This window comes from Streptomyces sp. 7R007, from assembly GCF_054850255.1.
The window spans coordinates 1-55767 of sequence record NZ_JBTWMV010000044.1 but is presented as its reverse complement, the minus strand read 5'-3'; the positions used below and the strand labels follow the sequence as shown (position 1 = coordinate 55767).

Sequence of the window (55767 nt, the reverse complement as noted above, 5' to 3'; positions counted from 1 at the left end):
CGAATGACGGGACGGCACTCGCCCGGACGGCGTCGATGGCTCACCTCCCATGGCTGGACGGGACTCGATCGGGCGCCTGAGCCGCGCCATGGACCCAGAACTCACCCCACGGGGTGGCCTCCCCTACGGAGGAAGCGCGTTCACTGCGATCCTGACGGGAGAGGCCGCCCCACGGGGGCGCTTTCCGCGCGGAACCAGGCCCGTTCACCGCGCCCCCGACACAGAGCCCACCCCACCAGGCACGCTCTCCCACACCGGACCAGACCCGTCCACCACGGCCCCGACACAGAACCCACCCCACCAGGCACCCTCTCCCACACCGGACCAGACCCGTCCACCACGGCCCCGACACAGAGCCCACCCCACCAGGCACCCTCTCCCACACCGGACCAGACCCGTCCACCACGGCCCCGATACGGAGGCGCCCCACCGGGGGCCTTTCCCGTATCGGAGTGGGCGGACGCACCGTGCCCCTGGCGGGAGCCGGGTCGCCGTCGTGCGTTTGGTGCACGGGGCGGTCCGGGCTCGTGGCCGGTGGTCAGACGCGTGCTCCGTTGAGGTGCGCGGGAGCACGGCCCCGTGTGCCGCCGGCCGGGCCGGTGCCCCGGGCCACAGGGGGTGCCGGTGGTCGGGGGCGGGTCACGCGCTGGGCGCCGGCCGTCGGTGCGGCGGAGCGGTCCCAGGGCATGCCGCGGCGGTCCTCCTGGCGGACCGCGACACCCAGCGACTGGGCGCTGGTGAGCCATTCCTCCGCGCTCTCGGCGATCTCCAGCAGGAGCGTCTCGAACTTGGCGCGCTGGGTCTGGAGCAGGTGCGGCTGGGCCAGCCAGCGCAGCACCTCGCGGCCCGCGATGCCCATCCGCTGCCGCGGCGAGGTGACCAGGCGTTCGCCGAAGTACTGCGCGAGCACGATCTCGACGACGTCCCAGGCGGTGTCGGCGCCGTACAGCCGCCTGATGTCCTCGGAGCCGAGGATCCGGTACGCCTCGTCGAGCAGTTGCATGACCTCGACGCGGAGCACGTTGACATGGCCGTACGAGGTGAACTTCAGGTTGTTGCGCAGGTCCAGGCCGGCCCGGCGGACGACGGCGATGCTGCCGAAGCTCGGGTCGTACGCCCGCTCCCGCACCACGTCCGCGATCCGCTTGTCGCGGTGGAAGAGGGCGACTTGGTTGACGAAGTGCTCGAACAGGCCGTGGAAGTCGCTGTTGGCCCGGGAGCCGGAGGGGACGGGAGCCCTGCCGTAACCGAACGCACGGCGGTACGCGGCGAGTCGGTCGCGCCGGGTGTAGCGCAGCACCTCGCGTCGGTCGAACTGGTAGAGCGCGTACGCGCCCGCCCCGCTGGACAGGTACACGGCACCCGCCCGGAACAGCTCCTGGAGCTTCTGGACGGCGCGGAACACGCCGATCATCTCGTGCTGGTAGATGTAGTAGAGGTCGGCCATCGCAACGAGCCGCTCGGACGACACCGTCTCGTCGTAGGGCTCGATGGCCTGCGGCAGCCGCGTCTTGCCGAGCGCGTCGGCGGCCTGGTCGCCGATGCCGACCAGCTGGGCGAGGCCCTTGTCCGGCGGCGGCTTCTGCTCCAGGTCCGCCTTGACCGCGGACTGCAGCAGGTCGTCGATCTGCTTCGTCAGCACGTCCGCCAGCTGCGGATCGGCGACGAGCTGCGCGGACAGCCGGTCGGTGACGGTCTCCCGGAGGGCCGCGATGCGGTCGAGGAAGGCCTGGTAGTCCTGTTCGTTCGCCATGGGTCTCCTCCGTCAGGTCGTCAGCGCGTCGACCGCGTTGCTGCGGATGCCGCCCGGGTTGACCACGGTGATCAGCCAGGTGATGGGGGCCGACGGCGTTCCGGCGGTCAGGAAGCCGAAGGTGAAGCCTGCCCGGCCGGCCCGGCTCAGGTCCACCGTGTCCGTGGAGCGCACCTCGCCGAGCTCCGCCCGGCCCTCGGGGGTGAGGACGGCCCGTGAGCCGGCCTGGAAGCCACGGCCCACGACGGTCACGGTCCGGGTGCCGTTCCTGTCGTCCCGGACGACGTCGTCGACGAAGACGATCTCCAGGGCCTCGGGGCGCTGCACGGCGCTCGACAGCCGTACGGTGTCGCCGAGTTGGGTGCGCAGTTCGCCGAGTGCCCGCCGGACCCGCGGGGTTCGCATGCCCTCCGGCAGGTTCGGGTCGCCGCCCTGGTTCAGCGGCGCGGCCAGCCCTTCGGTGAGGAGCAGCAGCCGGGCCAGTTCCTTCAGCATGGGCGCGATCGCGATGACTCCGTCCTTGCCGGCGTCCTGGATGAGCCGTGGTCCCTCGGTGGTGGAGACCCGCACCACCCAGTCCAGCAGGTCGGACAGCAGGATCGCCGGGGTCGCCGGGGTCGTGGGGGTTGCGTCCTTGAACTGCAGCTGGATGGTCTGGCGTTGTGCCGCGTCCACGAAGACGGAGTCCAGTGCGAAGACGGTCTCCTCCACGGACTGGGCGACGACGTCCAGGCTGCGGGAGAGCTGGATCAGGACGGTGCCGAGCGCGGTCTGGTCGCTCGTGCCGGAGAACAGCCTGCGGTCCAGGTCCCAGCCGGCGGCGAGCGCGAGGACGTGGTCGACGACGATACGGAAGTTGGTGACGATCCGCTCCTCGTCGAGGGTGCCGATGCGCGCGGTGCTGAGCCCGAACCGGTCGCGGAGCTGGGCGAGCTGGCCGCCCACGGCGTCCGGGTCGAGCTGGATGCCGGGGTTGCGGTTGCCGAGCAGCAGGGTGAACAGCTCGTCCACGCGCCCGATGCGCGGCCCGCCTTCCACCGCCAACTCGTCCACGAGCTCGCCGAGTTCGGTGCGCACGATGGTACGGACGGCTTCGGTGTCCTGTGGGTCGGCGGCCGGGTCGAGTGGTGTGAGGGCGTCGAGCAGCGGCACGATCTGGTCGAGCGCGTTCTTCGCCCGCTGGTAGATGCTGGCCTGCGCACCGGTCAGGGCTCCGAGGTCGGCCTGGACGGCGTAGCCGCGCGGATGCCAGGTGAACTCGGTGTGCCCCTGCACCTCGCGCAGTTCGAAGGCGCCGGCGAGAGCCGCCTGGAAGCCGGACGAGTTGGAGCCGGGCCGCCAGCCCAGCACGTCCCGCAGGGCGTTCTCCACGGTCTGCCCGAACGACGCGGCACGGTCGACGGTTCCGCCCGCCGTCGCCCGGCCCCCGCCGCCGATCTCCTCGGTGAGCACCGGGAAGGTGGACAGGTCGACGATGTTCGGGTCGGGCGTCGGCGGGACCGAACCGCCGGACGGGGTGCCGGCGTTGCCGTCGAGGTAGTACACGGGGTCCAGCCGCTTGCGGGAGTGCACCTCCACCGGGAACCGGCGTACCGGCCGCCCGTCCTGGCTGGCCACCGCCACCAGGAACCGTCCGGCCGAGGGCGCGTGCCACTCGTAGTGGCCCTTGTCGTCGGCCTGCGTGGTGCCGAGCCGGGTGGTGCCGTCCGCGCTGAAGAACTCCACGGTGGCGAAGCCGAGTTCGGCGCCGGTCTCGTCGCGGACGAAGCCGTGGATCACGTGCGGTTCCTCGTCGAGGACGAGGTCGGGCGCCAGGGCCGTGCGCTGCTCGGTGACGGTCGCCCTGACGCCCTCGGGCGGGTCCGCGAGAAGTTTGCGTCCACCGGCACTGACGGGTTGCCGCACGGGCTTCACCTGCCAGTCGCCCACGGGCAGGCTCTGGAAGGTGTAGTGGCCCTGCGCGTCGGTGGTCACCTTTTCCAGCCGGTCGTACCGCTCCTGCCGGGCCTCGACCGCCACCTGCCCCAACGGGACGCCCGCGCGGTCCGTGACGTCCCCTTCCAGGTGTCCGGTCGCCGTCGTGGCCCCAGTGAACGCGAAGGAGCCGGAAAGGTCGATGTCGTCTCCGGCCCGGACCGTGACGTTGGCACGATGCCGGCCGGGAACGGCGTCGACGGGCAGCCGGGTGGTCCCGTAGGCGACGGCGGAGGTGTCGACGACGGCGACGGTGACCCGGCCGGGCTCGACGTCCTCGAACACACAGGTGGAATCGACCGCGTCGGTGGTCACCCGCGCCGGTTCGCCGGTACGGCCGTCCGCCCGGGTCAGCTCGAAGACCACACCGGGGAGAGGGGTGCCGTTGAGGAGCGGGGTGACGGAGAGCCTGGCCGGGGCGGGCCGGTAGTAGACGTCCACGGCGTACTCGGGGGGCTTCCCCTCTCCGACGGCCCGCCGGTCGATCTCGAACCGGCCGTCGCGCGGGACGACCCGGGCGCCGGGGTGGGCGCAGGGATCCACGGTCACCTCCGCATCGCGGCACGCGGCATAGACGGTGCCGTCGGGGGCGCTGGTGACGGTGTGCACGTTCCCCTTCGTGTGGTCGTCCACCTTGATCTCGGCTCCGGCGAGCGGATCGCCGGACTCGAGCAGGGCGTGCAGCAGGAACAGCCGCCGGTCCTTGCCCGGGTTGAGGACGATCTCCACGTCGGCGTGGCCGTGCTCGGGGATCTCGATGTGCTGCCGGTCGTCGGCGTCGCCGTGCGCGACAAGCGCGGTGAACGCCCTGAAGACGGGGCTTGCCGCGATGTCGACCCGGTAGCGGCCGCAGGGCAGCCCCTCGGCGTGGACGAGGCCGTCCTCGTCGGAGGCGTCGAGGGTGATCGGCCCGTGCTTCTCCCCCTCCTGGTGGCCGTGCGGAGCACCGTGGGTCAGCGTCAGCACGACACCGGCGGGGGTGGGCCAGCCTTCGCGCCACCGGTCGGGCTCCTTCTCGTCCACGTGACGCGGGCTGAGGAAGACCCGGATCGTGAGCTTCGGCATCGTGCTCTCCTTCCTCTCCAGGTCAGCGGCGTACGCCGGACGTGGAGCACGTGGTGTTCAGCGCGGCGATCTCCTGCCAGTAGGCGAGGGCCGCGGGCAGGACGTCGCTCCAGAGCGCCTGCTGGCAGGCGTGCACGCAGCGGACCACCTCGTCCGCCCAGGCACCGGCCTCCCGGCCGGACTCGTCGCCCAGCGCGCCCAGTTCGGCGAGACGCTCCGGCGCGGCCAGCCGGTCGACGAGGATGCGGCCCAGGGTGTGGACGTACGACTGGCACTGGGCGACGGCCGCCGTGGAGTCGTCCTGCGCGGCACCGGCCGCGAGTTCGGCCGCGCCGCTCGTCTCCAGCGCGGCGTCGGCGACCTTGTCCACCAGCGCCGCTCCTCCGCCCCGGGGCTGGTCGGACACGGCGATCAGTTCCAGTTCGCGCGTGGTGTCGCGCAGCCGGTGCAGGGCCGCCGTGAGGCCCGCGTGCGCGGACTGGAGGGTCACCGTCATCGCCTCGCCAGTTCCGTGTAGAAGTTGCGGGTGATCACGCCCGGGCGGGCCAGCCCCCGGTCGAGGGCGGACCGGGCGGCGCCGATCAGGAGGCGTGCCGGGATGATGCCGGGATCGGTGCCGGCGGCGAGGCGTTCGGCGGCCTCCCGCTGCATCGCGTACTCCTTGCCGCCGAAGGGCAGCACCTGGGCGAGGCTACGCCGGCCGAGCTGCGGGAACGGTCGGAAGCAGAGGGCGTCGACGACCGCCGGGTGGGCGGTGGCGAAGGTCGCGAGCAGCTCGCGCGGGAGGCTGCCGGCCCGCGGATCGGGATAGATCGCGGTCCACAACCGCCCGTACCGCCCGGCCTGCTCCTCGAAGCCCATCCTGCGCAGCAGCTCGATCGAGATCCAGGCCCGGAACCAGGGTGTCGGGTGCGGGCCGACGGGGCTGTACGTCAGCACGGTCGCCGGGGCGCGGCCGATCACGTCGAGCAGGGAACCGACCACGGCGGGGCCGCCGAGCAGCAGGGCGCACAGATCGGCGTGGATCTCACGGTTCCACCGCACCCAGGTGCGGACGACGGCGGGCGGACAGCCCTCGTCGAGGAGGCGGCGGGCGATGGCGCGCGGCACGGCCTTGTCGAGACCGAGATCGCTCTGCAGGTTGTGGGAGACCTCGTGGAGGACGGCGCCCAGGGTCCAGGGGTTCACCAGGCGGTGGTAGGGCAGCTGGACCAGCGGGAACGGGTTGAGCCGGCGGCCCAGGCGGCGCAGCGGGATGCCGCGGCGGAAGGTGGCCGGGGAGAACCCGGTGCGCATGAAGGAGAAGGGCGGAGGCGCGGGAAGGGGCTTGGGCTCGCCGACTCCCAGATAAGCGGCCTGGTAACAGGACAGCGCGATCCGGTCGCAGGACAGCAGCGCGTCCGCGAACACGGACTGCCGCTGTCCGAACAGCTCGAAGTAGAAGTCCCAGATCCGCTCGACCTCGCGCACCCAGTCGTGCGCCTGCTCCTTGGCGGTGAGCAGGCTCTGCATCCGCCGGGTTCCCGGCCGTGCCGCCGCGCCGCGGGCCAGCTCGCGCACCTGCTCGCTCTGCCGCAGCAGTTCGCCGCGGAGCTGCCCCAACAGGGCGTTGACCGCCTGGAGATGCCCGGCGGTGGGCGCGGCGGCTCCGCCACCGAACTCCCCGGCCCGGAAGGGCCGCAGCGCGGCGGCGTGCCGGGTGACGTTCAGCCCCTGGGCGCGAAGCCACGGTTGCCGGACGGGCACGGCGGCCGGGGAACTCGGGGCAGACCGCCCGGACTGGACGGCGGCGGTCCCCGGGTCGGGCGTACGGACCGGGGCGACCGGTGCGGGACGACGCCGCGTCCGCGCCTGCACGGCCATCACCGGCCGCACGCCGGTGCGGGCCGCAGCGGGTGTCCGGGCCCGGTCACGGGCGATGGGCGCGGTCACGGCCGGCCTCCCCTCGAACGGCGGCCCCTACGGACGCGGGCCCACTGCACCCCCTGAGGGGCGCGGGGAACCGCGCGACCAGCCCCCACGCAGCCGCAGCCGCACGACAAGACCCCATCGTCGGCCTCCGTCAGTAGCCGTACGGCCTGCGCGACCGCACCGGCCGGTAGGCCGGAACCGGAACCCACGCGACGGACATGGGCGGCAGACCGGCGGCACGGGCGGCCACGCGGCGCGGCGCGTACCGCCGCCGCGTTCCCGGCACAGCCGTACCCGTCGGCCCCGCCACCGCCCGCACCGCGGCCGACGACACCGGTGCCGCGACGGGCGCCCCGGACCGTACAGCCTGGTGGTACCGGCGATCCACGGCTCGTGCCCGCCGCAGCACCGCACGCCGACGCCGCGGGTCGGACAGCACCGCCGCGGTCTGCCCGGCGAGCGTGCGGGCCGCCGAACGCGCCGTGACCGGCCGCCCCCGGGCCACCTGACGGGCCAGGCTGCGCGTGGTGCGTACGGCGATCGTGGGCAGCGCGCGGACCAGCGGCCGCGTCGCGGGATCGCGGCGCAGCGTGCGGGTCACGCCCGCGAGACCGCGGACGAGTTGCGGAGCGCTGCGGATGACGGCCGGGGCGGCCCGGCGGACGAGCCCCACCGCGATCGGCGCGAGCGCCCCGATGAACGCCTCGGCCTCCTCCTCCGACTCCGTCTCGGCGGCGGCATGCCCCAGGTGCTCCATCAGGGCGTCCGGATAGACCCGGCGCAGGGGATTGGTCATCCCCTCGGCCCCGTACCCGGCGGACTCGAACTCGCCTTCATCCTCGTACTCGTAGAGGGACTCCTCCTCGAACTCCCCCTCGTACAGGCCCTCTTCCTCGTACTCCTCCTCGAACTCGCCCTCCGACTCGAAGAGGTACTCCTCCTCCGCGTCGCCGCCGCTCAGCGCACCCAGCGCCGAGCGCGCCGCCCGGCCGGCCAGTCCGGCGAGCGAGGACAGGAACTCCTCGCCCTCGCCCTCGTACAGGTTCTCCCACTCCCCTTCCAGTTCGGGGAGCGGCGCCGCGCCGGACGTCCTGGGACCGGCACCGTTGGTGGTCGTGCTCATGGCCGCAGTCCTTCCTAGGGCTCAGCGCAGGGCCGAGTAGCCGGGGCGGCGGGGCCGCGCGCCCGCGTAGGGGCGGCGGGTGCGGGTGGCGGGACCGGTGGCACGGACCGCGGTGGCGGCCCGCACGTTGCGCTGCAGGGCGCGGGTCGTCTGCTGGGGGCTGCCCAGCACCCGGCGGGTCTGCCCGGCCATCACCCGCGCGGCGGTGCGACGGTCGGCGGGCCGGCCGGCCGCGGCACGGGCGCCGAGGACCCGGGCGGTACGGCGGACGATCAGCGGCACGGCCCGTACGGCGGGCCGGGTGGTGCGCTGCCGGCGCAGCAGCCGGGTCAGCACGCAGGTGGCCCGCACCAGGTGCGGCAGCAGCCGGCGCAGCGCGGCCCGGTCCCGGGCGGACAGTGCGCTCACGGTGGCGGCGCCGATCATCGCCTCGGCCTCGGCCTCGGTCTGGGCCTGCGCGGCGACGGCGGCCATCATCTCGGCCATCGCCTCCTGCTGGGTCAGCGGCCGGGTCGATTCCTCCTCGGCCTCCGCCTCGAACTCCTCCTCACCCTCCTCCTCGTAGAGGTACTCCTCCTCGAACTCGCCCTCGCCCAGCGCACGGGCGGCGGCGCTCCCGAGGGCCCCGCCGAGCGGTCCGCCGATCGCGGTGCCGACCATCGGCGCGGCCACGCGGGCGACCCGGCGCAGGATCGGGGCGGCACGGCGGACGAAGGCACGGATACGGCGGAAGAAGGCCTCGTCCTCGAACTCGCCCTCGTACTCACCCTCCCACTCGCCTTCGTACTCCCCCTCGAACTCGCCCTCGCCCTCGCCCAGGAGCCCCCCGAGCGCACCGGCGATACGGCCGAGGAACTCCTCGCCCTCCTCTTCGCCTTCTTCCTCGTAGAGGTACTCCTCCTCACCGGCGCCCTCGAACTCGCTCTCCAGGGCGGCTTCGTCCTCGTACTCCAGCTCGGCCTGGCGCATCTGCATCGCCGCCTCTCGTCACGCGGTCGGACAACTCACCTTTGTCAACCATGAGTTGGACCACCAGTCGCACATCCTGCGGTCGGCCGTACCGGTCGCGTTCGGATGAGTGTCCCTCGGACGTGCTACACGCAAATGGGGCACAGCCGGGGCGCACCCGCTGTTAAAGTGCGCTGCATGCCGAGGGGCGTGGAACCGGGTGAGGTTCCGGTCCGCTGGAGGCAAGGGAGCCGGCGATGAAGGACGGGGCAGGTACCGGACTACTGGCCAGGGAGGACACCGGTGCCGAAGTGGAGGCGCTGGCCCTGGAGTTGATCGCGAAGCTCGCGTCGGCCGGCGGACATGTGCTGCTGGATCTGGAGATGGACGGGGTGCGCTGCCTGGTCCTGCGCGGCGACCGTGCCGGGCCCGTCTCCTTACTGAGCCCGCGCGAGCTGGAGATCGCCCGCATGGTCGCCTGCGGCCATCCCAACAAGACGATCGCCTCGGTGCTGGAGATCAGCACCTGGACGGTGGCGTCCCATCTGCGCCGCATCTTCGTGAAACTCGATGTGACGTCCCGGGCGGCGATGGTCAGCCGGTTGACGTCGGGAGACCAGCGACTCGGGCCGGATCCCGTGGAAGTGACGCATCCTCGGCTGACGCCGGAGGGGTAGCACCATGGTGGCCCGATGGGACCGGTCCCGGCCGGACGACGACTGGCTTGAGGTCTACGGCGAGAGCGACCCCGTGTCCGTCCCGCTGGCCGGCCTGTTCCGCACCGATCCCGCAGTCTCCCAGGAGTTCACCGCCTACCTCTACGTCTGGACCCTCGGGTACACGGGGGACGTGCCCGAGCGGGCGGAGGTCCGGCTGCTGTTCCCGGCGGTCGACCGATGGCGGGTGAAGGACGTCCAGGCGCTGGTGTACCACCTGCCCCCGGTGCAGGAGGAACGGGAATGGCGTACGGCTCTGGCCGAGGACGTGAACGCGCTCGCTCCCGCGGTGGGCCTGGTCGGCGAGATAGCGGCCAATGTCACCCCGCTGCCCGGACTCAGCGCGACCTCGGCCGCCATCGCCCATCTGAAGCTGCGCAGCACGCCTCAGGTCGGCAGGGACGCCTGGTTCGTGCGCAGGATTCACCGGACCGTGGGCGGGGTGCCGTACTACGGAGTCGAGTGGACGCTCCCCGGCAAGCTCCTCCAGCAGATCGGCACGCGGGTCACCGGGGCACTGCTCGTGCAGTTCTTCACGGCCGAGCCCGTGCGTGGCGGCGGCGGGGCGGGCGGCGCGCTGCTGGCCCAGGTCCGGCTGCACCGGGGGAACACGGCGGTGGAGTTGCCGGCCGGGTCCTGGTCCGATGACGCCCCGGCCGACGCCTTCGTCATGCTGCCGCTGAACGTGACGGCGCAGGACGCGGGCGGGTGACTACGGCGCCAGGATGTCCAGTTCCTGAAGGGCGCCCGTGGTGATCTGGCGGGTCAGTTCCTCCGCGCGGGGCGCGTCGCCCGCGCGGACCGCCTCGGCCACCTGGACGTGGAGGGTGACGGCGGCCGGGTCGGGGTCCTCGAACATCACGTCGTGATGGGTGCGGCCGGTGAGGACCTCGGCGACGACGTCACCGAGGCGAGCGAACATCTCGTTGCCGGACGCGGTGAGGATGACGCGGTGGAAGGCGACGTCGTGGAAGAGGTAGCCCTCCAGGCGGTGGCCGCGTGAGTTGGCCACCATGCCGAGGGCGCACTCGGTGAGTTCGGCGCACTGCTCGGCCGTGGCGTGCCTGGCCGCCAGCCCCGCCGCGACCGGTTCGACCGCCGAGCGCAGCACCGTCAGCGAGCGCAGCTGCCGCGGCCGGTCGGCGCCCGCCAGGCGCCAGCGGATGACCTGGGGGTCGTAGACGTTCCACTCGGCCTCGGGCCGCACCGTGACGCCCACCCGGCGCCGGGACTCGACCAGGTGCATGGACTCCAGCACCCGTACCGCCTCCCGCATCACCGACCGTGACACGTCGAAACGCTGCGCCAGTTCGTCGGTGCGCAGAACGCTGCCCGGCGGGTACTCGCCCGCTGTGATCGCGGGGCCGAGGGTCTCCAGTACCCGGCCGTGCAGCCCCCGGCCCGTTGTGCTCATGCACACAGAGTACGGGGCACGTCACGACACGAAAAAGTCAGACTTATTTGTCACAGGCTCTTGAATTCGTCGTACCTAATCGGTTTCAGTTGCGTCGACATCACGTGTCGACGAAGACAGGACAGCGAGGCAGCGCATGGGCACCCCTCATGTCGTCGTGGTCATGGGCGTCGCGGGCACGGGGAAGACCACCATCGGTCCCCTGCTCGCGGCCCGGCTCGGCGTTCCGTACGCCGAGGGCGACGACTTCCACCCGCAGGCCAACATCGCCAAGATGACGGCCGGCATCCCGCTCGACGACGACGACCGGTGGCCGTGGCTCGACGCCATCGGCACCTGGGCGCACGGTCGGGCCGGGCTCGGCGGGGTGGTCAGCTGCTCGGCGCTGAAGCGGTCCTACCGCGACCGGCTCCGGGCCGCCGCCCCCGGCGTCGTCTTCGTCCACCTCACGGGCGACCGCGCCCTCATCGAGGACCGGATGTCCCACCGTCAGGGGCACTTCATGCCGACCGCGCTGCTCGACTCCCAGTTCGCCACGCTCCAGCCGCTCGGGCCGGACGAGGCGGGCGTCGAGGTGGACGTCACCGGCAGCCCCGAAGCGATCACCGAGCGGGCCGCGAAGGCGCTGAGCGCACTCCCCCACCCGGCCCGGTAGCACCACCTCCCGACCCCCGTCCCCGTACCTGCAAGGGAACCACCGTGACCAGACTCAGCGTCGAGATGCTGGCAGCGGACGCACCCGAGCCGATCACCTCGGCCGGTCATGCTCAGCTGGGCATCGCCGTTCTGGCGGGCATCGCCGTCATCGTCCTGCTCATCACCACGTTCAAGCTGCACGCCTTCCTGTCGCTGACCATCGGCTCCCTGGTGCTCGGCGCGGTCGCCGGGGCCCCGCTGGACAAGGTCATCACCAGCTTCACCACCGGCCTCGGTTCCACGGTCGCCAGCGTCGGCGTGCTGATCGCCCTCGGCGCGATCCTCGGCAAGCTGCTGGCCGACTCCGGCGGCGCGGACCAGATCGTCGACACCATCCTCGCCAGGGCGAGCGGCCGGGCCATGCCGTGGGCGATGGTGCTGATCGCCTCGGTGATCGGGCTGCCGCTGTTCTTCGAGGTCGGCATCGTGCTGCTGATCCCGGTCGTGCTCATGGTCGCCAAGCGCGGCAACTACTCCCTGATGCGCATCGGCATCCCGGCGCTCGCCGGCCTGTCCGTGATGCACGGCCTGGTGCCGCCGCACCCCGGCCCGCTGGTCGCGATCGACGCGGTGAAGGCCAACCTGGGCGTGACCCTGGCGCTCGGCATCCTGGTCGCGATCCCGACGGTGATCATCGCCGGACCGCTGTTCTCCAAGGTCGCCGCCCGCTGGGTGGACGCCCCGGTGCCGGACCGGATGCTGCCCCCGCGCGCCTCCGAGGAGCTGGAGAACCGTCCCGGCTTCGGCCCCACCCTGGCCACCGTGCTGCTGCCGGTCGTGCTGATGCTGTCCAAGGCGCTGGTCGACCTCGTGATCGACGACCCGGCCGACCTCACCCAGCGCGTCTTCGACGTCGTCGGCTCCCCGCTGATCGCCCTGCTCGCGGCCGTGCTGGTCGGCATCTTCACGCTGGGCCGGCCCGCCGGGTTCAGCAAGGAGCGGATCACCGAGACCGTCGACAAGGGCCTCGCGCCCATCGCCGGCATCCTGCTGATCGTCGCCGCCGGCGGCGGCTTCAAGCAGACGCTGATCGACTCGGGCGTGGGCCAGATGATCCTGGACATCTCCAAGGACTGGAACATTCCGGCGCTCCTGCTGGCCTGGCTGATCGCGGTGGGCATCCGGCTCGCGACCGGTTCGGCGACGGTGGCGACGGTCTCGGCGGCCGGCCTGGTGGCGCCGCTCGCGGCCGACATGTCGACCACGCACACCGCCCTGCTGGTGCTCGCCATCGGTGCCGGCTCGCTCTTCTTCAGCCATGTCAACGACGCCGGTTTCTGGCTGGTGAAGGAGTACTTCGGGCTGAACGTCGGCCAGACGATCAAGACCTGGTCGGTGATGGAGACGATCATCTCGGTCGTCGCGGGCGGCCTGGTGCTGCTGCTGTCGCTGATCATCTAGGCGGTTTCGGCGATCACCACCTCCTGGCGGCCGGCCGGCCGCCAGGAGGTGGTGAAGACGCCTTCCCCGAGGGCGCGCTCGCCCCTCATGATGAGAAGACCCCCGGACCCGGCGTCCGGGGGCGACCGGTTCGGGGGGCGTCATGGCGATATCCCTGGGTGCGCGCATCTCGGGGTTGCTGATCGTCGGTGCGGTGGCGGTGGGCGTCGCCGCGTTCACCGGCGACGGAAGGGGCGTCCCGGACGCGGGAGGCGGCGGAAGCACGATCGTCACCGCCGGCCCCTCGGCCGAGCTCCCCGCACACCGCCCCAGCGCCACCGCGACGTCGCCCGCGCCCCCGCGCCAGTCACCCGACGGCCACGCGCGCGCCCCCCAGACGCCGGCCCCGCCCGCCGCCACCCCGCCGGTCACCCGCCGGGCCGCCACGCCCACGCCGTCCGCCACTCCCCGGCTGCTGGCCGCGCCCGCCTGGCTCCCGCCCGGCCCCGCCTCCCCGAACGCCGACGGCACACCCGACCCGTCGAGCGTCTACGACCTGCTGCGCTCCCCCGACCGGTGCCGGGCCGCCCTCGACCTGATCCCGCCGACGGCGGACCCCGAGTGGCGTCTGCTGCGCGGCCTCGCCTCCGCGTGTCTCGCCGTCCAGGGACAGGGCGGTGGCGGCTGGGACACGGCGGCGCGGGCGTACGCCGACCTGAAGCCCGAAACCTGCAAGGGCCGGGCCGTCCACGCCGTCCTCGGCACCCTGCTGGACTTCCACCGGCGGCACCCGGGCGCGACCGTGCGGCTCGCGTCCGCGCCGGACGGCACGCGCGCGTGCGCGTACGGCGTCCTCGGTGTGGACACCGGCGGCGACGGCCGGGCCGAGCCGGGCGAGACCGTCGGCATCGAGCTGACCGGCACCTACTTCGACCACGCCGAACTGCTGCGGTACGGCAGTGTGTTCATCGGCGGCGGGCAGCTCGCCGGCCCGCCCGTGCCGCGCTCCCGGGCGGGGGACACGATCGTGCTGTCCGCCGTGGTCCCGGCGCTGGACGCCTATCCGAAGACCGTCGACGTCACCGTCCGCTACGCCGGCACGGAGGCCCGTCTGAAGAACGCGTTCACGGTCGTCGCCCCCACGGCCGCGCCCCCGAGCCCGCCGGACCAGCCCACCCTGATCCCGCTCCGCGGCCTGCCGGCCGGCCCCCGTTCAGGGCCGCCACAGGGGATGCTCCCGTTCGGCCCACTCCCGGGTGACCGTGCCCGTCCGTAGTCCGCGCCGTGCCTCCGGGTCGCCGAGGGCCATGCCGATGTGCCCGGCGAGGACGATCCCGATGGTGAGCGCCAGCCAGTCGTGCACGAAGGTCGCGCTGGTGCGCCACATGATCGGCGTGAGATGGGTGAACCACATGATCAGACCGGTGCCGAGCATCACCAGCGTCGCCCCGGCGATCCAGGCCGCGTAGATCTTCTGGCCGGCGTTGAACTTGGCCGCCGGGCGCGAGGAGCGCCGCCGGTCCCGGCGCAGGGCCGCCCGCAGCCACACCCGGTCGTGCGGCCCGAAGCGGTTCAGGTGCCCCAGGTCGGCGCGGAAGACGCGGGAGGCGAGGCCCACCAGCACCGGCACCGGCAGGGCGAGCCCCGCGCACTCGTGGATACGGACCACCAGCTCACGGCGCCCGACCAGTTCGGCGAACTCGGGCACGTACAGACAGGCCGCCGTCACCACGCACACGCCCATCAGCGCGGCCGTGGTGCGGTGCACCCAGCGCTGGACCGGGCCGAAGCGGCGGACCTCGACGGACGGCGGGGTGTGCGCCTCAGCTCGTAGGCTCATCGTCCCGTCCGTTCGACCGGCCGACCCAGGCGTCGACGTCGTAGCCCAGGTTCTCCCAGTAGCCCGGCTTCACGTCCTCGGTGACGGTGATGCCGGAGAGCCACTTGGCGGACTTGTAGAAGTACATCGGCGCCACGTAGAGGCGGACCGGGCCGCCGTGGGCGTGGCCGATGTCCTTGTCCTGCATGCGCAGGGCCACCAGGACGTCGGAGCGGCGGGCCTGGTCGAGGGTGAGGCTCTCGCTGTACGTGCCGTCGAAGCAGGTGAAGCGGACGGCCCCGGCCCTGGCGCGCACGCCGGCCGCGTCCAGCAGCCGGGACAGGCGCACTCCTTCGAAGGGGGTGTCGGGCACCCGCCAGCCGGTGACGCACTGGACGTCCTTGACCAGCCGGGTCTGCGGCAGGGCGCGCAGTTCGTCCAGGGTGTAGGTCGTCGGGCGGTCGACGAGGCCGTCGACGGTGAGGCGGTAGTCCGAGGCGTTCTTGTGGGGCACGGAGGAGGCGACCGAGTAGTAGCGGAAGCCGCCGCCGTTGGGCAGCAGACCGGTCAGCCCGGTGGGGTCCTTGTCGGCGGCGGCGCCCAGGAAGCCCTCCAGACCGCGCTGCAGGACGGGGGCGGCGACCACGCCGAGGGCGCCCAGGCCGAGGGTGCCGAGCAGGACCCGGCGCCCGATGGGCGTGCCGCGCTCCTCGGCCGGCAGCGGCTCGCCCGGTTCCTCGGGTTGTTCGGAGTTCACGTGTCCATTCGAGCACCCGCGACGGGGGCAAGAGAAGGAATCGCGGGTGCTCGTCAGGGTTCCGTCATCACTTCTCACGTGATTCTCAGGCAGCCGGCAGGAGGGTTACGACGCCTGCCGGGCCGCCTTGTCCAGCTGGAACGCCTCGTTGCCGAGGCCGATGCGGGCGTGGGCCTCGGGCGAGCGGGAACGCAGGACGAGGCCCTGGACGAGGCCGGCGACGAGGGCGAGGGCGATGATGCCGGGCAGCACCCAGCTCAGGGCCGAGCCGGGGCCGGCGCCGACCAGGACGTCGAAGTCCTTGACCGTGTAGCCGGCGATCACCAGCAGGGCGACGGCCGCGAGGGCGGAGGTGACCAGCCGCCAGGCCTGGGCGCCGGCCGCCCCGCGCCGGGCGAAGAAGACGATCACCGACACGGAGGCGGCCGCCATCAGCAGGATCACTCCGAGGGCGCCGATGTTGCCCATCCAGGTGAACAGGTGCAGCACGGGCTCGGTGGGGTCGCCGTCGGGCTTGTCGTCGGCGACGGCGAAGCCGATGACGACGATCGCGGAGACGGCCGTCTGCAGCAGCGAGCCGGTGCCGGGGGCGCCGCTGGTGGTGTTGGTGCGGCCGAAGGCGGACGGCAGCAGGCCCTCGCGGCCCATGGCGAAGGCGTACCGGGCGACGACGTTGTGGAAGCTGAGCATGGCCGCGAACATGCCGGTGACGAACAGGACGTGCAGCACGTCGGTGAATCCGGAGCCGAGCCGGGACTCGGTCAGATAGAAGAGGAGCCCCGCGCTCTGCTTCTGCGAGACGCCGACGATCCCGGAGGGCCCCGCCGCGACGGTGAGCGCCCAGCAGCTCAGGGCGAAGAAGACGGCCACGCCGGCCACCGCCAGGAACATCACGCGCGGCACCAGGACGTGCGGGCGGCTGGTCTCCTCGGCGTAGACGGGCGCCTGCTCGAAACCGAGGAAGGCCGCGATGCAGAAGCACAGGGCGGTGCCGATGCCGGCGCCGCTGAGCGTGTCCGGGTTGAAGGCGTGCAGGGACAGGCCCTCCTTCGCCGGATCGGCCACGGCCGCGATGTCGAAGATGACGACCAGCGCGACCTCGACGACGAGCAGGACGCCCAGCACGCGCGCGTTGACGTCGATCTTCAGCCAGCCCAGCACACCGACGACGGCCACGGCCGCGAGGGACGGTATCCACCAGGAGACGTCGAGGTCGGCGTAGGTGGCGAACAGCCCGGAGACCTCGTAGCCGAAGATGCCGTAGATGCCGACCTGCAGGGCGCTGTAGGCGGCCAGGGCCACCATGGCGGCGCTCGCGCCGGCGGTGCCGCCGAGGCCGCGGGAGATGTACGCGTAGAACGCGCCCGCGTTGTGGACGTGCCGGCTCATCTCGGCGTATCCGACGCTGAAGAGGATCAGCACCACGCCGAGGACGACGAACAGCAGCGGCTGGCCGACGATCCCCATCACCGCGAATGTGGTGGGCATGACACCGGCGACCACCATGAGCGGGGCGGTCGCGGCGAGCACGGAGAGCAGCAGCCCTCCGGTGCCGAGGCGGTCGGCGCGCAGGGCGCGCTCGCGGCCCTTGAAGGTGCTGATGCCGGCGGTCGGTCTGCTCGCGCTCGAACTGCCCGTGGTCATCGGGATGTCCTTTCGGAAGGGCGACGGGGGCGTTACACCGCGCCGAGCGCGGCGGCGCGCGCGGCGCGGAAGGCGGGGTACGGATCGCGGTCGGGGTAGGCCCAGGGGGCGGGGGTGGCGTGCTCGCCGATGCGGTGGAAGAGGGCGGCGGCCTCGGCGCCGCGGCCCTCGCAGACCTTGGCGTGGGCGAGGAAGTTGAGGTCGACCAGGCGGCGCGGGTGGCCCTCGTGCTCCCATTCCAGCCACCAGTCGAAGGCCGCCTTCATCACCTGCCGGGCCCGGCGTCCGGTCCAGTGCCGCGAGGCGGCGGGGTCGGCCGGTTCGTGCCCGGCGACGGCGAGCGCGCGGTAGCGCTCGGCGTGGGCGATCACCGGCAGGATGGCGAGCGGGGAGTCGGCGGGGGCCTGCTCGGCGGCCCAGTTGGCGAAGTCGTACACCTCGTGCAGCGGGTCCGGGCCGGCGCCGGCCTGGCGTTCGGCGAGGCGGGCGACCATCAGGTGGTGGGCGTGGTGGTGGTCGCGGTGGCGGCGGCGCACCTCGTCGAAGAGGCGCAGGACGTCCTCCTCGGCGCCCAGCGCGCGCTCCAGCATCAGCAGGCCGAGCCAGGGGGTGGGATCGGCGGGCAGCAGCGCGGCGGCCTCGGCACAGGCCGCGCGGGCCCGGTCCGGCTTCTCCTTGCCGCGCAGGGCGCGCTGCACCAGGGAGAGGGCGAGCAGGACGGCGGCGTCGCCGGAGTCGGGCTCGGCGAGCATCCAGTCCCGGGCCCAGGCGGCGCTGTAGGGCTCCAGGGCGAGGACGGTGACGCGGTGACCGCGGCGGTCCCAGTCGTCCCCCGTGTGCACCAGCAGGGAACGCGCCATCTGCCATCGCCCCTGTGCCAACGCGGCCCGGGCGGCGGCGAGTTCGGCGTCGTCGAGGGCCGCGTCGAGGGCCTGGGCCGCCCGCTTGCGGCCACGGCCGAGTGGTGGCGGAGGTGGGGACACCGAGGGACTTCCTCACGCGACGCAAGGCGTCGTCAGGTATCGGTCGGGTATCGGACTGCCGTCGACTGATCACGCACAGCAAACCTTCACGCAACGCTCACGTCAAGGCCCGCAGGCTTGTTACACGCGTCAACTGCCGTGATACGAGGGGTACTTGTGACTCGATCGGTCCTTGACGGCGCACCGGTGTGGCGTACGCCATGGCGCGCGGGTTTCCGGCGGCGGACCATGGCGGAACGGTCACGCCGCCCTCCCGGGGCCGGGCACCGCACTGTGGCCGGGTTCGAATGCCGGTTTCCGGGGCTCTCAGGAGCACCGCCGGGCCGGGGACGCTACAGTCGGCCACTACGCACCCCGTGGCCCGGCCGAGTTGATCGAGGTACGCAGCGTGTCGGTTCTGGTTCTGATTCTCGCCGTGAGCGCGGCCTGCTGTCTGGGCTTCGGTTTCGTGCTCCAGCAGAACGCGGCCCAGCGGGCACCCCTGAACGACTTCCTCTCCCCCAGACTGCTCCTGGACCTGATGCGGGTGCCGCGCTGGCTGGGCGGGATCGGCCTGATGGTGGCCGGCATGGTCCTGGGCGCCGTGGCCCTGAGCGAGGGCGAGGTCTCCCTCGTCGAACCGCTCCTGGCCACCAACCTCCTGTTCGCCCTCGCCCTCTCCCGCCGGCAGACCCGGCAGCCGCTGGGCCGCCAGGGCTGGACGGGACTGGCGCTGCTGGCCGGCGGGGTGACGGCGTTCATCGTGGCGGGCGAGCCGCGCGGCGGCACCGCGGTCACCGACCCGTTCCGGCACTGGCTGATCATCGGCGCCATGCTCGGCCTCGCCCTCGTGCTGACGACGTACGCCAAGCGCTCCCGTCTGAGCTCCGGCCCGGTCCTGCTCTCCCTGGCCGCCGGTGTCCTCTACGGCCTCCAGGACGCCCTCACCCGGGTCAGCGGCCAGCGCTTCTCCGAGGGCGGCCTCACCGAGCTGGTCACCGGCTGGGAGCCGTACGGCGTGCTCGCGCTCGGCGTCACCGGCCTGGTCCTGGTCCAGAGCGCCTTCGAGACGGCGCCGCTGCGCATGTCCCTGCCGGCCCTCACCGCCGCCCAGCCGCTGGCCGGCATCCTGTGCGGGGTGGGCTTCCTCGGCGACCGGCTGCGCACCGACACCGGCGCCCTGGCCTGGGAGGCGGTCGGCCTCGCCGCGATCGTCGGCGGCATCGTGCTGCTCGGCTTGCACCCGTGCATGCCGACCGGCGCGGGCAAGCCGGAGCGGGTGCGCGACCTGCAGCCGAACTGAGCCTGCTTGGATGGGGCCATGACGAGCCCAGCTGACGAGATCCTCGACATCGTCGACGAGAACGACCAGGTCATCGCCCGGTCCCCGCGCGGTGAGGCGTACGCCAAGGGCCTGCGCCACCGCTGCGTCTTCATCCAGGCCCGCGACGCCGAGGGCCGCCTCTTCGTCCACCGCCGCACCCCCACCAAGCTGGTCTTCCCGTCCCTGTACGACATGTTCGTCGGCGGGGTGGTCGGCGCGGGCGAGTCCTACGACGCGGCGGCGCTGCGCGAGGCGGAGGAGGAGCTCGGCGTCAGCGGGCTGCCGGCCCCGGAGTTCCTCTTCAAGTTCCTCTACGACAACGGCGCCGGACAGACCTGGTGGTCGGCGGTGTACGAGGTCCGCTGCGACCTGCCGGTCAGCCCGCAGGCCGAGGAGGTGGCCTGGCACGCCTTCCTGCCCGAGGCGGAGGTGGAACGGCGGCTGGCCGAGTGGGAGTGGGTGCCGGACGGGCTGGCGGCGTACGAACGGCTCAGGGCCCACCGGCTAGAGTCCTCGGCGTGATCGACTTCGCACGGAACGCCCGGCTCTGGTTCGCTCCGGAGGACATCCGGGAGGAGGGCGAGACACCCGACTACCGCTTCTCGCTGGCGAACGAGCGCACCTTCCTCGCCTGGCTGCGCACCGCGCTGGCGCTGATCGGCGGCGGTTTCGCGGTGGACCAGTTCCTGCCGGACCTGCGCTGGGCCTGGCGGGTGGGGCTGGCGCTCGCGCTGCTCGGCGCGGGCGTGCTGTGCGCGCTGCGGGCGGTCAACCACTGGGTGCGGTGCGAGCGGGCGATGCGGCGGGGCGAGGATCTGCCGGTGTCGCGCTTTCCGGCGGTGCTGAGCCTGGTCGTCGCGTTCGTCGCGGTGGCGATGGTCGTGGTGGTGCTGGCCGGGTGGGCGGGGTGAGCACCGCCCAGGCCGACCGGGACCCGGGACTCCAGCCCGAACGCACCCGCCTCGCCTGGCGGCGGACGACCCTGTCCAGCCTGGTCGTCGCGGTGCTCGCGGTGAAGGCCGCGCTGCACGGGGAGCCCACGGCGGGCGCGCTGGTCGTTGGCGTCCTGTGCTGCGTCCTGTGGCTGGCCTTCCTGTACCTCGCCCACCACCGCATCCACGCCCTGGCCACCGCGCCGGCCCCGCCCCGGCTCACTCCGCGCCAGGCGACGGCGGCGGTCCTGTGCACAGCGGCCCTGGCGGCCTGCGGCACCCTGCTGGTCCTCTAGGGCCTCCCTAGCCGTCCTCGCTCTCCGAGCCGACGGAGCCGACGGTCACCACGATCTTGCCGCGGGTGCGGCCCTCCTGGTTGCGCCGGTACGCCTCCGCCGCGTGTTCCAGCGGATACGTCTCCGACACGTGCACCGAGACCACGCCCTGCTCCACCAGCTCGGTCAGCCGCAGCAGGTCCTGTGCGTCCGGGCGCACCCAGCAGTAGCGGCCGCCGTAGCCGACGACATCGCCGTCGGCGATCGAGGCGAGACGTCCCTCCGGGGCCAGCAGGTTGGCCGAGACCGCCAGCGCCTCGCCGCCGACGGCGTCGAACACCGCGTCCACACCCTCGGGCGCGAGCCCCCGCACCCGCTCGGCCAGTCCCTCGCCGTACGTCACCGGCTCACAGCCGAGGCCCCGCAGGTAGTCGTGGTTGCCCTCGCTCGCCGTGCCGATCACCCGGGCACCCAGATGCCGGGCCAGCTGGACGGCGATCGAGCCGACGCCGCCCGCCGCCGCGTGCACCAGGACCGTCTCGCCCCGCCGGACCTCCAGCGCCTTGTACAGCACCTGGTAGGCGGTCAGTCCGGTCAGCGGCAGCCCGGCCGCCTGCGCGAAGGAGAGGTTGCGCGGCTTGCGGGCGAGGGTGCGCACGGGGGCGGCCACGTACTCGGCGAAGGTGCCGCGGGAGAGGAAGTCCTCGCGCACATAGCCGACGACCTCGTCACCGGCCGCGAACTCGGTGACGGAGACGCCCGGCCGCACCACCACCCCGGAGACGTCCCAGCCGGGGACCACCGGGAAGACGGCGTCGAGCATGCCGTCGAGGTAGCCCTCGCGGCACTTCCAGTCGACCGGGTTGACGGCGGCTGCGCGCACCTCGACCAGGACCGCGTCGGGGCCGACCTTGGGGTCGCGCACCTCGCCGTACTCCAGCACGTCCACGCCGCCGTACCGGCGGTAGCTGATGGCCTTCATGAGGTCGACCCTCAGGGGTGGCCGCACGCCACGCAAGCCGAATGAGGGCATTTGTACCGATCGCGTGGCAGCCTGTGCGGCGTCATCCCCCCACCCCGAAGGCGAGCGCCATGAGCACCCCGCACCAGGAACACACCGCGCACCCGCACGCCCACGGCCCGGACTGCGGCCACACCCCGGTACCGCACGGCGACCACGTCGACTACGCGCACGGCGGGCACCTGCACCGCGAGCACGGCGGGCACTGGGACGAGTGCGAGCCGGACGGCCACCTGGCGCACGAGGGGCACGACCACCGGCACGGTGACGGCTGCGGCCACGAGAGCGTGCTGCACGGCGACCACGTGGACTACCTGCACGACGGCCACCGGCACGCCGCGCACGAGGGCCACTGGGACGACCACTGACACCTGGCCGGGATCGCACGCCGACGGCTCCCCGCGGTTCTGCCCGGGGAGCCGTCGGCCTATCGTGGCTCCGATCACGTCGGCCCCGGCCACTGGACGACATACCGACCAGTCGGCATGATGGGTCGCGTCCCGTGAACGCGTCCGCTAAGGAGCACCGATGACCCCCGATCACCCGCCAGGTCTCGATCTCGACCGGCTGCGCGACCTGCTCGACCGCGAGCGGCCCGGTCTGGTGCGGGGCCCCCTGACCGGCCGGCTGATCGAGGGCGGACGCTCGAACCTGACGTACGCGGTCTCCGACGGCACCGCCAGGTGGGTCGTACGCCGTCCCCCGCTCGGCCATGTCCTGGCCACCGCGCACGACATGAAGCGCGAGCACCGGGTGATCAGCGCGCTGCACCCGACGAGCGTGCCGGTGCCGCGCCCGGTGCTGCTGTGCGAGGACCCCGGGAACGAGGCGGCGCCCGGGGCGCCGTTCTACGTCATGGAGTTCGTCGAGGGCACCCCGTACCGCACCGCCGACCAGCTCGCCCCGCTCGGCCCGGAGCGCACCCGCCAGGCGGTGCTGTCCCTGGTGGACACGCTGGTCGAGCTGCACGCGGTGGACCCGGCCGAGGCAGGGCTCGCCGACTTCGGCCGCCCCGAGGGCTTCCTGGACCGCCAACTGCGCCGGTGGGGCAAGCAGTTGGACGCCTCCCGCAACCGCGACCTGGCCGGCATCGACGAACTGCACGCGGCGCTCGGCCGCCAGTTGCCCGCCTCCCCCGCGCCGACGGTGATCCACGGCGACTACCGCCTCGACAACGTCCTGATCGGTGACGACGACGCGATCCGGGCGATCCTGGACTGGGAGATGTCCACGCTCGGCGATCCGCTCACCGACCTCGGGCTGCTGGTGATGTACAGCATGCCGCTCGGGATGCCCGACTCGCCCGTCTCCACCACCGCCGAGGCCCCCGGGCACCCCTCCCCCGCCGAGCTGGTCGAGCGCTACGCGGCCCGCTCGGGGCGGGACGTCTCGGCCGTGTCCTGGTACACGGCGTTCGCCTGGTTCAAGCTCGCCGTGATCCTGGAGGGCATCCACTACCGCTACACGCTGGGCCAGACCGTCGGCCGCGGTTTCGACCGCATCGGCGACCTGGTGCCGGTCTTCATCCAGCACGGTCTCACGACGCTTCAGGAAGGCTGACCGGTCATGGACTTCGCGTTCGACGCGCGCACCGAGGACCTGCGCGCCAAGCTGCTCGCCTTCATGGACGAGTACGTCCATCCCGCGGAGGCGGTGGCCGAGGAGCAGCGCGCCGCGCTCCCCTCCCCCTGGGAGACCCCGGCCGTGGTCGAGGAGCTGAAGGCCGAGGCGCGCCGGCAGGGCCTGTGGAACCTCTTCCTGCCGGACGCCGAGTACGGCGCCGGTCTCACCAACCTCCAGTACGCCCCGCTCGCCGAGATCACCGGCCGCTCCCCGCACCTGGCGCCGACCGCGCTGAACTGCGCGGCGCCCGACACCGGCAACATGGAGGTGCTCGCGCAGTTCGCCGACGAGCGGCAGAAGAAGCAGTGGCTCGAGCCGCTGCTGGCGGGCGAGATCCGCTCGGCGTTCGCGATGACCGAACCGGAGGTCGCCTCCTCCGACGCCACGAACATCACCACGCGCATCGAGCGCGACGGCGACGAGTACGTCATCACCGGCCGCAAGTGGTACATCTCCGGAGCGATGAACCCGGACTGCAAGATCTTCATCGTGATGGGCAAGACCGACCCCGACGGCGCGGACATCCGCCGCCAGCAGTCCATGGTCCTGGTCCCGCGCGACACCCCGGGCGTCACCGTCAGCCGCGCGATGAAGGTGTTCGGCTACGAGGACCACTACCACGGCGGCCACGCCGAGGTGGTCTTCGACCACGCGCGCGTGCCGGTGTCGAACCTGATCGGCGAGGAGGGCGGCGGCTTCGCCATCGCGCAGGCCCGCCTCGGCCCCGGCCGCATCCACCACTGCATGCGGCTGATCGGCATGGCCGAGCGGGCCATCGAGCTGATGTGCCGGCGGGCCGTCTCCCGCACCGCCTTCGGCAAGGCGCTGGCACAGCAGGGCGTGGTGCACAACTGGATCGCCGACGCGCGCGTGACGGTCGAGCAGCTGCGCCTGCTGGTGCTGAAGACGGCCTGGCTGATGGACACCGTCGGCAACCGGGGTGCCCACACCGAGATCCAGGCCATCAAGATCGCCACCCCGCGCGCGGTGGTGGACATCATCGACCGCGCGATCCAGCTGCACGGCGCGGGCGGCGTCAGCCAGGACTTCCCGCTGGCCGACCTGTACGCCGGCGCCCGCACCCTGATGATCGCCGACGGCCCGGACGAGGTGCACCAGCGGTCACTGGCCCGGCGGGAGTTGAAGAAGTACCTGTAGGCGTCGCCTAGGGGCGCAGGGCCCGCAGGAGCAGATCGGCCAGGTGGTCGGCGACCTCCTGCGGGCTCATCGGCCCGTCGGGGCGGTACCAGGTCGACAGGTGGTGGACGGAACCGAAGTGGTAGTCCACGACCAGGTCGGCCGGGGTGGCCGTGGAGAAGACGCCGGCCCGCTGACCCTCCTCGATCAGCGCGCGGAACCGCTCGTGGTACCTGCGCCGCTCGGCGCGCACCTGCTTGTTCTTCTCCGGGCTGAGGTGGTGCATCGAGCGGAAGAAGATCATCGCGTCGTCGAGGTTCTCGATCGTCGTGACGACGACGTCCGCCGCCGCGCCCCTCAGGCGCTTCTCGATCGGCTCGTCCGCGTTGGCGAACGCGTCCAGGCGCTCCTGCTGGACGCGCAGCACGCGCGCGTACACCTCGTGCAGGAGGTCGTCCTTGGAGCCGAAGTAGTGGTACAGCGCCCCCTTGGTGACGCCGGCCGCCTCGACGATCTCCTGCACGGAGGTGCGGTCGTAGCCCTGCTCGGCGAAGAGCCGGGTGGCGGCGGCCAGCAGCCGCTGCGGGACGGGGGTGCCGTCTGTGTCCGAAGTCCTGGGCACCTGCCGCCACCTGCCTTTCCGTTGGCCTACTTGCTGTCGTGCGGTCGGGAACGCAGTTCCCGACGGAGGATCTTCCCACTTGCCGTCTTGGGCAAGTCGGGCAGGATCTCCACCTGCCGCGGGTACTTGTAGGCGGCCAGTCTCTCCTTGCAGTACACCGCGAGTTCATCCGGGTCCGTGTCGGCGCCCGGACGCAGGCTGATGTACGCCTTGACGGTCTCGCCGCGGTACCCGTCGGGCACCCCGACGACGGCCGCCTCGCGCACCGCCGGATGGGTGTACAGGACGTCCTCGACCTCGCGCGGCCAGACCTTGAAGCCGGACGCGTTGATCATGTCCTTCTTGCGGTCGACGACGTAGAGCCAGCCCTGCTCGTCCATGAAGCCGATGTCGCCGGTGCGCAGCTCGCCGTCCGGGAACGTCTCGGCGGTGGCGTCGGGCCGCCGCCAGTAACCGGGCACCACCTGGGGGCCGCGGACGACGATCTCGCCCTGCTCCCCGAACGGCACCTCCTCGCCCCGGTCGTCGACGATCCGCACGACGGTCTCCGGCCCGGGCAGGCCCACGGCCAGCGTCCCGGACACGGGGTCGACGGGCGCCTCCAGATGGGGCGGCACGGACGCGCACGGCGCCGTGCACTCGGTCAGCCCGTAGCCGTTGCGGATGTACGGCCCGAAGCCCGCCCGGAACTTCTCCACCAGGGCCGGCGGCAGGGGCGCGCCGCCGCTGGAGATGTTGACGAAGGAGGAGAAGTGGTCCGGGGTGACGTCCGGGTGGGCGGCCAGTGCCATGAACGCCGTCGACGGCCCGACGGTGTAGTGCGGGCGGTGCTCGGCGAAGGCGTCGAGCACGACACCCGCCTCGAACCGGTACGTCAGCACGAGCGTCCCCGCGCTGTTGAGACACGCGCCGAGCTGGCACACCATCCCGGTGATGTGGAACAGCGGCGCCATCGCGTAGTACACGGGCCCGTCCGGCAGCGCGAGCCCCGTGCGCTGCCGCTCCGCGTTGTACATGATGTTGCCGTGCGTGTTGGTGGCGCCCTTGGGGGTGCCGCTGGTGCCCGAGGTGTAGCTGATCAGCGCGATGTCGGCGGGGCCGGGCGTACGCCCCTCGGGTGCCGTGCCGCCCGCCCGGGCGACGGTGACGAGGTCGTCGGCGTCCGGGGCCTGCGGGAGCCGTTCGAAGGAGAGCACGCGCGGGTCGTTCTGCGTCTGGAAGTCCAGCTCGCACGCCGTCAGCACCATCCGCACCGGCGAGCCGGCGGCCGTCTCGCGCAGATACGACTCCCAGGCCCGGTCGGAGCAGACCAGCGCGGCCACCTCGCCGTCCCGCAGGACGTGGGCGACCTCGCCCGACTTGTACATGGGGTTGACGGGCACGACGATCGCCCCCGCCTTCCACGCGCCCAGCAGGGCGAGCACGAAGTGCGGGGAGTTCTGCAGCAGGACCGCGACCCGGTCGCCGCGCTCCAGACCGCGCGCCGCGAGGTGCCCGGCGACGGAGTCGCTCAGCTCGTCGGCCTCGCGGTAGGTCAGGCGTCCGTCGAAGTAGGTGAGGAACACCCGCTCGGGCGTCTCGGCGACGGCCCGGCGCAGGGCGTGCACGAGGGAGCCGGCCGGCTCGACGGGGGCCCGCTGGGCGTCGTTGAGCAGCTCCAGCCAGGGCTTGGCCGCGTATCGGGACTCGGTCACCGTACCTGCTCCCACTTCTGCTGGACGCGGTTCATGCCGTCCAGCCACCGGTCGGGATCGGCGGCCCGGGCCTGGTAGTACTCGGCCACGAAGGGGTGCGGCAGGATCAGGAACCGGTCCTCCTCGATGCCCTTGAACAGCGCGTCGGCCACGTCCTCCGGCTCGATCGCGGTCGGCTTGAGCACCAGGTCGCCCGCGCTGCCGGCGGCCGTGAGCATGTCGGTGCGCACGCCCTGCGGGCAGATCGCGTGGACCTTGATCCCGCGGTGCCGGTAGGTCAGCGACAGGTACTCGGCGAAGGCGTAGGCGCCGTGCTTGGTGACGCTGTAGGGCGCGGAGCCGATCATGGTGAGCAGCCCGGCGGCCGACACGGTCGACACGAACCGCCCGCTGCCGCGCTCCAGCCAGGCGGGCAGCAGTTCGTGGGCCGCCCGCACGTGCGCCATGACGTTCACGTCCCAGGAGGTCGCCCAGGCCGCCTCGTCGAGCGGCTTGTCCACGTTGCCGCCCTCGAACCCGACCCCGGCGTTGGCGCAGTACACGTCGACGGTGCCGCCCAGCGCGTCCCGCGCCTCCCCGATCACCGCGGAGGCGTCCCCGGCGACCGCGATCCCCCCGATCTCGTCGGCGACCGCCTCGGCCCGCTCCCCGTCCAGGTCGTTGACGACGACCCGGGCCCCTTCGGCGGCGAACCGCCGTGCGAGGGCGGCCCCGATCCCACCCCCGGCCCCCGTGACGACCACACCAGCACCCTGAACGGCTCCCACCATCGGTCTCCTTCGACTCCGGCTCGCAGGCAAGGTCGAGACTAACCGGTCGGTATGTTGAACGGAAGGGCGGCCGGAACGCCGGGTGAGGGGCGACCCGCGGCTTTCACACGGCCCGCGGGGGCAATACCGTGCCCCCCATGCGCCCATCCAGACGAGCACTCCTCGCAGCGACCACGGCAGCAACAGCCCTCTCCGCCGCCCACCCGGCCTCCGCCGCCCCGCGCCCCCGCACCCGGACCGGCTTCGAGCGCCTGGCCGAGGACGGCTACAGCCTCCTCGACGGCCGGCGGGTCGGCATCGTCACCAACCCCACCGGCGTCACCCGGGACGTCCGCCACATCGTCGACGTCATGCACGCCGACCCCCGCGTCCGGCTGACGGCCGTCTTCGGCCCGGAGCACGGCTTCCGCGGCACCGCCCAGGCCGGCGGCTCCGAGGGCCGCTACGACGACCCGGCCACCGGCCTGCCCGTCTACGACACGTATCTGAAGAGCGGCCGCCCGCTGGCCGACGTTTTCACCGCCTCCGGCGTGGACACCGTCGTCTTCGACATCCAGGACGTCGGCGCCCGCTTCTACACGTACATCTGGACGCTGTACGACTGCATGGAGGCCGCCCAGCTGGCCGGCAAGCGCGTGGTCGTGCTGGACCGCCCGAACCCGGTGACCGGGCGCAGTGCCCAAGGGCCCGTGCTGCACCGGGAGTTCGCGACCTTCGTCGGCCGGCAGCCGATCGCGCAGGCGCACGGCATGACGGTCGCCGAGCTGGCCCGGCTGTTCAACGGGGAGTTCCTGAGCACGCCGGTCCCGCTGGAGACCGTGCCGATGACGGGCTGGCGGCGCACGGACTTCTACGACGCCTCCGCGCTGCCCTGGGTGCCGCCGAGCCCCAACATGCCGACCCCGGACACCGCCCTGGTGTACTCGGGCACCTGCCTGTTCGAGGGGACGAACCTCTCGGAGGGCCGTGGCACGACCCGGCCGTTCGAACTGCTGGGCGCCGACGGCATCGACGGGCGGTGGGCGGCCGAGGCCGGCCGACTGGGGTTGCCGGGCGTGCACTTCAGGGAGGCGTACTTCGCGCCGACCTTCTCCAAGTTCCAGGGCAGGACGATCGGCGGCGTGCAGCTCCACGTGCACGACCGGGAGGCGTACGACCCGGTGCGTACCGGGATCGCGCTGCTGGTGACCGCGAAGAAGGTGTGGAGCGGCTTCGCCTGGCGCTCCGACGGCTGGATCGACAAGCTGACGGGCTCGGACCGGGTGCGCACGATGATCGACGCGGGGGCGGACACCTACGAGGTGGTGGCCGCCTGGCAGGAGGAGCTGACGGCGTTCCGCCGGGTGCGACGGCACTACCTGCTCTACCGCTGAGTCACGCACGGGTGCGCGGCGTATGGCCAACCCCGCCCGGTAGCAGGACGATGCGCCCACAGCGCGCCGCTCCGGGGGACAAGGGGGCCTGTCATGGCGCAGGGAACACAGCCGGAAACGATGGTGCGGCCTTACTGGGAGCTGACCTTCGACGCGGACGGTGACGTCGACGGCGCCGAGCGGGACCGGCTGCTCACCGGGGTACCGGGACACGGCGTCCGCGACCTGATCGTCTTCGCGCACGGCTGGAACAACGACCGCGCCGGCGCGACCCGGCTCTACCGCCGCTTCTTCGCGCCGATCCCCGCGCTGGCGCCGGGGGCCGGACTCGGGTACGTGGGCGTCGTCTGGCCGTCGATGCGGTTCGCGGACGAGCCGATCCCGGACTTCCCGCGGTCCGTGGCGGCCGACATGCCGCGCCGCCCCGTGCTGGACAAGGACTCCCGGCACGCGCTGCTGGAGTCCTTCCCGGGCCGGGCCACCGTGATCGACCAGCTGGCGCGGCTGCTGGACCAGCAGCCGCGTGAGGACGCCGAGCTGGAGGAGTTCGGGCGGCTGGTGCGGCTGCTGGTGGACGTGGTGCCGCCGGGGCCGCAGGCGCAGTTCGCGGCGGACACGCTGGCGGAGGGGGTGCCGCAGAACGAGCCGGACATGCTCGCGGGGTCCACGGCGGACGTCTGCGACGCGTTCGCGCGGGCGCTGGCCGGACTGGACGGCGCCCAGGAGGGGTTCGGCCTGCCCAATCCCTGGGACGGCGCGCACGAGTTGCTGCGGCAGGCGACGTACTACGCCATGAAGCGGCGCGCGGGAACCGTCGGCGAGCGCGGGCTCGGCCGGGTGGTCGGGCAGCTCGCCGAGCGGGCGCCCGAGGTGCGGGTGCATCTCGTCGGGCACAGCTTCGGCGGGCGGCTGGTGTCGTTCGCGCTGCGCGGGCTGCCGGACGGGGTGCGCACGGTGAAGTCGGTGACGTTGCTGCAAGGGGCCTTCTCGCACTACGCGTTCGCCGCGCGGCTGCCGCACGACCCGCGCGCGGGAGGCGTCCTGCAGGGGCAGCAGAACCGCGTCGACGGCCCCCTGGTGTGCTGCTACTCCCGCTTCGACTCGGCCCTGGGCACCCTCTACCCGCTGGCCTCGCGCATGGCGGGCGACGCGCAGGGGCTGCTGGAGGGGTTCGGCCTCGGGGAGATGCTGGGCGCCAAGTGGGGGGCGATGGGGCACGACGGGGTGCAGGCGGTGCCGGGCACGCGCGCGTACACCCTCGCCGACGCCCTCGCCGGCACGCTGCCCGCCTCCGGCTGCGTCAACATCGACGCGGCCGAGGTGGTCCGGCGCGGCGATCCGCCGTCCAGGGCGCACAGCGACATCGTGCACCCCGAACTGGCACGGGTGGTGCTGGCGGCGGGCCGCATCCGCTGACCCGCCGCCGACGGGGCCGGCCTACCGGTGCGAGGTGAACTCCACCACCTGCTGGTAGGTGGGCCGGTTCTGCCAGCTGATGTTGTAGTGCTTGATGCCGCCCAGGGTGCGCTGGACGATCGAGTCGGCGCACCACTGGTCGCCCGCCGAGCACAGGTCGTCACCCGGGTAGACGGTGGACGCCGAGGTGCCGGCCGCCGTCTTCAGGGTGCTGATCAGGATGTCCCGGCAGGAGCTGAGGCTGCCGCCGCCGCAGTACTTCTCGGCCAGCGGGCCCTGGACCGTCTCCCCGAGCACCGACCGGATGTCCTTGTCGACATAGCTCCACCAGCCGTACTGGAAGGAGCTGCCCGCGTGCGAGCCGGTGGGCCCGTGCGCGGCCGACGGGGACTCGTCGACGGGGAGGTTGGCGGTGAAGGCGGTGTAGAGGTCGCTGCCGAGGCCGGGCTGGAACTCGGCCTTCACCAGCAGCGGCCACCAGGCGTCCAGGATGCGGATCGCGTCGGCGTTGGCGTACGTCTTGGAGCCCGCCGACGTCTCCGTGCGCTGGGCGCCCGCGCTGACCCACGCCTGCAGCTTGCCGACCGCCGCCGCGGCCGTGGAGTCGGTCACCGTGGAGCTGTTGATGACCTTCAGCAGCTTCGGCAGCACGTCCTCGGCGCGCAGGTCGGCCAGGGCCGCGTCGGCCATCGCCTGCACCAGTTTCGTCCGGGTCACCCCGCCCGCGGCGACCAGCTTCCGCACCCGGTCCTCCAGCAGGTTGCCGCGGTGCACGGAGCCCTCGCCCCAGGGCGCGGCCGCGTAGTCCAGGGCCTGCTTGTTGTTCCAGGAGATGTAGTAGTCCTGGTCGATGGAGTTGGGGTGCGCGGAAGCCGGGGTGTAGTCGGCCGTGTTGGTGGCGGGGTTCCAGTTCCGCCACTCGTAGGCGGCCTGCCCCCAGACCGGGAACTCGGCGTCGACGCCGCTCGCGCGCACCGGGTTGTTCCCGCTGTTGTAGTACGCGGTGTGCGAGGAGTCGGCGTAGAACCAGTTGAAGGTGTAGTTGATGTGCTGCACCGCGCTCTGGAAGGTCTGCGGGCTCTTGACGTAGTCCGGGTCGTTCAGCATCTGGAAGCCGATGATCGAGTCGGCCTCGTGCATGTAGGAGGAGCGCAGGGTGGTGTAGGCGACCTTCTTGCCGCCGACGGTCGCCCGGTACTCCACGGGCCCGTACTTCGTCTTCCACACGCGCATGGTGTACGACCCCGCGGCCGTGCCGTCGGCCGTCGTCGGTGACCAGGAGTTCTTCTGCTCGATCTTGTCCATGGCCGTGCAGGTGCCGTGGTACAGGTAGTGGTAGTCGTCCTGGCACAGCTCGACGGCGTAGGTGTCGATGATGTCCTGGCCGGAGGTCGTGGCGCTCCACGCGTAGTCCTGGCCGCGGCCGAGTTCGACGTACATGCTCAGGCCGGCGAAGGAGGCGCCGCGGGCGCTGATGCCCGGGCCCTGGATCTCCTGGAGCATGAGCAGCTGGGGGGCGAAGTAGCCGGTCTGCGGCCCGAAGACGGCGACCGGGTGGCCGCTGGCGGTGTACTTGCCGCTCACCACGAGGGCGTTGGACATCCCGCGCCGGGCGGAGCTGAGGGCGCTCGCGGTCGCCGCGGCGGAGGCGGCGTCGGCGCTCTGGTCGGCGCCGGTGCCGGTGGCGTCGTAGACGAGGGGCTCCGTGGTCACCGAGCCGGCGTCGGGCAGGGCCTCGCCCTGGGGGCTGTCGGGCCTGGTGGCGTACGGGAAGCTCTCGCCGTTGTGGACGGTGAGGACGGCCTCGGGGTCGTTGCGCTCGCGGAAGGACTCCCAGACCTTGGTGCCCTCCGTGACGCCGTACTGCTCCTGCGCGGCGAGCAGGGAGACCGCGTTGTTGACCTCACCGCCGCCGCCGGAGCCGAACAGGGCGCCGATGACGGAGGCCAGCGCCACCAGGTCGGTGATCTTGAAGTGGTCGATCGTGCCGGCGTTGGTGATCGAGTCCTTGTGGCCGGTCAGGACGTACTCGCCGGGGAAGTAGCGGCCGGAGTCGGAGGCGTCGATGTAGGAGTTGATGCCGTCGAGATAGGCGTTGGCGTCGGCGAGGGCCTGCTGGCCGCGGGTGCCGTTGGCCGCGACGGCGTTGTCGATCTGCGCCTGGAGGTCGGCCTCGGAGTAGGGGGCGTTGCGGTAGAACTGCTGCTCCAGCCCCTGGTTGGCGGCCGCGCCGCCCGCGAACGCGGTCAGCTGGCCGCGGCCGACGTGCCGGAAGACGTCCATGAGCCACAGCCGGTCCTCGGCCGCCGCGTACCCGGCTCCGAACTCGGTGCCGTACCTGGTGGTACCGGTGATGTGGGGGACGCCCGTCTTCTTGTCGCGGACGATCGTCACGTCGCCGCGCCCGGTGGGCTTCTCGGTGGAGGCGACTTGATCGGACGAGACCCCGAACGACGCGTCGTTGAAGAAGGTGTTGATCGTCGACGTGGTGAGCGTCGAGTAGCCCTTGGCCAGGTTGGCGTAGGGGCCGAGCTGGTCCTCGGCGTGGGCGGGCTGGGAGCCGAAGGCCTGGTTGAGCAGGATCTGGGCCAGGGTCGCGTTGCCGTTCTCGCCGGGCGGCAGGATGTCGGAACACTGGCCGCCGCAGTAGTCGTTCGAGGTCGCGGCCTGGGCCGTGGTCTGGGCAAGCGGGGACAAAAGTCCGGCAATCAGGGCGCATACCGCAGCGGTCTTCAGGAACCCGGGAAGTCCGCTGGGAGTTCTCAGTCTGTCAAGCAGGTTACGTGCGGGACGCCGTGGCATGGCAGCTCCTACCGACGGGGGGGTGAGCCGGGACGTTACCGCCGGTATCCCCGGCTTTGAAGATGAACATGCGTCAACTTTTGGCATCGGTACGCCGCTTATGGCGTCCATCCGAAATCGGATGGACGGGGAGGGAGCCGAATCGCGTGTCGATACGTCTATTCGGCGACGTCCGTACGACGACGCCGAAGTGACCGAAGTACAAGGTGCAGGTGTGACGGAGGTGCAGGGCGATGGCCGGTTTCCGGAGTCTGGCGAGACAGGTCCGCGATCCGCGGTGCGATCTGGCACTGCGGCGCTACTCACTGCGCAAGTGCCTGGAGCGGTTCGCTCCTTACGGGCACAGGGCGACCTGGGACCACTTGTGCTCCCGGGCGGGGTTCGGCCCCGAGGACCGCTCCCCCGATCCGGCGCGGCTCGTGGCCGCACTGGAGGAGCTGGAGGAGGCGCGTTCGGTCTGGCTGGCCTATGAGGTCGAGTTCGCCGAGCGGCGCAAGAAGGAGAAGCACGACGGGCTGCGCAGGCCCGGCAGCGTGGACGACTGGCACCGGATGACGTGGGGCGGTTTCGGTGTCGCGTGGTGCGACGACCCGCGGGTCCACCCCCGTGAACCGCTGGCCGAGGTGCTGCGCCGGCTGATCTCCGCGCTGGAGCGGGAGCCGGGCTGCGAGTGCCCGGTGTGCGGCGGGGAGCGGCTGGTCTGGAAGTACGACCTCGATCACGAACCCTCGACGGGTCCGGTCTGCACGGACTGCGGAATCCTCGTCCCGCGTCCCGTGCTCACGCCCGAGGCCCTCGCCTACGCACGGCGCGGCAGGCTGCTGATGTCGGCCTGAGCACGACGGGGGTGCGCCGGGGATGCCGCACCCCCTCTGTTTCCACGGACTGTTCGCTTCGCTTACGCGCACTACCCGGCCGCGGCCGCCCCAACCGACACACGACCTCCGGCTGCGGGGGCCTTGGTTGCGGGGGCGGTGGTTGCGTGCACTTAAGCTGCGCGGGCCTTGGCTGCGGGGGCTGTGGCCGTGCAGGCTCTGGCCCAGCGGGCTGTGGCTGCGTGCACTTCGGCTGCGAGGGCCTTGGCTGTGGGAGCCGTGCAGGCTCTGGCCGAGGGGCTTTGGCTGTGCCGGCTTTGGCTGCGTGCACTTTGGCTGCGTGTGCCTTGGCTGTGGGGGCTGTGGCCGTGCAGGCTCTGGCCGAGCGGGCTTTGGCTGCGTGCGCTTTGGCCGCGCGCGCCTTGGCTGTGGGAGCTGTGCCTGTGCAGGCTCTGGCCGAGGGGCTTTGGCTGTGCGGGCTGTGGTTGCGTGCGCCTTGGCTGCGTGCGCTTTGGCTATGCCGGCTTTGGCTGCGGGGGCTGTCGTTGCGTGCAGTTCGGCTGCGCGGGCTTTGGCTGTGCCGGCTGTGGCTGCGCGGCTCTCTGGCCGGGTGCGCTGCATCCGGGCGTTCTTGCGCCGCACCTTCTCGTGGCCGCACGTGCTCTTGGCGCCGGGTGCGGTTGCCGTCAGCGCGCGCTTGGCTGCTCGCGGTCTCTCTCCACGCACTCTTGGCTGCGTGCGCTTGTTGGCCTATGCGCCGCACCCTCTCGGTGCCGCACGTGCTCCGGGCGCCGTCTCCGTCACCGCACCCTCATGGCTGGGCGCGGTCTCTCTCCACGCACTCTTGGCTGCGTGCGCTTGTTGGCCTATTCGCCGCACCCTCTCGGTGCCGCACGTGCTCCGGGCGCCGGGCGCCGTCTCCGTCACCGCACCCTCATGGCTGGGCGCGGTCCCTCTGTGCGCACTCTTGGCTGCGTGCGCTTGTTGGCCTATGCGCCACACCCTCTCGGTGCCGCACGTGCTCCGGGCGCCGGGCGCCGTCTCCGTCACCGCACCCTCTTGGCTGGGCGCGGTCCTTCTGTGCGCGCTCTTTCCTGCGCCCCCTCTGGGCTGCGTGTGCTTGTCGGCCCTACCCTCTCGTGGCCGCACCGGCCCTTGGCTGTGCGGGGGCCCCGTTCGGCGTGCTGCTCCCGTGCGTGTGTCTGCGCGGGTAGGGCACCATCGGACGCATGGTGCAGGTGTGTCTCAACGGCCCCCGGAATGCCGCCGACGGCGCGATCGTGCCGTTGACTCCCGAGGCGCTGGCCGACTCCGCGGCGGAGGCCGTCGCGGCCGGGGCCACGGACGTGCATGTCCATCCCAAGACGCCGTGCGGACACGACTCGCTCTCCCCCCGCGTCGTCGCTCCGGTCCTGGAGGCCATCCGGGCGCGGGTGCCCGTGCCCGTGCCCGTCGGCGTGACCACCGGCGCCTGGGCGGAACCCGACCCGGCGGCCCGCCTCGAGCGCGTGCGCAGCTGGACGGTGCTGCCCGACCACGCCTCGGTCAACTGGCACGAGGACGGCGCCGAGGAACTGGCCGCCGCCCTGATGGAACGCGGCGTCGGCGTCGAGGCCGGCGTCTGGTCCGGCACGGACGGCGCCGCCCGCTTCGCCGCCTCGCCGCTCGGACCGCGGGTGCTGCGGGTGCTGGCGGAGGTGACGGACCCCTCGCCGGACACCGCCGAGGACAGCGCGCGTGCCCTGCTGGCCGCCCTCGGCCCGGCGCACGGACGCCCGGTGCTGCTGCACGGGGAGGAGGGCGGCGCCTGGCCGGTGCTGCGGCTGGCGCGACGGCTGGGCCTGGCGACCCGGATCGGCCTGGAGGACACGCTGCTCCTGCCAGACGGCCGACGGGCGCTGTCCAACGCCGAGTTGGTGACGGCGGCGCTGGTCCGGCCCGACGGTAACAGCCGCTAATCCGCTCGCTCCACCCTTTTCCCGTCCGGACAGTGGGGAGGCGATGAAACCCAGCTGACCTTCTCCGGGAGTTGTCCATGTCGACGCACCGCGTCACCGCCGAAGTGCTGACCGTGCACGAGCATCCCCACGCCGACGCGCTCGAACTGGCCCAGGTGGGCCTGTACCGCGCCGTCGTCGCCAAGGGCGCCTACCGCACCGGTGAGGCCGCCCTCTACATCCCCGAGCAGTCGGTGCTGCCGGCCGGGCTGATCGAGGAGCTGGGGCTGACCGGGCGGCTGGCGGGCGGCAACGCGGACCGCGTCAAGGCGGTGCGGCTGCGCGGGGAGCTGTCGCAGGGCATCGTGTGCCGGCCGACGGCGCTCGCGGACGTCGACCTGGCGCGGGCCGCGGCACAGCGCACCGACTTCGCGGAGGTGCTCGGCATCACCAAGTGGGTGCCGCCCGTCCCGACCTCGATGAGCGGCGAGGTGGAGTCCGCGCCCGACCTGCTGCCCTGGGTCGACATCGAGAACGTCCAGCGGTTTCCGGACATCTTCCCACCGGGCGAGGCCGTGGTCCTGACCGAGAAGGTGCACGGGTCGGCGTGCCTGCTCACCTACGTCGCCGACACGGGGCGGGTGCACGTCTCCTCCAAGGGCTTCGGCGCCAAGTCCCTGGCGCTGAAGGAGGATCCGCGCAACCTGTACTGGCGGGCGGTGCGCGCGCACGGTGTCGCCGAGGCGGCGGCCCGGCTGGCCGGGCGGCTGGGCGCGCGCCGGGTGGGGATCTTCGGCGAGGTGTACGGCGCCGGGGTGCAGGACCTGACGTACGGCGCGGACGGGCGGCGCGAGAGCCTCGGATACGCCGTCTTCGACGTGTCCGCGGAGATCGACGGCGCCGTGCGCTGGCTGGACGCGGCCGAACTGCTGGGCGGGCGCCTGCCGTTGGTGCCCCGGCTGTACGAGGGCCCGTACGACGTGCGGCGGGTGCTGGAGCTCGCCGCCGGCCGGGAGACCGTCTCGGGCCGCGGGCTGCACCTGCGCGAGGGGGTCGTCGTCCGGCCCGCCGTGGAGCGCTACAGCCCGGTGACGGGCGGCAGGGCGATCGCGAAGGCGGTCAGCCCGGCCTACCTGACCCGCAAGGGCGGAACGGAGTACGAGTGAGCCACGGCCGCCGCGGGCTACGCGCCCCGGCGGCCGTTGCCCCGTTCCACCATCAGCCGCGATCCCGTCAGGCGGTCGCCGAAGACGTCGTCCGGGTTGGACAGCACGCAGCTGTCCAGGGACAGGCAGCCGCAGCCGATGCAGTCGGTGAGGTGGTCGCGGAGGCGGTTGAGCTGTCTGATGCGCTCCTCCAGCTCCGAGCGCCAGGCCTCGGACAGACGGGCCCAGTCCTCGCGGGTGGGGGTGCGTTCCTCGGGGAGTTCGGCGAGTGCCTCGCGGATGGTGGCCAGGGGGATGCCGACGCGCTGGGCCGCCCGTATGAAGGCGACCCGGCGCAGCGTGTCGCGGCTGTAACGGCGCTGGTTGCCGGCGGTGCGCCGGCTGGTGATCAGGCCCTTGGACTCGTAGAAGTGCAGGGCGGACACCGAGGCGCCGCTGCGGGCGGCGAGCCGGCCGACCGTGAGCTCGTGGATCTTCTCGGGAATCTGGGGCACTCCTCGAACCCTACCCACCGGTCCGCGCGTTGACAGGGGCTCCCCCGGCGACCATGCTAAGCAGTTGCTTAGACATGCGACGAGGGCACGGGAGGCCGGGACATGGCAGAGCCGAGGATCTTCACGTCCGCCGACGAACTGAAGGCGGCCGTGGGCGAGCAGCTGGGCCACAGCGACTGGGTGGAGGTCGACCAGAAGCGGATCGACCTGTTCGCCGACGCGACGGGCGACCACCAGTGGATCCACGTGGACCCGGAGAAGGCCAAGTCCGGGCCCTTCGGCACCACCATCGCGCACGGCTACCTGACCCTGTCGCTGCTGCCCCTGTTCGGACCGCAGCTGCTCAAGGTCGAGGGCGTCAAGATGGGCGTCAACTACGGCACCAACAAGGTCCGCTTCCCCGCCCCCGTGCCGGTCGGCTCGCGGCTGCGGGCGACGGCGACGATCACGGGCGTCGACGACGTGCCGGGCGGTGTGCAGCTGACGGTCGCCTTCACCGTGGAGCGCGAGGGCGGCGACAAGCCGGTGTGCGTCGCGGAGTCCGTGTCGCGGTACTACCTGTGACCGCTACTTCGTCACTCCGACCATCCGCAGCACGAGGTCGGCGTAGAGCGCGCCGACCTCGTCGGGCGTCCAGGGGCCGTGGACGTTGAACCAGCGGGCGACGTCGATGCAGAGGGAGAGGACGGCGAGGGTGGTGCCCTTGACGTCCAGCACGTCGAACTCGCCCGCGGCGATGCCGTCCTCGATGATCCCGCGCACCTCGGCGTCGCACTGCCGGCGCAGCGCCAGGATCTCGGCGCGGGCGTCCGGGCCGAGCGAGTCCAGCTCGTACTGCACGACCCGGGCGGTGGTACGGCCGCCCGCGTGCCAGCGTACGAAGGAGCTGACGGCGTCGGCGAGCCGCTCGGTCGCGGTGCCCTCGCGCCGGGCCGCCGTCCGCAGGATGTCCACCGCCTTCTCGTGGCCGATCCGGCTGATGCGGTGGAGCAGCTCTTCCTTGGTCTTGTAGTGGATGTAGAGCGCGGCCGGGCTCATGCCGGCGCGGCCCGCGATGTCGCGGGTGGTGGTGGCGTGGTAGCCGCGCTCGGCGAAGGCCTCCACCGCGGCCATCAGCAGCCGCCGGGCCGCGTCGGGCGTGACCTCGCCCCACGCCGACGTCTCGTCGCCGGCCGTCTCCTCCGCCGTACTCATCGCTCGCTCGCCCCTCTCACCGACAAGGACAACACCATACCGCTGAAGGTGAGCGGGCGCTTAGAGTGCCCGCTCAGCGCTTCGGCGGGTGGCCACCGCGGGCCGGCGGGCCTCAGAGCTTCTCGAAGGGGTCGTGCTCGGCGAGCAGCTTCTCCAGGCGTGCCTGGTCGACGCGGCTGACGAGCTGCCCGGCCTCCTGCCGGTCCCGGATGACCTTGGCGAGGGTGAAGGCGGAGGTGACCAGGTACAGGACGGCGATGCCGAGGAACCCCCGCACCCAGGCGTCGGCGTTCAGCCGGAAGATCCCGACCGCCGTGGCGATCATGGCGACGGCGAAGGAGGCGACGGCCTGACCGTGGAAGGCGGCCGTGCTCTGCTGCTTGACCGGTGTCTCACTCATGGGACAAGCATCGGCGGATGTGGCCGTTCCCACATCCGCCGAGATACTCAGCCGACGTACTCAGCCGCCCTCGGACGTTCCCTCAGAACGCCGAAACCCCGGTCAGCGCACGCCCGATGACCAGCTTCTGTATCTGGCTGGTGCCCTCGTAGAGGGTCATCACGCGGGCGTCCCGCAGGAGCTTGCCCGCCGGGTACTCGTCGATGTAGCCGTAGCCGCCGAAGACCTGGAGGGCGTTGTTGGCGGCGCGTACGGCGGCCTCGGAGGCGAACAGCTTGGCCTTGGAGGACTCGACCGCGAACGGCAGCCCGCGGTCGATCAGGTCGGCGACCCGCCAGGTCAGCAGCCGGGCCGCGTCCACGTCGACGGCGATGTCGCTGATCAGCTCCTGGACCAGCTGGTGGTGGGCGATCGACTTGCCGAACTGCTCGCGCTCGCCGGCGTACCTCACCGCCGCGTCCAGCGCCGCCTGCGCGATGCCGACGCACCCCGCCGCGACCGACATCCGCCCCTTGGCCAGCGCCGACATGGCGACGGAGAACCCCTTGCCCTCCTCCCCCAGCAGCGCGGAGGCGGGCACCCGGACGTCCTCCAGGACCAGCTCGGCCGTCGCCTGGCCGCGCAGGCCGAGCTTGCCGTGGACGGTGCGGCGGGTCAGGCCCGGGGTGTCGGCGGGGACCAGGAAGGCGGAGACGCCCTTGTGGCCGGGGGCGTCGGTGGAGCGGGCGAAGAGCAGGACGACGTCGGCCCAGGTGCCGTTGGTGATGAACATCTTGGCGCCGTTGATCACGTACGCGTCGCCGTCGCGCACCGCGCGCGTGACGAGGTTCCCGGCGTCGGAGCCGGTGCCCGGCTCGGTCAGTCCGAAGCAGCCGACGGACTCGCCCGAGGTCAGCCCCGGCAGCCAGCGGCGCTTCTGCTCCTCGCTGCCCCAGGCGGCGATCGTCTTGGCGACCAGGCCGAGCGAGACGGACACGATCCCACGCACGGACGAGTCACCGCGCCCCAGCTCCTCCGTCACCAGGCAGTACGCGAGATGGTCACCGCCCGAGCCGCCGTACTCCTCGTCGATCGTCAGGCCCAGGAAGCCGACCTCGCCGAGCTTCTTCACGATGCCCCGGTCGACCTCCTCGGCGCGGTCCCAGGCGACGACGTGGGGGGTGATCTCCCGCTCCACGAAGTCCCGGGCCAGCCGCCGGACGGCGGCCTGCTCCTCGCTGAGCTCCAGATTCACGACCGGTCACCCCACTCGAACGTCGTCCATACGATCCGGTTTTAAATTAGCACTGCTAGTTTCAGTCGCGCAGCCCTACTATGTGCGCCATGGCCCGACCGCGCAAGCCCCTCCTCAGCACCGACCGGATCGTCGAGACCGCGCGGGCCCTGGTGGACGCGGAGGGCCTCGCGGCCGTCTCCACCCGCCGGCTCGCCGCCGAACTGGGGGTCAGCGGACCCTCCCTCTACAACCACTTCCGCACCAAGGACGAGATCCTGGAGGCGGTCGCCGACTCGGTGAGCGCGCAGGTCGACCTGTCGATGTTCGAGGACGGCCGGGACTGGCGGACCGCGCTGCACGACTGGGCGGTCTCCTACCGGGCCGCCCTGCGCGACCACCCCCACATCGTCCCGGTCCTCGCCACCGGCCCCGGGCGCCGGCCGGCCGGGCTGAAGCTCGCGGACGCGGTCTACGGCGCGATGGTGCGCGCGGGCTGGCCACCGGCCCAGGCGACGTCCCTCGGCGCGCTGATGCGCTACTTCGTCATGGGCTCCGCGCTCGGCTCGTTCGCGGGCGGCTTCGTCGACGACGAGACCGCCTACGACCCCGCCGACTACCCCCACCTCGGTCAGGCGCACCTCCTCGCCGAGAAGCAGGAGAAGATCGACGAACGGGCCTTCGAGACGGGGCTGACCGCGCTGCTGGACGGACTGGCCCTCCAGTACGAGCAGGTACGGCCGCCGGCGTAGCGACGCTTCGGCGCCCGCCGAAGTGTCCGTGCCCCATCCTGGAGGGCATGACCACCAAGGAGCGCCAGGCACCCGAGCTGGCCCGGCTCGCCGGACTCATCGCCGACGAGACCAGGGCGGCATGCCTGCTGGCCCTGCTCGACGGCCGCGCGTGGACCGCGGGCGAGCTCGCCCGGCACGCCGGGGTCGCCGCGTCGACGCTCAGCGCGCACCTGGGCAAGCTCGTCGCGGGCGGTCTGCTCGCCGAGGAGCGCCAGGGCCGCCACCGGTACGTGCGCCTGGCCGGCGCCCGGGTGGCCCAGCTGGTGGAGGACCTGGCCGCCCAGGCGACCCCGCAGGGCGCCGCACGGCCACGCGGTCTGCGCGAGTCGAGCGCCCTGTCGGCCATGGCCCGGGGCCGTACGTGCTACGACCACCTGGCGGGGCGGCTCGGGATCGCGGTCACGGACGCGCTGACGGCGCGGGGGCTGCTGCGGCAGGACACCGGGTTCGCGCTCACGGACGCGGGAGTGCGGTGGTTCGCCGACACCGGTATCTCGCTGGCCCACAAGGGCCGCCGCCCGCTGGCCCGGGCCTGCCTCGACTGGACGGAACGCCGGCCGCACCTGGCGGGCGTGGCCGGAGCGGCCCTGTGCCGCCACGCGCTGGACACGGGCTGGTGCGTGCGCATCGGCACGGAGCGGGCGGTGAAGGTGACGGCGGACGGTGAACGGGCGCTGAGCGCGCTGCTCGGCATCGAGGCGACGGCCCTGCACTGAGCGCCCCGCACGGACCCGGACAACCGGCGCCGAGCCCCACACACCCGGCCGCCCCCGGCGAACGACCCGTCCGAAATCCGCCAGCCCGCGCGCCCTCCCCTCCCTAACCTCAGGAGCATGATGACCGCCCGCCGTACCGACCTCCTCGCCGCCGGTGCCGCCACCGTCACCGTCGTGCTGTGGGCCTCGGCCTTCGTCTCGATCCGCAGCGCCGGTGCCGCCTACTCCCCCGGTGCGCTGGCGCTCGGGCGGCTGGCGTCCGGCGCGCTGGCGCTGGGGGTGATCTGTCTCGTACGGCGGGAAGGGCTGCCGCCGCGCGCCGCCTGGCGTGGGATCGCGATATCCGGGGCGCTGTGGTTCGGCTTCTACATGGTCGCCCTGAACTGGGGCGAGCAGCAGGTCGACGCCGGCACGGCCGCCCTGGTCGTGAACATCGGGCCGATCCTGATCGCGCTGCTCGGCGCCCGGCTGCTCGGGGATCCGACGCCGCCACGGCTGCTGGCCGGGATGGCGGTGTCGTTCGCCGGAGCGGCGGTCGTCGGCCTCTCGATGTCCGGGAGCGGCGGCTCCTCGGTGCTGGGCGTGGTGCTGTGCCTGCTCGCGGCGATCGGGTACGCGGGCGGGGTCGTCGCGCAGAAGCCGGCGCTCGCGAGGGCGAGTGCGCTGCAGGTGACGACGTTCGGGTGTCTCGTCGGGGCGGTGGGATGTCTGCCGTTCGCCGGGCAGCTGGTGGGCGAGGCCGCCGACGCGCCCGTGTCGGCGACGCTCAACATGGTCTACCTGGGCGTGTTCCCGACGGCGCTCGCCTTCACCACGTGGGCGTACGCGCTGGCCCGTACGACCGCCAGCCGCATGGGCGCCACCACGTACGCCGTCCCCGCCCTGGTCGTCGCGCTGTCGTGGCTGACGCTCGGCGAGGTACCGGGGCCGGCGACGCTGGGCGGTGGCGTCCTGTGCCTGGCGGGGGTGGCGGTGTCCCGGTCGCGGCCCCGTGCTCGGGTACCGGAGACGCCCGGACCGTCGAGCGACCCGGAACCCCTCAGAAGGTGACCAGCGCCCGGCCGCCCTTGCCCGCCAGCATGTTCTCGAAGGCCGCCGGAATCCCCTCCAGGCCGATCCGTTCCGTCACCAGCGCGCCCAGGTCCAGGCGGCCGGCGCGGACGTGCCCGGCCAGCACCGGCAGGTCCTGCGCCGGGTCGGAGTTGCCGTAGACGCAGCCGGAGAGGGTGCGGCCCCAGTGGAAGATCTCCAGCGCGTTGAAGGTGACCTGCTGGTCCTTGCCGCCGATGCCGACGACCGTCGTCCGGCCGCCGCGGCGGGTGGAGTCCCAGGCCGTACGGATGGTGGCGGCGCGGCCGACGCACTCGATGGCGACGTCGACGCCCTGCTTCCCCGTCAGCGCCCGGATCTCGCGGGCGGTGTTCTCCGAGGCCACCACGTACTCCGTGGCGCCCGCCCCTCTCGCCAGCTCCTCCTTCTCCGGCGAGACGTCGACGACCACGATCTTCTCGGCACCGGCGATCCGGGCGGCCTGCACGGTCGCCAGGCCCACGCCGCCGGCCCCGAACACGGCCACCGTCTCCCCCGGGCGCACCCGCGCCGAGTGGTGGACGGCGCCGTAGCCGGTGAGGACCGCGCAGCCCAGGAGGGCGGCGTCGGTGAGCGGGATGCCGTCGGGCAGGGGCAGCACGCAGGCGGCCGGGACCACCGTCTCCTCGGCGAACGCGGCGACGTTCAGGCCCGGGTGCAGGTCGACACCCGCCGCGGTGCGGGCGTACACGTCCCCGGAACCGGTCAGCGCGTTGGCGCACAGCCACACCTCGCCGAGCGAGCAGGCATGGCAACTCCCGCAGGAGGGAGCCCAGTTGAGGACGACCTCCGCTCCGGGCTCCAGCCCGGTGACGCCCTCGCCCACGGCCACCACCGTGCCCGCGCCCTCGTGGCCGAGCACGGCGGGGACCGGCACGCGCATGGTGCCGTTGGACAGGGACAGGTCGGAGTGGCAGACGCCGGCCGCGGCCAGCCGGACGCGGACCCGGCCGGGTCCGGGGTCGGGCAGCTCGATGTCGGTGATCTCCAGCGGGGCGCCCACGGCGGGCAGGACGGCAGCGCGAACCACGTGAACGCTCCTCAGAACTGCAGGGACTTGGTCTGGAGGTACTCGGCGAGGCCGTGCGTGCCGAGTTCCCGGCCGACGCCCGACTGCTTGTAACCGCCGAAGGGGGCAAGGGGGTTGAAGCGCCCGCCGTTGATGTCGACCTGCCCGGTCTCCATCCGGCGCGCGAAGGCGACGGCCTCGGCCTCGTCGCCGGCCCACACCGCGCCGGCGAGGCCGTAGACGGTGCCGTTGGCGATGCGCAGGGCGTCCTCCTCGTCCTCGTAGCGCAGGATCGACAGGACCGGGCCGAAGATCTCCTCCTGGGCGATGGTCATCTCGGGGGTGACGTCCGCGAAGACCGTCGGGGCGACGAAGTAGCCCTGCTCGCGCGGGGATTCGGGACCGCCCGCGACCAGCCGCGCGCCCTCGGCGACGCCCTTCTCGATGTAACTCCGCACCCGGTCGCGCTGTTTGGCGTTCACGACCGGCCCGATGCGCTCGCCGTACTTGGCGGCGGCGCCGGCCGCGAGCGCGACGGCCTCCTCGTACTGCTCCCGGTGCACCAGCATCCGGGTCCAGGCGCTGCACGTCTGGCCGGAGTTGGACATCACGTTGGCCACCCCGACGTTGACCGCCTTGGCCAGGTCGGCGCCGGGCAGGATGACGTTGGCGGACTTGCCGCCCAGTTCCAGGGCGACCTTCTTGATCGCGGCACCGGCGGTGGCGCCGATCTTCCTGCCGACGGCCGTGGACCCGGTGAAGGAGACCAGGTCGACGCCCGGGTGCTCGGCGAGGGCCTGTCCGGCGACCGGGCCGAGCCCCGTGACGAGGTTGAACACGCCCGCCGGCACGCCCGCCTCGTGGACGGCCTCGGCGAAGAGCTGGGCGACGAGCGGGGTGTCCTCGGCGGGCTTGAGGACGAGGGTGCAGCCGGCGGCGAGCGCGGGGGCGACCTTGGCGACGATCTGGTGGAGCGGGTAGTTCCAGGGCGTGATCGCGCCGACCACGCCGACGGGCTCCAGCAGGACGGTGGAGTTGCCGGTCCGCTCCTCGAAGGGGTGGCTCGCGGCGAGTTCCGCGTAGGAGCCCGCGACGGCGATGGGCACGGCGGCGTGCACGTTCTGCGAGAACGCCGGCGGCGCGCCGAGTTCCGCGGTGACGGTCTCGGCGATCTCGTCCTTGCGGGCCAGCAGCACGTCGCGCAGGGCGGTGAGCCGGGCGGCCCGCTCGGCGGGCGGGGTGGCGGCCCAGGCCGGCAGGGCGGCACGGGCGGCCCGTACGGCGGCGTCCACGTCGTCGGCGGTGCCCGCGGGGACCTGGGCGATCACCTGCTCGTCGACGGGATTGACGACGTCGATCACGTCCCGGCCCGCGGCGGGCCGCCATGCGCCGTCGATGTACATGCCGTCATGTGCCTTCATCGCGCTTCCTCCGGGCGGGGCGTCGTCCGCGTCACAACCTACCGACAGGCACATAAACTAGCGCCGGTAGTTTTCAAACGCCAGAGAACCCTGCTCACTCCTCCAGATCGGGCAGCCGGTCGGGGGCCGGGCAGATGCGCTCTCCGTGCTGGTCGAAGACGAACAGATGGGCGATGTCGACGAGCAGCGGGACCTGGAGGCCCCGGCGCAGGTCGATGTCGGGCGTGGTGCGCACGACCAGGTCACCGGGGAGCCGGGGCTCGGCGGGCGTCGGGTCGGGGTGCGTCGTGTCGTCCAGCACCACCACCGGCCCGGCCCGCAGCGCCTCCGCCCGCTCCCTGAGACGGCCCAGGACGGTCGTACCGCCCTCCCGACGGCGCCGCCGGGACGGCCGGCCCGCGGGGCGCGGCGCCTCCAGGTCGGGGACGACGGCCGGCTGGGACCCCGTGTTGAAGTGCACCAGCACCTCGTGCCCCTGGAACTCCACGTGCTCCACCAGCCCGGTCAGCGGGACCTCCCCGGGCCGCGCGGAGCTGCGCTTGGCGATCCGGATCGCCTCCGAACGCAGCCCGACGATCACCTCGCGGCCCTGCTGCACGCGCAGCAACTGGTGGTCCAGGGACAGGGGTTCGGGCAGCCGCAGATACTGCTTGCCGAGGCTGATGGTCATCGCCCCGTCGAGCGGCGCGCGCACCAGGCCGCGCAGCAGGTTGATGCGCGGGGTGCCGATGAACGCGGCGACGAAGACGTTGCGCGGCAGGGCGTAGACCGAGCGCGGGGTGCCCAGTTGCTGCAGGACGCCGCCGCGCAGCACGGCGATCCGGTCGCCGAGCGACATCGCCTCGGCCTGGTCGTGGGTGACGTACACCGTGGTGACGCCCAGCTCCCGGGTGAGCGCGGAGATCTCGGCCCGCAGATGGTTGCGCAGCTTGGCGTCCAGGTTGGACAGCGGCTCGTCCATCAGGAAGGCGGAGGGGTGGCGGGCGATGGCCCGGCCCATGGCGACGCGCTGGCGTTCGCCGCCGGAGAGCTGGCTGGGGAAGCGGTCGAGGAGGTCCTCGATGCCGAGCATGCGGGCGGTGGCGTCGACGCGGGGGCGCGGGTCCTCGCCGGGGTTCTCCACGCGCAGCGGGAAGCCGATGTTGCCGCGGCTGGTCATGTTCGGGTAGAGGGCGAAGTTCTGGAAGACCATCGCCATGTTCCGCTCGGACGGCAGCAGGTCGTTGGCCGGCACCCCGTCGAGCAGGAGCTGCCCCTCGGTGATCTCCTCCAGCCCCGCGATCATCCGGAGCACGGTCGACTTGCCGCACCCGGACGGCCCGAGCAGCACGAGGAACTCGCCGGGCTCGATGGCGAGCGACAGCCGGTCCACCACGCGAACGCCTCGCGTGTAGCTCTTGCTCACGTCGTGCAGAGAGATGGCGCGTGTCATGTGGGGTGCCCCCGGGGGCTCGGTCAGGCGCTGGTGCTCCGCGGTCGGAGGGTCCCGTGCGGTTCACACGGGGCCTGTGGGTCACGGAAGTTAACGGAATGTATGCACCCGGGGGAAGAGATCGGGCGGGATCGGGAGGTCCGGTCCAGCAGGTGAGAAAGCGGACGCCCGGATTCAGCTACTTCGGCCAGCGGCTCTCCGTCAGCGGCCGCCGGTCACCGGCTGCCGGTCAGATGCGCGAAGACGACGGTGTTGCCCGCGTATCCGGTACGGCGGTCGAAGGCGCCGCCGCAGGTGATCAGCCGCAGTTCCGGGCGCCCCCGGTCGCCGTAGACCTCCCGGTTGGGGAAGTGCGCCTTCTCGTACGTCTTCACTGCGTCGACGGTGTAGACGGCGGTACGTCCGTCCGCGCGGCGCACCTCGACGCGGTGGCCGGCGGCGAGTTCGTCGAGGCCGGCGAAGACGGCGGGGCCGGTCTCGGTGTCGAGGTGCCCGACGAGCACGGCGGTGCCCTGCTCGCCCGGCGAGGGTCCGTCCCGGTACCAGCCGACCTGGTCGGCGTCGCCCTCCGGCGGGGCGGTGAGCCGGCCCGCGCGGTCGAGCCCGAGGCCGATGACGGGGGCGTCGACGCCGATGTAGCGGATGACGACGCGGGCCGGGCGGGAGCGGGGCAGGGTGCGGGGCGGGGCGGCGGCCGGCCTCCGGCCGGGACGCGCGGGGCGGGGGGCACCGGCCCCGGTGGACTGGGGGCCATCCTGCCCGACGCGACGAGGGACACCGGCGCCGGCTCCAGCCCCGGCCGGCTGCGGGTCGCCCGGCGCGGCGGGGCGAGGGGCTCCGGCTCCGGCAGGGCGGGAGTCACCCGACCCGGCAGCGCGGGGGTCACCGGCTGCGGCAGCGCGCGGGTCACCGGCCCCGGCAGAGCCGGCGTCGCCCGGCCCGGCAGCGCGCGGATCACCGGTTCCGGCGTAGCCGGAGTCGCCCGGCCCGGCAGCACGCGGGTCACCGGCCCCGGCAGGCTGGGGATCGCCCGGCCCGGCAGTGCGCGGGTCACCGGCCCCGGCGTAGCCGGAGTCGCCCGGCCCGGCAGGGCGGGAGTCGCCGGGCGCGGCGGGGTCGGCCGCCGTGCCGGACGCGGAGTCGGCCGGTCCCGCCGACCCCTTGTCCTGGGCCCACCAGACTCCGCCGACCACCAGCACGACGGACAGGACGCACGTGCGCATCAGCCGGTAGGCACGCGTCCGGTACCAGGGCCTGGCCCGGTGCCGGTACGGCGAGCCGGAGCCGTAGGCCGGGGTGGCACCGTAGGCCGGGGTGGGGCCGCCGCGGGGTGTCACCGCCCGCGACGGCACCGCGGACGCGCGTCGGCGCGTCCCGCCCTCGCCCCTGGGGCGCGTCTCGGCGCAGCCGGCGGAACGCCTACGCGCCATGCGGGCGGCGGCGGAGCCGGAGCCAGACCGCCCCGCCGACCGCGACCAGCCCCACGGCGGCGGCACCGGCGACCGGGCTGATGGCGGCGTCACGGGCCAGCCCGCCTCCGCCGGCCGGCGGCCCGCCGTTGGGGCCGGGCGAGCCGGCGGGCGACGGCGAGGCGCAGTTGACCCAGAACGTCTTGTGCTTGCCGTTGCCGTCGCCGTCGGCGGTGCGCCACGTGAGCTTGTAGTGCCCGTCGGGCAAGGCCACCGGGTCCGTGTGCGCGGCGCCCGTCGCGTCCGCGGTGACCGAGCCCGAGGCGGTGCCGGCGTTGGGCGTCGGCGCCTGGCCGACGATCGTCCAGGTGATCGCCTCGTTCGGGTCGAAGTTGAAGGCGTCCAGGTAGAAGTGGCAGACGTGCGGGTCATTGGACTGCTCGTCGACGTCGGACCCCTCCTGGTGGATCTTGACGTCTCCGTTGGCGGCCGCGCTGGCGGGGGTCCCCATGAGGGCGCTTCCCGCGAGGGTCAGGGCCGCCAGCGCGACGGTGCTGACACCGGCGCGGCGGGGAAGGGACGTGGCGAGCATGCGAGTTCCTCCGAGTCAGACGATTTTCGTACAAATCGCAGTTCGTCTGACTCTCTTTCACATACGGCGCGCGGAGTGCGGGATCCTCGCCCGGCGCTCCGTCCGATTTCCTCCGTCCGGAGCAGGCGACCGCAGCGCCACTCCCGAGGACAGCAACAGCAGCGCGCCCAGCATCACGAACGGCGCCGCCACGCCCGCGACCCCTGCCACCAGGCCCGCCGCCGCGGGCGCCGCGACCTGGCCGAGCCGGTTGCCGGTCAGGCGCAGGGCGAGGGCCGTGGAGCGGGCATCGTCCGGCGCGGCCTGGACGACCGTCGTCATGGACAGCGGCTGGCCCACGCCCAGGCAGAAGCCGAGCACGGCCAGCATCAGGCCGAGCACCCACACCGGCACCGGCAGCGCGATGCCGGCGCACAGCAGCGCGGCCAGCAGACAGGTCACGGTGAGCAGGGCGGGCCGGCCCAGCAGCCGCAGCAGCGGCGTGAGCACCAGTCGGCAGGCGATGGTCGCGCCGGCGCGCACGCTGAGCAGCACGCCGACGACCGACGGCGCGATGCCCCGGTGCTCGCCGACCACCGGCAGATAGGCGGTGAGGACGTCGGTCGCGGACAGCACGGAGAGGCTGACCAGCATGCCGCCGGGCACGCCCCGGGCACGCAGGATGCGGCCGACCGGGATGCGATCGCCTTGCGGGCTACGGGACTTGACGGCCGTACGGTCCTCGATGCGCCACAGCGAGGTGACCGCGACCGCCGCCCCCGCTCCGGCGACCACGAGGGCCAGCGCGCTGGTGCCCCCGAGGTCCGGACCGCCGATCAGCGCCCCGGCCGCGATGGGGCCGACGAGCTGGCCGAGCGAGGCGCCGATGGTGAAGTGGCCGAAGTTGCGGTCCTGTTCGTGCGGGGCGGACTGGCGGGCGACCAGCGACTGGGCGCCGATGACGAAGCAGAGGTGGCCCAGGCCCATCACCCCGCTCCAGACGGCCATGGTCCACAGGGAGCCGGCGAGTCCGCTGAGCGCGCAGCCGCCGGCTATCAGGACCACGCCGACCGGCAGCAGCGGCGCGCAGCGTCCGTGGTCGGTGCGGCGGCCGAGGGGCACGGCGGCGAAGAGCGGCAGCAGGGCGTAGACGCCCGCGATGACGCCGACCGCGCGCTCGTCGGCGCCCAGCGCCAGGGCCCGGTAGGAGACGGCGGGCCGGGCCATCGACACCGCCCCCTGCGCGAAGGAGAAGGCGATGACGAGGCGGAGCAGCCAGCCGCGGTTCCCACCGGGCCCCATGGGACGAACCTCCGTCGAGTGATCAGGTGATCAGATGATGCCGAACAGGATTCCTGCCCCGAGCACCACGAGTGATGTCAGGGCGGCCCACTTGACCACGAACCGGGTGTGGTCGCCGAACTCCACCTTCGCCATGCCGACCAGGACGTAGACGGCCGGCACGAGCGGGCTCGACATGTGCAGCGGCTGGCCGACCAGCGAGGCGCGGGCGATCTCCAGCGAGGAGACGCCGTGGGCGTGGCCGGCCTCGGCGAGGACGGGCAGGATGCCGAAGTAGAAGCCGTCGTTGGACATGAAGTACGTGAGCGGGATGCTCAGCACGCCGGTGACGAGGGCCATGTGCGGGCCCATCCCGTCGGGGATGTTGGCGACCAGCCACTTCGCCATGTGGTCGACCATGCCGGTGCCCTGGAGGACGCCGGTGAAGACGGCGGCGGCGAAGACCATGCCGGAGACGTTGAGGACGTTCTCGGCGTGGGCGCCGAGGCGGGCCTTCTGGTCGGGCATGTGCGGGAAGTTGACGGTCAGCGCCAGGGCCGCGCCGAGCAGGAACAGCACCGGGATCGGCAGCCACTCCATGATCATGGCGGTGAGCAGGGCGACGGTCAGCAGCGCGTTGAACCAGTACAGCTTCGGGCGCAGGGTGGCGCGGTCCGGGTCGAGGCCCTGGAAGCCCTCGTCCTCGGGCTCGTCGGGCAGCCCGCCGCCCGCACCCCCGGCGGGGGCGGAGGACTTGCCGGCGCCGACGAGCACCGTCTCCTTCTCCTCGACCAGCACCTCGTCCAGGGTCAGCACGCCGAGCCGCCTGCGCTCGCGCCGGCCGAGGACGTAGGCGAGTACGAGGACGAAGACCAGGCCCATGGCGAGCGCGGGGACCATCGGCACGAAGATGTCGCTGGCGTCGAGCTTCAGCGCGGTCGCGGCGCGGGCGGTGGGGCCGCCCCAGGGGAGGGTGTTCATCACGCCGTTGGCCATCGCGGCGACACCGGTCATCACGACCAGGCTCATCTTCAGGCGCTTGTATAGCGGGTACATCGCCGAGACGGTGATCATGAAGGTGGTGGAGCCGTCGCCGTCGAGGGAGACGATCGCGGCGAGGACGGCCGTACCGACGACGATGCGCAGCGGGTCGGCCTTGCAGAAGCGCAGGATGCCCCGGACGATCGGGTCGAAGAGGCCGACGTCGATCATCACACCGAAGTAGACGATCGCGAACATCAGCATCGCCGCGGTGGGGGCGAGGCCGGTGACGCCGTCGATGACGTAGTCGCCGAGGTGGGCGCCCTTGCCCACGGCCACGCAGAACAGCGCGGGAATCAGCACGAGCGCCGCGATCGGCGACATCTTCTTCAGCATGATCAGGACCAGGAAGGTCGCGATCATGGCGAAGCCGAGGATGGTCAGCATGAGTGGATACCTAACGTTCGCCCTTGAACATCCCACCGGGCAGGCGGTGCGAGGAACGTTAGGTGTGTTCCAACGGCGTTAACAAGTGGTCGGCGCGTGAGCAATAAGAGCAAAACCGCAGGTCACAGCGCGGGTGTGAGGTCGACGGGTACGCCGTTGAGGACCGCGTTGCCCGACAGCGGGTCGAGCAGGCTGCCGTCGAGGAGCTGGTTGACGTTGACGCCGGGGTCCTTCCGGGCGTGGCTCAGCCGGCTGCCGGCCCGGTCGTGGCCCCAGCCGTGCGGCAGGCTCACCACGCCGGGCCGGACGCCGTCGGTGACCTCGGCGGGCGCGACGACCTCTCCCCCGGCGCCCTTGACGCGGACCTCGGCGCCGTCGCGCACGCCGAGCCGTTCGGCGTCCTCGGGGTGGATGTGCAGGGTGCAGCGGTTGGTGCCGCCGGTCAGGGCGGGGACGTTGTGCATCCAGCTGTTGTTGGAGCGCAGGTGGCGGCGGCCGACGAGGACCAGGCCGGCGGGTGCCTCGTCGAGCGCGCGCCGCAGCCGGGGCAGGTCGTCGGCGATCGGCCGCGGCAGCAGTTCGATCCGGCCGGAGCGGGTCTTCAGCGGCTGCGGCAGGCGGGGCCCGAGCGGTCCGAGGTCGATGCCGTGCGGGTGCGCGAGCAGCTTGGTGAGGTTCAGCCCGTCCGGTCGCACGCCGAAGCCGTCGCCGTAGGGGCCGAGGCGCAGCATCATGTCGAGCCGGCGCTCGGGGCCGTCGAGGCCGGTGAGCTGTGCGGCGAGTTCGCGCGGGTCGCGGCCGTGCACGGGCGAGTGCGCCTCGCGCACCGCCTTGCCGAGGGTCTGGCCGATGACCATGTCGTCGACGGCGGCGGGGTCGGCGCCGTGCATGCCGGTGACGGCCAGGATCAGCCGGGCGTGGATCTCGGTCTCGGCCATGCGGCCGGGCTCCAGGGGGACGGCGGGGCGGGTGTAGCGGACCTGGTTGCGCACCGCGAAGGCGTTGAAGGCGAAGTCGTGGTGGGCGCTCTGGGAGGGCGGGGGCGGCGGCAGGACGACGTCGGCGTGGCGGGAGGTCTCGTTGAGGTACGGGTCGACGCTGACCATGAAGTCGAGGGAGCCGAGGGCCTTGTCGAGGCGGTCGCCGTCGGGTGCGGAGAGCACGGGGTTGGTGGCGACGGCGATCAGGGCCCGGATCGGTTCGCCCTCCTCGGTCGCGGTGTCGATCTCCTCGGCGAGCGCTGACAACGGCAACTCGCCCTTCGCCTCGGGGTGGTTGCTCACCCGCGAGTGCCAGCGGCCGAGCGCGAAGCCGCGGCCGGGACCGGCGGGCCGGGGCGTCTTGTCGGTGGCCGCCTGCGGGAACAGCGCGCCGCCGGGCCGGTCGAGGTTGCCGGTGAGGATGTTGAGGACGTCGACGAGCCAGCTGCCGAGGGTGCCGTACGGGACCGTGCAGCTGCCGATGCGGCCGTAGACGGCGGCCGTCGGGGCGGCGGCGAGTTCGCGGGCGAGCGTGCGGATCAGCCCGGCGTCCACGTCGGCCGCCGCGGCGACGGACTCGGGGGTGAACTCCTCTACCGCCGCCCGCAGTTCCTCGATGCCTTCGACGTGCGGCGCCAACTCGCCGAGCTCGACGAGGTTTTCCTCGAAGAGTACGTGCGTCATCGCGGCCAGCAGCAGGGCGTCCGCGCCGGGGCGGATGGCGATGTGGCGGTCGGCGAGGCGGGCGGTGCGGGTGCGGCGGGGGTCGATGACGGTGAGGGTGCCGCCGCGCGCCCTGAGGGCCTTGAGCTTGCCGGGGAAGTCGGGGGCGGTGCACAGACTCCCGTTGGACTCCAGGGGGTTGGCGCCGATCAGCAGCAGGTGGTCGGTGTGGTCCAGGTCGGGGACGGGGATGGCGTGGGCGTCGCCGAAGAGCAGGCCGCTGGAGACGTGCTTGGGCATCTGGTCGACCGTGGAGGCGGTGAAGATGCTGCGCGTGCCGAGGCCGGCGATCAGCACCGGCGGGTAGAGGGCGCCGGCCATGGTGTGGACGTTGGGGTTGCCGAGGACGACGCCCACGGCGTGCGGGCCGTGGCGTTCGAGGAGGGGTCGGATGCCGGCGGCGACCGCGTCGAAGGCCTCCTGCCAGCTCGCCTCCCGCAGCTCGCCGTCCCGGCGCACGAGGGGGGTGCGCAGTCGGTCGGGGTCGCCGTCGACGGCGCCGAAGGAGGCGCCCTTGGGGCAGATGAACCCCTTGCTGAACACGTCGTCGCGGTCACCGCGGGCGCCGGTGACCCGGGTGCCCTCGATGGTGAGGGTCAGCCCGCAGGTGGCCTCGCACAGGGGGCAGATTCGCAGGGCGGTGCGGGACACGGGTCCTCCCGGGGGGCAGCGGTGCCGGTTTCCGGTGAGCATACCGACCGGTATGCACGGAGGGGAGCCCCCGCGGGAGGTGAGGTCGCAAACCCGCGAGCGGTCAGTCCAGCACCCGCGCCAGATAGGCGCGCAGCAGCTCGCGCGCCTCCTCGATGATCTTCTCGTCGCCCTCCGGGGCCACCCGGAAGGCGAGGTGGACGAGGGTGTCGGCGGTCTCGACGGCGATCAGGAAGGTGCGGCGCAGGTCGTCGTCCGGTTCCCGGTCGAGGTAGCCGGAGAGCAGGTCGGTGAGGCGGTCGGCGACGCGGTGGTTGGGTTCCGCGTGGCGGGCGCCGACCGGGATCTGGTTGCCGAAGTCGACGAGGGAGAAGCCGGGCGCGGTGCGCTTCATGGCCAGGTACTCGTCGAGGACGGCGTCCATGGCGGTGCGCCAGCCTCCCTCGGGGGTCTGGCCGAGCCGTTCGGTGACGCGCTCGGTGAAGCGCTCCAGGTTGCGCTGGGCGAGGGCGTCGGCCATCTGCCGCTTGTTGCCGAAGAAGCGGTAGACCGAGCCGATGGGCACGCCGGCGCGCAGGGCCACGGCCCGGGTGCTCAGGTCGTCGTAGCCGACCTCGTCGAGCAGGTCGGCGCAGGCGTCGAGGATTCTGGTGAGGCGTTCGGCACTGCGCCGCTGCACGGGCGCGCGGCGGAGCGAGGTCGCGTGGGGCACAGGTTTCATGATGCCCGTCCGGCGCTGTCGGGTGAACCTCGCCCCCCGCCGGGCGGGACCCCGGCGGCCGCGGCGGACGGTGTCGCGCCGCTCGGCGAGGCCTGCGCCTCAGAGGCGGTGATGTCGGCGGTGCTCTCGACGGGGTCGCCGTCCACGGCCCACACGGTGCCGTCGTCGGCGTAGAGGCGGGCGGTGACGTGATGGGTGCCGTGCGGCACGAGCCGGGCCGGGAGGCGGTAGGCGGGGCCGCGCAGCCGGGTGACGAGCCTGCCGTCGACGTAGAGGTAGGCGTAGCCGCGGCCGGCCACGGCCCGGGCCTGGACGCCGGCGGGTGAGAAGCGGAAGTTGCGCACGATCAGACGTACGTTCCAGGTGTCGTCGTCGGCCGGCTGCACCTCGACGTCGATCTCGGGCGCGTCCTTCTTGCCGACCTCGCGGTAGTGCCGGCCCTGTTTGTCCGTCTCGTCGAGCAGCTTGCCCACGGGTGAGGGCGAGGCGCCGTTCTTGCCCTCGTCCCCACCACTGGTCCCGCAGCCCGCGGATCCGGTCAGCAGCAGGACACAGACCGCGAGCGCGGCAGGTGCTCTCCGCGTCCACGACATGCCCGGGAGACTAGAACACCGGTCCGACACCCGAATCCCCCTGGAGTCTGGTTCTGGTTCCTCCCTGGTGAGGAGGGCCGACGGACCCCTTGCGCCCGCGAAAACGCAATCCTACGGTGTGGCATAGGAATCGGGACGCGAGGGAGCGACCATGAGCGGGGACGCGCGCAAGAGGGCGGAGGGGCTGACCTACCTCTGCGGATTCGGCAACGAGCACAGCTCCGAGGCGGTGCCCGGCGCCCTGCCCGAGGGGCGCAACTCGCCGCAGCGCGCGCCCCTCGGGCTCTACGCGGAGCAGCTCAGCGGCACGGCCTTCACCGAGCCGAGGGCCCACAACCGCCGCTCCTGGCTCTACCGCATCCGCCCCTCCGCAGCCCACCCGCCCTTCACCGAGACGCACAACGGCTGGATCCGCACGGCTCCCTTCACCGAGTCCGTCCCGGACCCCAACCGGCTGCGCTGGAACCCCCTGCCGGAGCCCGTGGAGGGCACCGACTTCCTCGCCGGACTGTGGACGCTGGGCGGCAACGGCGACGCGACGCAGCGCACCGGCATGGCCGTGCACCTGTATCACGCCAA

At 72.8% G+C, this 55767-nt stretch carries 53 protein-coding genes (1 of these 53 only partly in view); 22 read left to right on the top strand and 31 right to left on the bottom strand.

Going from position 1 to position 55767, the window contains the following annotated elements:
- From ACYF6T_RS35740 to ACYF6T_RS35710, 7 genes are all read right to left on the bottom strand, one after another.
- Nucleotides 1-37: the beginning of a M20/M25/M40 family metallo-hydrolase gene (locus ACYF6T_RS35740; RefSeq protein ID WP_461701787.1), read on the bottom strand. Its footprint begins 1406 nt before the window's first position; 37 of the gene's 1443 nt are visible here — the first part of the coding sequence; it begins with the start codon at nt 35-37; its stop codon lies beyond the left edge, outside the window.
- Nucleotides 38-538: 501 nt separating this feature from the next.
- Nucleotides 539-1753, bottom strand: a complete 1215-nt coding sequence (locus tag ACYF6T_RS35735) for a hypothetical protein (RefSeq protein WP_461701780.1) — start codon at nt 1751-1753, stop codon at nt 539-541.
- Nucleotides 1754-1765: 12 nt separating this feature from the next.
- Nucleotides 1766-4792: an MSCRAMM family protein gene (locus ACYF6T_RS35730; RefSeq protein WP_461701779.1), complete on the bottom strand. Its 3027-nt coding sequence runs from the start codon at nt 4790-4792 to the stop codon at nt 1766-1768.
- Between the two features lie 22 nt (nt 4793-4814).
- Nucleotides 4815-5288, bottom strand: a complete 474-nt coding sequence (locus ACYF6T_RS35725) for a hypothetical protein (protein WP_461701778.1) — start codon at nt 5286-5288, stop codon at nt 4815-4817.
- Nucleotides 5285-6724 carry a hypothetical protein gene (locus tag ACYF6T_RS35720; RefSeq protein WP_461701777.1) on the bottom strand — a complete coding sequence of 480 codons (1440 nt, stop codon included), beginning with the start codon at nt 6722-6724 and terminating at the stop codon, nt 5285-5287. The genes ACYF6T_RS35725 and ACYF6T_RS35720 overlap by 4 nt, the downstream gene beginning before the upstream one ends.
- Before the next feature lie 130 nt (nt 6725-6854).
- Complete coding sequence (locus tag ACYF6T_RS35715; protein WP_461701776.1) at nt 6855-7826, bottom strand: hypothetical protein; 972 nt, start codon at nt 7824-7826, stop codon at nt 6855-6857.
- Between the two features lie 21 nt (nt 7827-7847).
- Complete coding sequence (locus ACYF6T_RS35710; RefSeq protein WP_461701775.1) at nt 7848-8801, bottom strand: hypothetical protein; 954 nt, start codon at nt 8799-8801, stop codon at nt 7848-7850.
- Between the two features lie 230 nt (nt 8802-9031).
- Here ACYF6T_RS35710 and ACYF6T_RS35705 point away from each other — a divergent pair, with 230 nt between their 5' ends.
- Nucleotides 9032-9451 carry a response regulator transcription factor gene (locus ACYF6T_RS35705; RefSeq protein ID WP_461701774.1) on the top strand — a complete coding sequence of 140 codons (420 nt, stop codon included), beginning with the start codon at nt 9032-9034 and terminating at the stop codon, nt 9449-9451.
- A gap of 4 nt (nt 9452-9455) precedes the next feature.
- Nucleotides 9456-10202, top strand: a complete 747-nt coding sequence (locus ACYF6T_RS35700) for a hypothetical protein (RefSeq protein ID WP_461701773.1) — start codon at nt 9456-9458, stop codon at nt 10200-10202.
- Here the strand turns inward: ACYF6T_RS35700 and ACYF6T_RS35695 are convergent, their stop codons facing one another.
- The gene (locus tag ACYF6T_RS35695) at nt 10203-10904 is read right to left on the bottom strand and encodes a FadR/GntR family transcriptional regulator (protein WP_461701772.1); all 702 of its coding nucleotides are present in this window, start codon (nt 10902-10904) and stop codon (nt 10203-10205) included.
- Between the two features lie 136 nt (nt 10905-11040).
- Here ACYF6T_RS35695 and ACYF6T_RS35690 point away from each other — a divergent pair, with 136 nt between their 5' ends.
- The 3 genes from ACYF6T_RS35690 (at nt 11041) to ACYF6T_RS35680 (ending at nt 14256) form a co-directional block, all read left to right on the top strand.
- Nucleotides 11041-11559, top strand: coding sequence for a gluconokinase (locus tag ACYF6T_RS35690; RefSeq protein ID WP_461701771.1), 519 nt, complete (start codon nt 11041-11043; stop codon nt 11557-11559).
- Between the two features lie 44 nt (nt 11560-11603).
- Nucleotides 11604-13001, top strand: coding sequence for a GntP family permease (locus tag ACYF6T_RS35685; protein WP_461701770.1), 1398 nt, complete (start codon nt 11604-11606; stop codon nt 12999-13001).
- A 142-nt stretch (nt 13002-13143) separates the two neighbouring features.
- On the top strand, nt 13144-14256 hold the full coding sequence (locus tag ACYF6T_RS35680) for a hypothetical protein (protein WP_461701769.1): 1113 nt from the start codon (nt 13144-13146) through the stop codon (nt 14254-14256).
- Here the strand turns inward: ACYF6T_RS35680 and ACYF6T_RS35675 are convergent.
- The 4 genes from ACYF6T_RS35675 to ACYF6T_RS35660 all read right to left on the bottom strand — a co-directional run bounded on the left by ACYF6T_RS35675 (nt 14194) and on the right by ACYF6T_RS35660 (nt 18183).
- Entirely contained in the window at nt 14194-14820 is a 627-nt protein-coding gene (locus ACYF6T_RS35675) for a cytochrome b/b6 domain-containing protein (protein WP_461701768.1), read from the bottom strand. The two genes, ACYF6T_RS35680 and ACYF6T_RS35675, sit on opposite strands and share 63 nt — an antisense overlap.
- Nucleotides 14804-15556 (bottom strand): molybdopterin-dependent oxidoreductase, encoded by a 753-nt coding sequence (locus ACYF6T_RS35670; RefSeq protein WP_461701767.1) that lies wholly within the window; start codon nt 15554-15556, stop codon nt 14804-14806. The genes ACYF6T_RS35675 and ACYF6T_RS35670 overlap by 17 nt, the downstream gene beginning before the upstream one ends.
- A 105-nt stretch (nt 15557-15661) precedes the next feature.
- Nucleotides 15662-17200, bottom strand: a complete 1539-nt coding sequence (locus tag ACYF6T_RS35665) for an APC family permease (protein ID WP_461701766.1) — start codon at nt 17198-17200, stop codon at nt 15662-15664.
- A 32-nt stretch (nt 17201-17232) separates the two neighbouring features.
- Nucleotides 17233-18183 (bottom strand): hypothetical protein, encoded by a 951-nt coding sequence (locus ACYF6T_RS35660; protein ID WP_461701765.1) that lies wholly within the window; start codon nt 18181-18183, stop codon nt 17233-17235.
- 388 nt (nt 18184-18571) lie between these two features.
- Between ACYF6T_RS35660 and ACYF6T_RS35655 the strand changes: the two genes are divergently transcribed.
- Genes ACYF6T_RS35655 through ACYF6T_RS35640 form a run of 4 tightly spaced genes read left to right on the top strand, consistent with a single transcriptional unit; the run spans nt 18572 to nt 20714 of the window.
- Nucleotides 18572-19465 (top strand): DMT family transporter, encoded by an 894-nt coding sequence (locus ACYF6T_RS35655; protein ID WP_461701764.1) that lies wholly within the window; start codon nt 18572-18574, stop codon nt 19463-19465.
- Nucleotides 19466-19483: 18 nt separating this feature from the next.
- Entirely contained in the window at nt 19484-20008 is a 525-nt protein-coding gene (locus ACYF6T_RS35650; protein WP_461701763.1) for an NUDIX domain-containing protein, read from the top strand.
- Complete coding sequence (locus ACYF6T_RS35645; protein WP_461701762.1) at nt 20005-20397, top strand: YidH family protein; 393 nt, start codon at nt 20005-20007, stop codon at nt 20395-20397. The genes ACYF6T_RS35650 and ACYF6T_RS35645 overlap by 4 nt, the downstream gene beginning before the upstream one ends.
- Complete coding sequence (locus tag ACYF6T_RS35640) at nt 20394-20714, top strand: DUF202 domain-containing protein (protein WP_461701761.1); 321 nt, start codon at nt 20394-20396, stop codon at nt 20712-20714. Before ACYF6T_RS35645 ends, ACYF6T_RS35640 begins: the two co-directional genes overlap by 4 nt.
- A 7-nt stretch (nt 20715-20721) precedes the next feature.
- Here the strand turns inward: ACYF6T_RS35640 and ACYF6T_RS35635 are convergent, their stop codons facing one another.
- Entirely contained in the window at nt 20722-21675 is a 954-nt protein-coding gene (locus ACYF6T_RS35635) for an NADP-dependent oxidoreductase (protein ID WP_461701760.1), read from the bottom strand.
- A gap of 110 nt (nt 21676-21785) precedes the next feature.
- Here ACYF6T_RS35635 and ACYF6T_RS35630 point away from each other — a divergent pair, with 110 nt between their 5' ends.
- The 3 genes from ACYF6T_RS35630 to ACYF6T_RS35620 all read left to right on the top strand — a co-directional run bounded on the left by ACYF6T_RS35630 (nt 21786) and on the right by ACYF6T_RS35620 (nt 24495).
- Nucleotides 21786-22082, top strand: a complete 297-nt coding sequence (locus tag ACYF6T_RS35630; protein WP_461701759.1) for a hypothetical protein — start codon at nt 21786-21788, stop codon at nt 22080-22082.
- A 160-nt stretch (nt 22083-22242) separates the two neighbouring features.
- Nucleotides 22243-23274 (top strand): phosphotransferase family protein, encoded by a 1032-nt coding sequence (locus ACYF6T_RS35625; RefSeq protein WP_461701758.1) that lies wholly within the window; start codon nt 22243-22245, stop codon nt 23272-23274.
- Nucleotides 23275-23280: 6 nt separating this feature from the next.
- A complete protein-coding gene (locus tag ACYF6T_RS35620; protein WP_461701757.1) occupies nt 23281-24495 on the top strand; it encodes an acyl-CoA dehydrogenase family protein in 1215 nt (404 codons plus the stop codon).
- 7 nt (nt 24496-24502) lie between these two features.
- Here the strand turns inward: ACYF6T_RS35620 and ACYF6T_RS35615 are convergent, their stop codons facing one another.
- The 3 genes from ACYF6T_RS35615 to ACYF6T_RS35605 are packed head-to-tail and all read right to left on the bottom strand — an operon-like array spanning nt 24503 to nt 27560.
- On the bottom strand, nt 24503-25096 hold the full coding sequence (locus ACYF6T_RS35615; RefSeq protein WP_461701756.1) for a TetR/AcrR family transcriptional regulator: 594 nt from the start codon (nt 25094-25096) through the stop codon (nt 24503-24505).
- Between the two features lie 26 nt (nt 25097-25122).
- Complete coding sequence (locus ACYF6T_RS35610; RefSeq protein ID WP_461701755.1) at nt 25123-26790, bottom strand: class I adenylate-forming enzyme family protein; 1668 nt, start codon at nt 26788-26790, stop codon at nt 25123-25125.
- Complete coding sequence (locus ACYF6T_RS35605) at nt 26787-27560, bottom strand: SDR family oxidoreductase (protein ID WP_461701754.1); 774 nt, start codon at nt 27558-27560, stop codon at nt 26787-26789. The genes ACYF6T_RS35610 and ACYF6T_RS35605 overlap by 4 nt, the downstream gene beginning before the upstream one ends.
- 137 nt (nt 27561-27697) lie before the next feature.
- Between ACYF6T_RS35605 and ACYF6T_RS35600 the strand changes: the two genes are divergently transcribed.
- Nucleotides 27698-28933 carry an exo-beta-N-acetylmuramidase NamZ family protein gene (locus tag ACYF6T_RS35600; protein WP_461701753.1) on the top strand — a complete coding sequence of 412 codons (1236 nt, stop codon included), beginning with the start codon at nt 27698-27700 and terminating at the stop codon, nt 28931-28933.
- 93 nt (nt 28934-29026) lie between these two features.
- Nucleotides 29027-30349 (top strand): serine-threonine protein kinase, encoded by a 1323-nt coding sequence (locus ACYF6T_RS35595; RefSeq protein WP_461701751.1) that lies wholly within the window; start codon nt 29027-29029, stop codon nt 30347-30349.
- Nucleotides 30350-30370: 21 nt separating this feature from the next.
- On the opposite strand, the gene ACYF6T_RS35590 is transcribed toward ACYF6T_RS35595, so the two are convergent.
- Nucleotides 30371-33151 (bottom strand): penicillin acylase family protein, encoded by a 2781-nt coding sequence (locus ACYF6T_RS35590; RefSeq protein ID WP_461701749.1) that lies wholly within the window; start codon nt 33149-33151, stop codon nt 30371-30373.
- 233 nt (nt 33152-33384) lie between these two features.
- On the opposite strand from ACYF6T_RS35590, the gene ACYF6T_RS35585 reads away from it, so the two are divergent.
- The 3 genes from ACYF6T_RS35585 to ACYF6T_RS35575 all read left to right on the top strand — a co-directional run bounded on the left by ACYF6T_RS35585 (nt 33385) and on the right by ACYF6T_RS35575 (nt 37069).
- On the top strand, nt 33385-33987 hold the full coding sequence (locus ACYF6T_RS35585) for a hypothetical protein (protein WP_461701747.1): 603 nt from the start codon (nt 33385-33387) through the stop codon (nt 33985-33987).
- Between the two features lie 1208 nt (nt 33988-35195).
- On the top strand, nt 35196-35924 hold the full coding sequence (locus tag ACYF6T_RS35580) for a 3-keto-5-aminohexanoate cleavage protein (protein WP_461701746.1): 729 nt from the start codon (nt 35196-35198) through the stop codon (nt 35922-35924).
- A gap of 77 nt (nt 35925-36001) precedes the next feature.
- Nucleotides 36002-37069, top strand: coding sequence for an RNA ligase (ATP) (locus ACYF6T_RS35575; protein WP_461701744.1), 1068 nt, complete (start codon nt 36002-36004; stop codon nt 37067-37069).
- Nucleotides 37070-37086: 17 nt separating this feature from the next.
- On the opposite strand, the gene soxR is transcribed toward ACYF6T_RS35575, so the two are convergent.
- Nucleotides 37087-37563, bottom strand: a complete 477-nt coding sequence (gene soxR / locus ACYF6T_RS35570) for a redox-sensitive transcriptional activator SoxR (protein ID WP_461701743.1) — start codon at nt 37561-37563, stop codon at nt 37087-37089.
- Nucleotides 37564-37665: 102 nt separating this feature from the next.
- Here soxR and ACYF6T_RS35565 point away from each other — a divergent pair, with 102 nt between their 5' ends.
- Nucleotides 37666-38127 carry a MaoC family dehydratase gene (locus tag ACYF6T_RS35565; protein ID WP_461701742.1) on the top strand — a complete coding sequence of 154 codons (462 nt, stop codon included), beginning with the start codon at nt 37666-37668 and terminating at the stop codon, nt 38125-38127.
- A gap of 3 nt (nt 38128-38130) precedes the next feature.
- Here ACYF6T_RS35565 and ACYF6T_RS35560 read toward each other — a convergent pair whose 3' ends face one another.
- From ACYF6T_RS35560 to ACYF6T_RS35550, 3 genes are all read right to left on the bottom strand, one after another.
- The gene (locus tag ACYF6T_RS35560) at nt 38131-38757 is read right to left on the bottom strand and encodes a TetR/AcrR family transcriptional regulator (RefSeq protein ID WP_461701741.1); all 627 of its coding nucleotides are present in this window, start codon (nt 38755-38757) and stop codon (nt 38131-38133) included.
- A 112-nt stretch (nt 38758-38869) separates the two neighbouring features.
- Nucleotides 38870-39157: a YiaA/YiaB family inner membrane protein gene (locus ACYF6T_RS35555; protein ID WP_461701739.1), complete on the bottom strand. Its 288-nt coding sequence runs from the start codon at nt 39155-39157 to the stop codon at nt 38870-38872.
- Nucleotides 39158-39239: 82 nt separating this feature from the next.
- The gene (locus ACYF6T_RS35550) at nt 39240-40391 is read right to left on the bottom strand and encodes an acyl-CoA dehydrogenase family protein (RefSeq protein ID WP_461701737.1); all 1152 of its coding nucleotides are present in this window, start codon (nt 40389-40391) and stop codon (nt 39240-39242) included.
- Between the two features lie 89 nt (nt 40392-40480).
- Here ACYF6T_RS35550 and ACYF6T_RS35545 point away from each other — a divergent pair, with 89 nt between their 5' ends.
- From ACYF6T_RS35545 to ACYF6T_RS35535, 3 genes are all read left to right on the top strand, one after another.
- Entirely contained in the window at nt 40481-41122 is a 642-nt protein-coding gene (locus ACYF6T_RS35545; RefSeq protein ID WP_461701736.1) for a TetR/AcrR family transcriptional regulator, read from the top strand.
- Nucleotides 41123-41169: 47 nt separating this feature from the next.
- The gene (locus tag ACYF6T_RS35540; protein ID WP_461701735.1) at nt 41170-41880 is read left to right on the top strand and encodes an ArsR/SmtB family transcription factor; all 711 of its coding nucleotides are present in this window, start codon (nt 41170-41172) and stop codon (nt 41878-41880) included.
- 120 nt (nt 41881-42000) lie between these two features.
- Nucleotides 42001-42930 carry a DMT family transporter gene (locus ACYF6T_RS35535; RefSeq protein WP_461701786.1) on the top strand — a complete coding sequence of 310 codons (930 nt, stop codon included), beginning with the start codon at nt 42001-42003 and terminating at the stop codon, nt 42928-42930.
- Here the strand turns inward: ACYF6T_RS35535 and ACYF6T_RS35530 are convergent.
- The 10 genes from ACYF6T_RS35530 to ACYF6T_RS35485 form a co-directional block, all read right to left on the bottom strand.
- Nucleotides 42920-43999, bottom strand: coding sequence for a Zn-dependent alcohol dehydrogenase (locus ACYF6T_RS35530; protein ID WP_461701733.1), 1080 nt, complete (start codon nt 43997-43999; stop codon nt 42920-42922). The genes ACYF6T_RS35535 and ACYF6T_RS35530 overlap by 11 nt on opposite strands.
- 11 nt (nt 44000-44010) lie before the next feature.
- Nucleotides 44011-45399 carry an aldehyde dehydrogenase family protein gene (locus tag ACYF6T_RS35525; RefSeq protein ID WP_461701732.1) on the bottom strand — a complete coding sequence of 463 codons (1389 nt, stop codon included), beginning with the start codon at nt 45397-45399 and terminating at the stop codon, nt 44011-44013.
- A 94-nt stretch (nt 45400-45493) separates the two neighbouring features.
- On the bottom strand, nt 45494-46831 hold the full coding sequence (locus tag ACYF6T_RS35520) for an ABC transporter ATP-binding protein (protein WP_461701731.1): 1338 nt from the start codon (nt 46829-46831) through the stop codon (nt 45494-45496).
- A 215-nt stretch (nt 46832-47046) separates the two neighbouring features.
- Entirely contained in the window at nt 47047-48168 is a 1122-nt protein-coding gene (locus ACYF6T_RS35515) for a class F sortase (RefSeq protein WP_461701730.1), read from the bottom strand.
- Nucleotides 48169-48250: 82 nt separating this feature from the next.
- Nucleotides 48251-48832, bottom strand: coding sequence for a hypothetical protein (locus tag ACYF6T_RS35510; protein ID WP_461701729.1), 582 nt, complete (start codon nt 48830-48832; stop codon nt 48251-48253).
- 57 nt (nt 48833-48889) lie between these two features.
- On the bottom strand, nt 48890-50113 hold the full coding sequence (locus ACYF6T_RS35505; RefSeq protein WP_461701728.1) for an MFS transporter: 1224 nt from the start codon (nt 50111-50113) through the stop codon (nt 48890-48892).
- Between the two features lie 30 nt (nt 50114-50143).
- The gene (locus ACYF6T_RS35500; protein WP_461701727.1) at nt 50144-51520 is read right to left on the bottom strand and encodes a CitMHS family transporter; all 1377 of its coding nucleotides are present in this window, start codon (nt 51518-51520) and stop codon (nt 50144-50146) included.
- A 122-nt stretch (nt 51521-51642) separates the two neighbouring features.
- Entirely contained in the window at nt 51643-53874 is a 2232-nt protein-coding gene (locus tag ACYF6T_RS35495) for a molybdopterin oxidoreductase family protein (protein WP_461701726.1), read from the bottom strand.
- A gap of 103 nt (nt 53875-53977) precedes the next feature.
- A complete protein-coding gene (locus ACYF6T_RS35490; RefSeq protein WP_461701725.1) occupies nt 53978-54595 on the bottom strand; it encodes a TetR family transcriptional regulator in 618 nt (205 codons plus the stop codon).
- The gene (locus ACYF6T_RS35485) at nt 54592-55188 is read right to left on the bottom strand and encodes a hypothetical protein (protein ID WP_461701724.1); all 597 of its coding nucleotides are present in this window, start codon (nt 55186-55188) and stop codon (nt 54592-54594) included. Before ACYF6T_RS35485 ends, ACYF6T_RS35490 begins: the two co-directional genes overlap by 4 nt.
- Nucleotides 55189-55339: 151 nt before the next feature.
- On the opposite strand from ACYF6T_RS35485, the gene ACYF6T_RS35480 reads away from it, so the two are divergent.
- A partial coding sequence (locus tag ACYF6T_RS35480; protein WP_461701723.1) for a homogentisate 1,2-dioxygenase occupies nt 55340-55767 on the top strand: 428 nt, incomplete at its 3' end.

Coding starts and splice junctions, on each gene's coding strand:
- ACYF6T_RS35650 (WP_461701763.1), top strand. CDS start 19,484: ATGACGAGCCCAGCTGACGAGATCCTCGACATCGTCGACGAGAACGAC.
- ACYF6T_RS35505 (WP_461701728.1), bottom strand. CDS start 50,113: ATGGGGCCCGGTGGGAACCGCGGCTGGCTGCTCCGCCTCGTCATCGCC.
- ACYF6T_RS35575 (WP_461701744.1), top strand. CDS start 36,002: ATGTCGACGCACCGCGTCACCGCCGAAGTGCTGACCGTGCACGAGCAT.
- ACYF6T_RS35500 (WP_461701727.1), bottom strand. CDS start 51,520: ATGCTGACCATCCTCGGCTTCGCCATGATCGCGACCTTCCTGGTCCTG.
- ACYF6T_RS35625 (WP_461701758.1), top strand. CDS start 22,243: ATGACCCCCGATCACCCGCCAGGTCTCGATCTCGACCGGCTGCGCGAC.
- ACYF6T_RS35490 (WP_461701725.1), bottom strand. CDS start 54,595: ATGAAACCTGTGCCCCACGCGACCTCGCTCCGCCGCGCGCCCGTGCAG.
- ACYF6T_RS35675 (WP_461701768.1), bottom strand. CDS start 14,820: ATGAGCCTACGAGCTGAGGCGCACACCCCGCCGTCCGTCGAGGTCCGC.
- ACYF6T_RS35730 (WP_461701779.1), bottom strand. CDS start 4,792: ATGCCGAAGCTCACGATCCGGGTCTTCCTCAGCCCGCGTCACGTGGAC.
- ACYF6T_RS35535 (WP_461701786.1), top strand. CDS start 42,001: ATGACCGCCCGCCGTACCGACCTCCTCGCCGCCGGTGCCGCCACCGTC.
- ACYF6T_RS35630 (WP_461701759.1), top strand. CDS start 21,786: ATGAGCACCCCGCACCAGGAACACACCGCGCACCCGCACGCCCACGGC.
- ACYF6T_RS35725 (WP_461701778.1), bottom strand. CDS start 5,288: ATGACGGTGACCCTCCAGTCCGCGCACGCGGGCCTCACGGCGGCCCTG.
- ACYF6T_RS35510 (WP_461701729.1), bottom strand. CDS start 48,832: ATGCTCGCCACGTCCCTTCCCCGCCGCGCCGGTGTCAGCACCGTCGCG.
- ACYF6T_RS35620 (WP_461701757.1), top strand. CDS start 23,281: ATGGACTTCGCGTTCGACGCGCGCACCGAGGACCTGCGCGCCAAGCTG.
- ACYF6T_RS35485 (WP_461701724.1), bottom strand. CDS start 55,188: ATGTCGTGGACGCGGAGAGCACCTGCCGCGCTCGCGGTCTGTGTCCTG.
- ACYF6T_RS35665 (WP_461701766.1), bottom strand. CDS start 17,200: ATGACCACGGGCAGTTCGAGCGCGAGCAGACCGACCGCCGGCATCAGC.
- ACYF6T_RS35715 (WP_461701776.1), bottom strand. CDS start 7,826: ATGAGCACGACCACCAACGGTGCCGGTCCCAGGACGTCCGGCGCGGCG.
- ACYF6T_RS35545 (WP_461701736.1), top strand. CDS start 40,481: ATGGCCCGACCGCGCAAGCCCCTCCTCAGCACCGACCGGATCGTCGAG.
- ACYF6T_RS35555 (WP_461701739.1), bottom strand. CDS start 39,157: ATGAGTGAGACACCGGTCAAGCAGCAGAGCACGGCCGCCTTCCACGGT.
- ACYF6T_RS35605 (WP_461701754.1), bottom strand. CDS start 27,560: ATGGTGGGAGCCGTTCAGGGTGCTGGTGTGGTCGTCACGGGGGCCGGG.
- ACYF6T_RS35705 (WP_461701774.1), top strand. CDS start 9,032: ATGAAGGACGGGGCAGGTACCGGACTACTGGCCAGGGAGGACACCGGT.
- ACYF6T_RS35520 (WP_461701731.1), bottom strand. CDS start 46,831: ATGACACGCGCCATCTCTCTGCACGACGTGAGCAAGAGCTACACGCGA.
- ACYF6T_RS35735 (WP_461701780.1), bottom strand. CDS start 1,753: ATGGCGAACGAACAGGACTACCAGGCCTTCCTCGACCGCATCGCGGCC.
- ACYF6T_RS35585 (WP_461701747.1), top strand. CDS start 33,385: ATGGCCGGTTTCCGGAGTCTGGCGAGACAGGTCCGCGATCCGCGGTGC.
- ACYF6T_RS35635 (WP_461701760.1), bottom strand. CDS start 21,675: ATGAAGGCCATCAGCTACCGCCGGTACGGCGGCGTGGACGTGCTGGAG.
- ACYF6T_RS35710 (WP_461701775.1), bottom strand. CDS start 8,801: ATGCAGATGCGCCAGGCCGAGCTGGAGTACGAGGACGAAGCCGCCCTG.
- ACYF6T_RS35680 (WP_461701769.1), top strand. CDS start 13,144: ATGGCGATATCCCTGGGTGCGCGCATCTCGGGGTTGCTGATCGTCGGT.
- ACYF6T_RS35600 (WP_461701753.1), top strand. CDS start 27,698: ATGCGCCCATCCAGACGAGCACTCCTCGCAGCGACCACGGCAGCAACA.
- ACYF6T_RS35525 (WP_461701732.1), bottom strand. CDS start 45,399: ATGAAGGCACATGACGGCATGTACATCGACGGCGCATGGCGGCCCGCC.
- ACYF6T_RS35540 (WP_461701735.1), top strand. CDS start 41,170: ATGACCACCAAGGAGCGCCAGGCACCCGAGCTGGCCCGGCTCGCCGGA.
- ACYF6T_RS35565 (WP_461701742.1), top strand. CDS start 37,666: ATGGCAGAGCCGAGGATCTTCACGTCCGCCGACGAACTGAAGGCGGCC.
- ACYF6T_RS35690 (WP_461701771.1), top strand. CDS start 11,041: ATGGGCACCCCTCATGTCGTCGTGGTCATGGGCGTCGCGGGCACGGGG.
- ACYF6T_RS35695 (WP_461701772.1), bottom strand. CDS start 10,904: ATGAGCACAACGGGCCGGGGGCTGCACGGCCGGGTACTGGAGACCCTC.
- ACYF6T_RS35700 (WP_461701773.1), top strand. CDS start 9,456: ATGGTGGCCCGATGGGACCGGTCCCGGCCGGACGACGACTGGCTTGAG.
- ACYF6T_RS35560 (WP_461701741.1), bottom strand. CDS start 38,757: ATGAGTACGGCGGAGGAGACGGCCGGCGACGAGACGTCGGCGTGGGGC.
- ACYF6T_RS35595 (WP_461701751.1), top strand. CDS start 29,027: ATGGCGCAGGGAACACAGCCGGAAACGATGGTGCGGCCTTACTGGGAG.
- ACYF6T_RS35580 (WP_461701746.1), top strand. CDS start 35,196: ATGGTGCAGGTGTGTCTCAACGGCCCCCGGAATGCCGCCGACGGCGCG.
- ACYF6T_RS35590 (WP_461701749.1), bottom strand. CDS start 33,151: ATGCCACGGCGTCCCGCACGTAACCTGCTTGACAGACTGAGAACTCCC.